The 57671-nt window shown below is 64.0% G+C and carries 53 protein-coding genes; 21 read left to right on the forward strand and 32 right to left on the reverse strand.

Annotation, left to right across the window (positions count from 1 at the left end; translation table 11 throughout):
- The coding region (gene tssH, locus NCS58_RS28390; RefSeq protein WP_250478063.1) for a type VI secretion system ATPase TssH at positions 1-2595 on the forward strand (2595 nt) is incomplete at its 5' end.
- Between the two features lie 11 nt (positions 2596-2606).
- A complete protein-coding gene (gene tssE, locus NCS58_RS28395) occupies positions 2607-3035 on the forward strand; it encodes a type VI secretion system baseplate subunit TssE (protein ID WP_061119485.1) in 429 nt (142 codons plus the stop codon).
- 17 nt (positions 3036-3052) lie between these two features.
- Here the strand turns inward: tssE and NCS58_RS28400 are convergent, their stop codons facing one another.
- The 4 genes from NCS58_RS28400 to sauS form a co-directional block, all read right to left on the reverse strand.
- Positions 3053-4654, reverse strand: coding sequence for a tetratricopeptide repeat protein (locus NCS58_RS28400; protein ID WP_061119486.1), 1602 nt, complete (start codon positions 4652-4654; stop codon positions 3053-3055).
- Between the two features lie 90 nt (positions 4655-4744).
- A complete protein-coding gene (locus NCS58_RS28405) occupies positions 4745-6085 on the reverse strand; it encodes an MFS transporter (protein ID WP_409219313.1) in 1341 nt (446 codons plus the stop codon).
- 56 nt (positions 6086-6141) lie between these two features.
- Positions 6142-7776 carry an AMP-binding protein gene (locus NCS58_RS28410; protein ID WP_250478064.1) on the reverse strand — a complete coding sequence of 545 codons (1635 nt, stop codon included), beginning with the start codon at positions 7774-7776 and terminating at the stop codon, positions 6142-6144.
- Positions 7773-9236, reverse strand: coding sequence for an acylating sulfoacetaldehyde dehydrogenase (gene sauS, locus NCS58_RS28415; RefSeq protein ID WP_061119488.1), 1464 nt, complete (start codon positions 9234-9236; stop codon positions 7773-7775). Before sauS ends, NCS58_RS28410 begins: the two co-directional genes overlap by 4 nt.
- Before the next feature lie 211 nt (positions 9237-9447).
- Between sauS and NCS58_RS28420 the strand changes: the two genes are divergently transcribed.
- Positions 9448-10209: an IclR family transcriptional regulator gene (locus NCS58_RS28420; protein WP_061119489.1), complete on the forward strand. Its 762-nt coding sequence runs from the start codon at positions 9448-9450 to the stop codon at positions 10207-10209.
- Between the two features lie 44 nt (positions 10210-10253).
- Here NCS58_RS28420 and NCS58_RS28425 read toward each other — a convergent pair whose 3' ends face one another.
- The 3 genes from NCS58_RS28425 to NCS58_RS28435 form a co-directional block, all read right to left on the reverse strand.
- Positions 10254-11693 carry an amino acid permease gene (locus NCS58_RS28425; protein WP_061119490.1) on the reverse strand — a complete coding sequence of 480 codons (1440 nt, stop codon included), beginning with the start codon at positions 11691-11693 and terminating at the stop codon, positions 10254-10256.
- Between the two features lie 94 nt (positions 11694-11787).
- A complete protein-coding gene (locus tag NCS58_RS28430; protein WP_061119491.1) occupies positions 11788-12177 on the reverse strand; it encodes a nuclear transport factor 2 family protein in 390 nt (129 codons plus the stop codon).
- A 41-nt stretch (positions 12178-12218) separates the two neighbouring features.
- Positions 12219-13652 carry an FAD-binding oxidoreductase gene (locus NCS58_RS28435; protein WP_086961274.1) on the reverse strand — a complete coding sequence of 478 codons (1434 nt, stop codon included), beginning with the start codon at positions 13650-13652 and terminating at the stop codon, positions 12219-12221.
- 184 nt (positions 13653-13836) lie between these two features.
- Between NCS58_RS28435 and NCS58_RS34525 the strand changes: the two genes are divergently transcribed.
- Complete coding sequence (locus NCS58_RS34525) at positions 13837-14094, forward strand: GTP-binding protein (RefSeq protein WP_086961276.1); 258 nt, start codon at positions 13837-13839, stop codon at positions 14092-14094.
- Here the strand turns inward: NCS58_RS34525 and NCS58_RS28440 are convergent.
- Positions 14041-15774 carry a cobaltochelatase CobT-related protein gene (locus tag NCS58_RS28440; RefSeq protein WP_250538922.1) on the reverse strand — a complete coding sequence of 578 codons (1734 nt, stop codon included), beginning with the start codon at positions 15772-15774 and terminating at the stop codon, positions 14041-14043. The two genes, NCS58_RS34525 and NCS58_RS28440, sit on opposite strands and share 54 nt — an antisense overlap.
- A complete protein-coding gene (locus NCS58_RS28445; RefSeq protein ID WP_086961280.1) occupies positions 15771-16757 on the reverse strand; it encodes an AAA family ATPase in 987 nt (328 codons plus the stop codon). Before NCS58_RS28445 ends, NCS58_RS28440 begins: the two co-directional genes overlap by 4 nt.
- Before the next feature lie 152 nt (positions 16758-16909).
- Here NCS58_RS28445 and NCS58_RS28450 point away from each other — a divergent pair, with 152 nt between their 5' ends.
- The 8 genes from NCS58_RS28450 to NCS58_RS28485 all read left to right on the forward strand — a co-directional run bounded on the left by NCS58_RS28450 (position 16910) and on the right by NCS58_RS28485 (position 27455).
- Complete coding sequence (locus tag NCS58_RS28450) at positions 16910-17662, forward strand: IclR family transcriptional regulator (protein WP_061119494.1); 753 nt, start codon at positions 16910-16912, stop codon at positions 17660-17662.
- A 114-nt stretch (positions 17663-17776) separates the two neighbouring features.
- Positions 17777-18625, forward strand: coding sequence for an IclR family transcriptional regulator (locus NCS58_RS28455; RefSeq protein WP_061119495.1), 849 nt, complete (start codon positions 17777-17779; stop codon positions 18623-18625).
- 203 nt (positions 18626-18828) lie between these two features.
- Entirely contained in the window at positions 18829-20670 is a 1842-nt protein-coding gene (gene xsc, locus NCS58_RS28460) for a sulfoacetaldehyde acetyltransferase (protein WP_061119496.1), read from the forward strand.
- Between the two features lie 63 nt (positions 20671-20733).
- A complete protein-coding gene (gene pta / locus NCS58_RS28465; RefSeq protein ID WP_250478065.1) occupies positions 20734-21747 on the forward strand; it encodes a phosphate acetyltransferase in 1014 nt (337 codons plus the stop codon).
- Positions 21748-21756: 9 nt separating this feature from the next.
- Positions 21757-22578: an IclR family transcriptional regulator gene (locus NCS58_RS28470; RefSeq protein WP_250478066.1), complete on the forward strand. Its 822-nt coding sequence runs from the start codon at positions 21757-21759 to the stop codon at positions 22576-22578.
- 209 nt (positions 22579-22787) lie between these two features.
- Positions 22788-24461, forward strand: a complete 1674-nt coding sequence (locus NCS58_RS28475; protein WP_061119498.1) for a GMC family oxidoreductase — start codon at positions 22788-22790, stop codon at positions 24459-24461.
- 34 nt (positions 24462-24495) lie between these two features.
- A complete protein-coding gene (locus NCS58_RS28480) occupies positions 24496-25809 on the forward strand; it encodes an MFS transporter (protein ID WP_250478067.1) in 1314 nt (437 codons plus the stop codon).
- A 128-nt stretch (positions 25810-25937) separates the two neighbouring features.
- Complete coding sequence (locus NCS58_RS28485) at positions 25938-27455, forward strand: PLP-dependent aminotransferase family protein (RefSeq protein ID WP_061119500.1); 1518 nt, start codon at positions 25938-25940, stop codon at positions 27453-27455.
- 10 nt (positions 27456-27465) lie between these two features.
- Here NCS58_RS28485 and NCS58_RS28490 read toward each other — a convergent pair whose 3' ends face one another.
- Positions 27466-27999, reverse strand: coding sequence for a cytochrome b (locus tag NCS58_RS28490; protein ID WP_061119501.1), 534 nt, complete (start codon positions 27997-27999; stop codon positions 27466-27468).
- Positions 27996-29057 (reverse strand): catalase family peroxidase, encoded by a 1062-nt coding sequence (locus NCS58_RS28495; RefSeq protein WP_061119502.1) that lies wholly within the window; start codon positions 29055-29057, stop codon positions 27996-27998. The genes NCS58_RS28490 and NCS58_RS28495 overlap by 4 nt, the downstream gene beginning before the upstream one ends.
- 110 nt (positions 29058-29167) lie before the next feature.
- On the opposite strand from NCS58_RS28495, the gene NCS58_RS28500 reads away from it, so the two are divergent.
- On the forward strand, positions 29168-29308 hold the full coding sequence (locus NCS58_RS28500; protein ID WP_409219314.1) for a hypothetical protein: 141 nt from the start codon (positions 29168-29170) through the stop codon (positions 29306-29308).
- A 227-nt stretch (positions 29309-29535) separates the two neighbouring features.
- Here the strand turns inward: NCS58_RS28500 and NCS58_RS28505 are convergent, their stop codons facing one another.
- The 6 genes from NCS58_RS28505 to NCS58_RS28530 all read right to left on the reverse strand — a co-directional run bounded on the left by NCS58_RS28505 (position 29536) and on the right by NCS58_RS28530 (position 35355).
- Positions 29536-29865: a ribbon-helix-helix domain-containing protein gene (locus tag NCS58_RS28505; protein WP_061119504.1), complete on the reverse strand. Its 330-nt coding sequence runs from the start codon at positions 29863-29865 to the stop codon at positions 29536-29538.
- A gap of 89 nt (positions 29866-29954) precedes the next feature.
- A complete protein-coding gene (locus NCS58_RS28510; protein WP_061119505.1) occupies positions 29955-31538 on the reverse strand; it encodes a GMC family oxidoreductase in 1584 nt (527 codons plus the stop codon).
- A gap of 35 nt (positions 31539-31573) precedes the next feature.
- On the reverse strand, positions 31574-32218 hold the full coding sequence (locus tag NCS58_RS28515) for a twin-arginine translocation signal domain-containing protein (protein ID WP_250478068.1): 645 nt from the start codon (positions 32216-32218) through the stop codon (positions 31574-31576).
- A 61-nt stretch (positions 32219-32279) separates the two neighbouring features.
- Entirely contained in the window at positions 32280-32678 is a 399-nt protein-coding gene (locus tag NCS58_RS28520; RefSeq protein ID WP_061119507.1) for a VOC family protein, read from the reverse strand.
- A gap of 123 nt (positions 32679-32801) precedes the next feature.
- On the reverse strand, positions 32802-34364 hold the full coding sequence (locus NCS58_RS28525) for a glycerol-3-phosphate dehydrogenase/oxidase (RefSeq protein WP_086961282.1): 1563 nt from the start codon (positions 34362-34364) through the stop codon (positions 32802-32804).
- 130 nt (positions 34365-34494) lie between these two features.
- Complete coding sequence (locus tag NCS58_RS28530) at positions 34495-35355, reverse strand: class I SAM-dependent methyltransferase (protein ID WP_061119509.1); 861 nt, start codon at positions 35353-35355, stop codon at positions 34495-34497.
- On the opposite strand from NCS58_RS28530, the gene NCS58_RS28535 reads away from it, so the two are divergent.
- On the forward strand, positions 35354-36394 hold the full coding sequence (locus NCS58_RS28535; RefSeq protein WP_250478069.1) for a DMT family transporter: 1041 nt from the start codon (positions 35354-35356) through the stop codon (positions 36392-36394). The two genes, NCS58_RS28530 and NCS58_RS28535, sit on opposite strands and share 2 nt — an antisense overlap.
- 5 nt (positions 36395-36399) lie before the next feature.
- Here NCS58_RS28535 and NCS58_RS28540 read toward each other — a convergent pair whose 3' ends face one another.
- The gene (locus NCS58_RS28540; RefSeq protein WP_061119510.1) at positions 36400-38145 is read right to left on the reverse strand and encodes an IlvD/Edd family dehydratase; all 1746 of its coding nucleotides are present in this window, start codon (positions 38143-38145) and stop codon (positions 36400-36402) included.
- A 329-nt stretch (positions 38146-38474) separates the two neighbouring features.
- Between NCS58_RS28540 and NCS58_RS28545 the strand changes: the two genes are divergently transcribed.
- The 5 genes from NCS58_RS28545 to NCS58_RS28565 all read left to right on the forward strand — a co-directional run bounded on the left by NCS58_RS28545 (position 38475) and on the right by NCS58_RS28565 (position 43769).
- Positions 38475-39581: a sugar ABC transporter substrate-binding protein gene (locus tag NCS58_RS28545; RefSeq protein WP_061119511.1), complete on the forward strand. Its 1107-nt coding sequence runs from the start codon at positions 38475-38477 to the stop codon at positions 39579-39581.
- On the forward strand, positions 39581-40591 hold the full coding sequence (locus NCS58_RS28550) for an ABC transporter permease (RefSeq protein WP_061119512.1): 1011 nt from the start codon (positions 39581-39583) through the stop codon (positions 40589-40591). The genes NCS58_RS28545 and NCS58_RS28550 overlap by 1 nt, the downstream gene beginning before the upstream one ends.
- Entirely contained in the window at positions 40591-41397 is an 807-nt protein-coding gene (locus tag NCS58_RS28555) for an ATP-binding cassette domain-containing protein (RefSeq protein WP_061119513.1), read from the forward strand. The genes NCS58_RS28550 and NCS58_RS28555 overlap by 1 nt, the downstream gene beginning before the upstream one ends.
- A gap of 19 nt (positions 41398-41416) precedes the next feature.
- Positions 41417-42160, forward strand: coding sequence for a FadR/GntR family transcriptional regulator (locus NCS58_RS28560; RefSeq protein ID WP_061119514.1), 744 nt, complete (start codon positions 41417-41419; stop codon positions 42158-42160).
- A gap of 301 nt (positions 42161-42461) precedes the next feature.
- The gene (locus tag NCS58_RS28565; RefSeq protein WP_250478070.1) at positions 42462-43769 is read left to right on the forward strand and encodes a hypothetical protein; all 1308 of its coding nucleotides are present in this window, start codon (positions 42462-42464) and stop codon (positions 43767-43769) included.
- Here NCS58_RS28565 and NCS58_RS28570 read toward each other — a convergent pair.
- The 10 genes from NCS58_RS28570 to NCS58_RS28615 all read right to left on the reverse strand — a co-directional run bounded on the left by NCS58_RS28570 (position 43762) and on the right by NCS58_RS28615 (position 52734).
- Complete coding sequence (locus NCS58_RS28570; protein WP_061119515.1) at positions 43762-44097, reverse strand: Rieske 2Fe-2S domain-containing protein; 336 nt, start codon at positions 44095-44097, stop codon at positions 43762-43764. The genes NCS58_RS28565 and NCS58_RS28570 overlap by 8 nt on opposite strands.
- On the reverse strand, positions 44094-44912 hold the full coding sequence (locus tag NCS58_RS28575) for an intradiol ring-cleavage dioxygenase (RefSeq protein WP_250478071.1): 819 nt from the start codon (positions 44910-44912) through the stop codon (positions 44094-44096). The genes NCS58_RS28570 and NCS58_RS28575 overlap by 4 nt, the downstream gene beginning before the upstream one ends.
- On the reverse strand, positions 44909-45964 hold the full coding sequence (locus tag NCS58_RS28580) for a maleylacetate reductase (protein ID WP_061119517.1): 1056 nt from the start codon (positions 45962-45964) through the stop codon (positions 44909-44911). Before NCS58_RS28580 ends, NCS58_RS28575 begins: the two co-directional genes overlap by 4 nt.
- Positions 45965-45978: 14 nt before the next feature.
- Positions 45979-47442, reverse strand: coding sequence for an aldehyde dehydrogenase family protein (locus tag NCS58_RS28585; RefSeq protein WP_061119518.1), 1464 nt, complete (start codon positions 47440-47442; stop codon positions 45979-45981).
- Between the two features lie 96 nt (positions 47443-47538).
- Entirely contained in the window at positions 47539-48534 is a 996-nt protein-coding gene (locus tag NCS58_RS28590; RefSeq protein WP_061119519.1) for a hypothetical protein, read from the reverse strand.
- A 44-nt stretch (positions 48535-48578) separates the two neighbouring features.
- Positions 48579-49070, reverse strand: coding sequence for a hypothetical protein (locus tag NCS58_RS28595; protein WP_061119579.1), 492 nt, complete (start codon positions 49068-49070; stop codon positions 48579-48581).
- 137 nt (positions 49071-49207) lie between these two features.
- Positions 49208-49654: a nuclear transport factor 2 family protein gene (locus tag NCS58_RS28600; protein ID WP_250538923.1), complete on the reverse strand. Its 447-nt coding sequence runs from the start codon at positions 49652-49654 to the stop codon at positions 49208-49210.
- Between the two features lie 23 nt (positions 49655-49677).
- A complete protein-coding gene (locus NCS58_RS28605; protein ID WP_061119521.1) occupies positions 49678-50055 on the reverse strand; it encodes a cytochrome c family protein in 378 nt (125 codons plus the stop codon).
- Positions 50052-51776 carry an FAD-dependent oxidoreductase gene (locus tag NCS58_RS28610; protein ID WP_250538924.1) on the reverse strand — a complete coding sequence of 575 codons (1725 nt, stop codon included), beginning with the start codon at positions 51774-51776 and terminating at the stop codon, positions 50052-50054. Before NCS58_RS28610 ends, NCS58_RS28605 begins: the two co-directional genes overlap by 4 nt.
- Positions 51777-51801: 25 nt before the next feature.
- Positions 51802-52734 (reverse strand): transporter, encoded by a 933-nt coding sequence (locus NCS58_RS28615; RefSeq protein ID WP_250478072.1) that lies wholly within the window; start codon positions 52732-52734, stop codon positions 51802-51804.
- A gap of 258 nt (positions 52735-52992) precedes the next feature.
- Between NCS58_RS28615 and NCS58_RS28620 the strand changes: the two genes are divergently transcribed.
- Positions 52993-53838, forward strand: coding sequence for an AraC family transcriptional regulator (locus NCS58_RS28620; protein WP_061119582.1), 846 nt, complete (start codon positions 52993-52995; stop codon positions 53836-53838).
- Between the two features lie 21 nt (positions 53839-53859).
- Positions 53860-54825, forward strand: a complete 966-nt coding sequence (locus tag NCS58_RS28625) for a LysR family transcriptional regulator (RefSeq protein WP_061119522.1) — start codon at positions 53860-53862, stop codon at positions 54823-54825.
- Positions 54826-54831: 6 nt separating this feature from the next.
- On the opposite strand, the gene NCS58_RS28630 is transcribed toward NCS58_RS28625, so the two are convergent.
- From NCS58_RS28630 to NCS58_RS28645, 4 genes are all read right to left on the reverse strand, one after another.
- Complete coding sequence (locus tag NCS58_RS28630) at positions 54832-55752, reverse strand: AEC family transporter (protein ID WP_061119523.1); 921 nt, start codon at positions 55750-55752, stop codon at positions 54832-54834.
- Positions 55753-55940: 188 nt separating this feature from the next.
- Positions 55941-56315 carry a c-type cytochrome gene (locus NCS58_RS28635; RefSeq protein ID WP_250478073.1) on the reverse strand — a complete coding sequence of 125 codons (375 nt, stop codon included), beginning with the start codon at positions 56313-56315 and terminating at the stop codon, positions 55941-55943.
- A 20-nt stretch (positions 56316-56335) separates the two neighbouring features.
- On the reverse strand, positions 56336-56740 hold the full coding sequence (locus NCS58_RS28640) for a hypothetical protein (protein WP_061119525.1): 405 nt from the start codon (positions 56738-56740) through the stop codon (positions 56336-56338).
- 366 nt (positions 56741-57106) lie between these two features.
- Positions 57107-57406, reverse strand: a complete 300-nt coding sequence (locus NCS58_RS28645; protein WP_250478074.1) for a hypothetical protein — start codon at positions 57404-57406, stop codon at positions 57107-57109.
- Between the last annotated feature and the right edge of the window lie 265 nt (positions 57407-57671).

Here is a 57671-nt window from a genome sequence, read left to right on the forward strand (position 1 = left end):
GCCGCGAGCCTGTGCCAGACGCGCCTTTCCGATGAAATCACCGTCGAGCATTGGCTCTTGAAGCTGATCGAAGCGGACGAAGGGGATATTCCGGCGATCCTGCGTCACTATGAAATCGACGTGGATGCGATCTGGAACGCGCTGCTCGCCGCGATCGATCGTCTGCCGCGCAATCTGCGCGGCATGCCGTCGCTGTCCATCCAGCTCGCGAGCGTGCTGCAGGATGCGTGGAATCTCGCCTCGCGTGAGGATATGGAAGGCACGATCCGCTCGGCGCATCTGCTGCGCGCGATCATCGCCGCGCCGCACGTGATGCGCACGCAAGACGCATGGCCGCTTTTCTCGCTGTCCGGCGCGCAGATCGAACGTCTTGTGCCGCGGCTCGCGCGCGCGTCGTGCGAGAACGCGCCCGCGCAGGAAGACGATGAAGCCGATGAAGCAAGCACGCCGGCATCCGATACGAAAGCGGCCGCTCAACCCACGCCACGCTCGACCGAAGGCGAAGCACTCGAACGCTTCGCCATCGATCTGACCGAGAAAGCGCGTCGCGGCGAAATCGATCCCGTGTTCGGCCGCGATCGCGAAATCCAGCAGATGATCGACGTGCTCGTGCGCCGCCGCAAGAACAACCCGATCCTCGTCGGTGAGCCGGGCGTCGGCAAGACGGCGCTCGTCGAAGGGCTCGCGCTGCGCATCGCGCAAGGCAGCGTGCCGTCGCTGTTGCGAGAGGTGCGCATCCTCACGCTCGATCTTGGTCTCCTGCAAGCCGGCGCGGGCGTAAAGGGCGAGTTCGAGCAGCGCCTGAAAAACGTGATCGACGAAGTAAAGGCTTCGGCGACACCGATCGTGCTCTTCATCGACGAAGCGCACACGCTGATCGGCGCGGGCAATTCGGCCGGCGGTTCCGATGCGGCTAATCTCTTGAAGCCGGCGCTTGCGCGCGGCGAACTGCGCACGATCGCCGCGACGACGTGGACGGAATACAAGGAATACTTCGAGCGCGATGCGGCGCTGGAGCGACGCTTCCAGATGGTGAAGGTCGAGGAGCCGGACGACGATGCCGCCTGCCTGATGCTGCGCGGCCTCGCGACCCGATACGCGAAGCATCACAACGTGCATATCCGCGACGAAGCGCTCGTCGCGGCGGTCAGGCTCTCGCGCCGTTACATCCCCGCGCGCCAGTTGCCGGACAAGGCCGTCGATCTGATCGACACGGCCGCCGCGCGCGTGCGCATGGGTCTCGATACGCCGCCCGCCGAATTGCAGCGCGCCCGCGCGGCCGTGGCGGCGCTTGCGCTCGAACGCGCGACCATCGACGCGGACGAGCGCGCGGGCATCGACGATACGGCCACGCGTCGCGACGCGCTCGAAGCCGCGATCGCACAGGCCAACGAGGATCTCGCGGAGATCGAGGCGCGCTATGAGCGTGAGCTGTCGCTGGTTCGCGCGCTCCTGGAACAACGCGGCGACGGTGCGACAAAGCCCGACGCCCACGCCTTTGCCGCCGCCAAGAGCGCGCTCGCCGAAGCACAGGGCAAGACGCCGCTGATCTTCGCCGATGTCGATGCGCAAGCCATCGCGCGCGTGGTCGCCGAATGGACCGGTGTGCCGGTCGGCAATCTCGTTGAAGACGAACTGCTGAACTTGCTCACGCTCGAGGACCAGTTGCAAAAGCGCGTGGTCGCGCAAGACGACGCGCTCGGCATGCTTGCGCAAAGCCTGCGCACCGCGAAGGCGGGACTCAAGAGCGAGCATGCGCCGCTCGGCGTGTTCCTGCTGACAGGAACATCGGGCGTTGGCAAGACCGAGACGGCACTCGCGCTCGCCGATGTGCTCTTCGGCGGCCAGGCCGCGCTCACGACGATCAACATGTCGGAGTATCAGGAAGCGCACACGGTATCGCAGTTGAAGGGCTCGCCGCCGGGTTACGTCGGCTACGGGCGCGGCGGCGTTCTCACCGAAGCCGTGCGCCAGCGCCCTTATAGCGTCGTGCTGCTCGATGAAGTCGAGAAAGCGCATCGCGATGTGCTCGACATGTTCTATCAGGTCTTCGACCGCGGCTCGATGCGCGATGGCGAAGGCCGCGAGATCGACTTCCGCAACTGCGTGATCCTGATGACGTCGAACCTCGGCAGCGAACAGATTCACGACGCGACGACCGATACGCCCGACATCGCGCATGCCGCGCTGCTCGACGCCATTCATGATCCGCTCGTGAAGCACTTTCAGCCTGCGCTGCTCGCGCGCTTCCAGACGCTCGTCTACCGGCCGCTCGACGTGAGCGCGCTCGGCCGCATCGTGCGGCTGAAGATCGCGAAGATCGCGGCTCGCCTGAAGCGTCAGCATGACGTGACGCTCGTGTGCGACGAGACGCTGATCGCATCGCTCGCCGAGATGTGCCTGTCGCGCGATTCGGGTGCCCGCAATATCGACGCGTTCCTCGATCAGCGCATCCTGCCAACGGTCTCGCGCGAATTGCTCACACGCATGGCGAGCGCCGCCGCGCCTGCCGAGATCCGTCTCGCGCAATCCGAGCAAGGCAATCTGACGATCGAGTTCATCGATCGCGGCGAGTCGGTGCAAGCAGCCGTCTGAAGCGAGCGACAATGCCAGCCGGTCCATCCCTCTATGAAATGCTGCTCGGTCAGATCGACGGCGAGCCGCTCAGCGACTTCGACGACCGCACGCTCGAAGTCCTGAGCGTGCAGCAGAACGTGCGGCGCATCCTGAACACGCGGGCCGGGGCGCTCAAGCATCTGCCCGACTACGGGCTGCCCGATCTGACCAACATCTACAAGGCGCTGCCCGCGTCGTCGCAGGCGCTCAAGGAGCAGATGGAAGCGACGCTCGTGAAGTACGAGCCGCGCATCCGGGCGATCGACGTGGAGATGGTCGACACGCCCGAGCCGGGCTTGCAGGTGAGCTTCGAGATGACCTGTCACCTGAAGCGCACGGGTCTCGTGCGCTTCGGGACGTACTTCGTTCCGCCAGGCGTGTTCAGGCTGGAGCGGCGCGTGCGCGAGGGGAAGATCTGAGCGCGCCTCTTGCGTGTTCAATCGCAGGAGTCCCGCCGGCGACCGATCAACTCACGCAGATCATCCCCGATCCGCGTGATGACCGGCGCCCACTCATGCAAGCGCGCCTGCCGATACAAGCGCATGTCCGGATACCACGCCGTTTGTTCGCCTTGCCGCCCCCAGCGCCATTCCGGCGCGGCAGGAAGTATCGCCCAGGCGCGCTTGCCGAGGGCGCCTGCCAGATGCAATGGCGACGAGTCCACGGAAATCACGAGATCGAGATGATCGACGAGGCCGGCCGTGTCGGCGAAGTCGTCCCATTGGGATGACAGATCGTGCGCGCGGATGCCGGATTGTCTCGCCAGATGCGCGTTCGCCTGATTCTTCTGCAGGATGAACCACTCGACGCCTTCGATTGAGGACAGCGGCCCGAGCGCGCGCGCCGGCACGAAGCGGTCGATGCCGCTGAAGTTATGCGGCCCGCTGAACCAGCACAGTCCCACCTTCAGCTTGTGCTCGTAGGGCTGCATGTACGCATCCCAGCGCGAGCGCGCCTCGGGCCGCGTGCGGATGTATCCGTGCCCGGCGCCGCACATGCCCGCCCTGCCCAGGTAAGCGGGCAACAGATAGTCGAACACCCAGTAATCGACATGAGCCAGTTCGTCCGTTCGCCAGCCGGACGCGACGCTTTGCGCGCCGTCGAGATCCCGAAACAGCCGATGCAATTCGGGCCGACACACGAAATGCACCGACGCGCCCGCATCCGCAAGTTGCCTGGCGTAGCGCGCCAGCATCAGATTGTCGCCTATGCCCGCATGGTACGCGACGAGGATACGCTTACCTTGCAGCGGCTCGCCGCGCCATTTTTTCGCGAGATGCGGCGCGATGTCCGGATAGTGCGCCAGCACATGCTCATCGCTCGCGAGTCCTTCGAGCACGCGCCAGCCTTCCTGCTCGCGTCCGAGCAAAATGAGCGTATCGCCTAAAGCGCCGATGGCCTCCACTCTGGACGGCTCGCTCTCCACGACACGTCTGAACGCATCGAGCGCCTCATCGAAACGGCACTGCATGTAGAGCGCCTTGCCGAGCATCATCCGGATGTCGGCATCGCCGGGTGCGGCTGCGAGCATCGAGCTGGCCTGTTCGATGACCCCGCCGTGATCCGAGAGAAACCGACCGCGAAGACGCAGCGCGCTCTTGCCGTCGGCCCTGATGAGCGCCTGCTTCGCATGAAAGCGCATCAACTCCGGTTGACTCGCGAACAGATAGATCTGGGCAAGCGCCGCGTGCGCATCATGATTGTCCGGGTCGATGAAAAGTGCTTCGGCCAGGCACTCGATCGCGCTGTCGCGATCCGAACAGTTGTTCAGATAGACGATCCCGCGCTGCACGCGAATGAGCGCGTTGTCCGGGTTCCGTGCAATCCATTGCGCGCAGACATCGAGCGCGAGCGACGGCTCACCCATCCCGGCCAGATCATTCGTCGATGCAATGGCGTAATGCACTTCGTGCGGTTCGAGCTCGATCGTCTCGCGCCACAGGGCGAGCGCCCGATCACGGTCGCCGCGCTGCGCCGCCGCCTGGGCAGCGGCGGCAAGCGACACCGCCCGCTCCCTGATGTCATGCTCCGTACTCATCTTCTCGTCGCCAGTCAAAGGACGATGGAGCGTAACAGAGGGACCTTGCCGAATCGACACAATTCGTCGGGCGATCACCCGGCGCGCGCGCTACTCATGCCACTGTCCGGCCCCGCCCGCGAACGCGGGCACGCCCATATCGCCACGATTCTGCGCCTCGCGCGCTTCATCGGCTTCGACCGTCTTGCTCGTATCGATGAAGAGCGCGGCGAACGCCCCAACCGCAAGCAATGCCGCCGAGATCGTGAACGGCACGTTGTAGCTGCCCGTCTCCTGGATCAGGTAGCCGAACACCACCGGCGACGCCATGCCGGCGAGACCGAAGCCCGTGTTCATCATGCCGCCCGCCGTGCCCGCATATTTGCCCGCGATATCGAGCGGCAGGGTCCACAGCACGGGATTCGTGATCTCGAGGAAGAAGAACGATCCGGTCAGGAACCATACCGCCGCGATGGGACTCGGCGCATTGACCATCGGTATGAGGAACGCGAGCGAGCCGCCCATGCCGACGACCAGAATGCTGCAACGCGCGAGCCGCAGCCGCCCCGTCATCTTGTAGATGCGGTCCGATATCACGCCGCCGAGCGTATCGCCGATCACGCCCGCGAGCAGCGGCAGCGCGGTGAAGAGGGCGAGATGCTTCAGATCGAAGCCGCGCGATTCCTTCAGGTACGAAGGCAGCCACGTCAGATACACCCACAGCAGCCAGCCGTAGCAGAAGTCGACGAACGTCACGAGCCACATGCGATGAATCAGCTTGCGCCACGGCGTCGGGTTCTTTCTCGCACGCGCGCATTCGCCCGCGCGATAGCCGATTTCAGCGGTCTCCTCGGGCGTTACGCGGCGGTTCTCATCGGGTGAATTGGTGAAGACGAAGAGATACAGCGCCGTCCATGCGAGGCTCGCGATACCGAGCAGAATGAACGCCTCGCGCCAGCCGCTCGTCGCGACCACCGCGAGCACGAGCGGCGGCGTCACCGCGCCGCCCAGCCGCGCGAAGCTATGCGTGATGCCTTGCGCGAAGCCGCGCTCGTGCACCGGCATCCAGAACGTGAAGGCGCGCGTCGCGGTCGGGAACGCGCCGCCCTCGCCGATGCCGAGCGCGAGACGCAACAGCACCAGCATGCCGATGCTGCCCGCGAAGCCCGTCGCGAGCGTCGCCGCGCCCCAGATGAGCGAGAGCACGGTGAGCACGAGCTTCGGCCCGAAACGATCGGCGAGCCATCCGCCGATGATCTGCATCACCGCGTACGGATAAGCAAACGCGGAGAACACGAGGCCGAGCTGCACGGACGTCAGACCCATCTCCTGCCGGATCAACGGTCCCGCCACGGCGATGTTCACCCGGTCGATGTACGAAATGAAGTACATCAGGCACATGACGCCGAGAATGATATGGCGCGTCTTCACGCGCTGACGATGCTTGTTCACAGTGTCTCCTTCAGTCCATCTGATGTGGAATGTCGTGTGAGTGAATCCGCTTCTGCCTATCCCGCGGGCTGCGGATCCTGAACGAGCTTCAGGCGTTGCACCTTGCCTGACGGGCCGCGCGGCAATGCATCGGTGAAGCGGAATTCACGCGGCGTTTTATAGCGGCCGAGCTCGCGCAGGCAGTGCGCGCGCAGTTCCGCCACGTCGAGCGACGTGGCGCCGCCGCTCGGCACGATGTACGCGACGATGTCCTGCCCATACGCCGCATCGGGCACTCCGACCGCGGCCGCCTCGAGCACGCCCGGATGACGCAGGAGCGCTTCGTCTATCTCGCGCGGCGCGATATTCTCGCCGCCCTTGATGATGAGTTCCTTCGCGCGCCCGTTGATGTAGAAGAAGCCCGCTTCGTCGCGATAGCCGAGGTCGCCGGTGCGCAGCCACCCGTCTGCGGTGAACGCATTGCGTGTCTCTTCTGGGCGCTTGTAGTAGCCGCTCATCAGCTGCTCGCCGCGCAGCACGAGTTCGCCGGTTTCATGCGGCAGGCATTCACGGCCGTCGGTATCGACGATCTTCGCTTCGCCGCCCGATGGCAAACCGATGCTGCCGAGTCTTCGCATCGTTGGGTCATACGGGTTGCTGAACACCGGCGCGGCGGTCTCCGTCATCCCCATCGTTTCGATGACACCGATGCCGAAGCGCGCCTCGAATGCGCGATGATGATCGGCCGGCAGCGCCGCCGATGCGCTGCGGCAGAACTTCAGCGCCGACAGATCGCAGTCATGCTCGCCCTCGGCATTCAACAGATAGGCGACGATGGTCGGCACCACATTGATCCACGTGCAGCCGGAATGCGAAGCCTCGCGCCAGAACGTGCGCGCGGAAAAGCGCGGCGTCATCACCGCCGAGCCGCCGTGCCAGAGCGGTGTCAGCAGCGCGACCACGAGACCGTTGATGTGATAGAGCGGCAGCGACACGAGCACGCGATCGTCGTCGCAGAGGTGATGCTCCGCGCTGATATGGCGCATGTTCGCAAGCAGGCTGCGATGACTCAGCAGCACGCCCTTGGGCGCGCCCGTCGTGCCCGACGTGTACATGAGCAGCGCGGTATCGCCGGAATTCATGGCGCCCGCGTCGCTCGCGACGATCCGCGTGCCGGGCGTTTCATCGCGCACGAGCGGCGTCGCGCGCGATGAAAGCGCCGGGATATCCGGCATTGCGCCCGACGCCGGCGTGGTGCGCACCACCGCGATCTCGCGATCCATGCCTTCGCGCCGCAACGCATCGATCGCTTCGACGATCGTGTCGTGCGTATCGTCCGCGACGAAGATCATGCGCGTATCCGAATGCTCGACGATATAGCTCAACTGCGAAGGCTGGCACAGCAGGTTCAACGGATTGGCGACGAGACCGCTGTACATCGTCGCGAGCAGCAGGCGCGCGGTCTGGATGCCGTTGCCCATGAATACCGACACCACGTCGCCCCGTTGCAGGCCGGCCGCCTTGAAGCGTGCTTCGAGCGCGATGCAATCGTCGCGCAATGCGCCGAACGTCAGCACGTCGTCGCGAGCGGTGGAGAGCAGAAACGGCTTGTCGGGTGCGCTTTGCGCGCGCGCGTCGATCAACGCACGCAACGTCGATGCATCGCGCGGCAACCGGGCAGGCGCAACGATTCGATCCGGCACGGCGCTCATCGCCCGACCCTCCGGAAGTAGTCGCCGAGAAGCGCGTCGACTTCGGGCACGCGTTCCGCTATCGGGTACGCGACGCGCGTGACGTTCAGGTACTGCCGATAGCCGAGATTCGACGAGAAATTGTTTCCGCCCCATGTGCCGCAGCCCATCGAGAGCGAGAACGGCAGGCCGTTGTCGAAGTTGCCGCCGGTCGCGAGGCAATGCGCCTGATCGACGATCACGCGCGCCACCGGCAAATGCATGCCGAGCGTAACGGCGAGCGCGTCGTCCGCGCCATGCACGCCGACCGAATGGCCCGCGCCCATGTAGCCGTAGATGCCGCGCACGATATCGATGGCCGCGCCGATGTCGCGCGCGCGATAGACCGCGAGCACGGGCGAGAGCTTTTCGCCGGAGAACGGATGCTGAGAACCGTAGCCGGTCTCTTCGACCATCAGGAACTTCGGCGCGCGCGCGGCGATATCGTCGAGGCCCGCTTCGCGCGCGATCACCGTCGCCGAGCGTGCGGTGCAGCGCGCGGAGAGCTTGCCGTCGTGCCACATTGCCGCCTGCAATTGCGCCTTCTGCGCTGCGTCGAGCAGTACGCCGCCTTGCTTCGTCAACCCATCGAGCATGCACGCGTAAATGGCGTCTTCGATCACGACGCTGTTCTCCGACGAACAACTCGTCGCGTTGTCGAACGTCTTGGAGACGGCGATCTTGCGCGCCGCGTCATCGGGATTCGCGTTCGCCGTGACGATCGATGCAACGTTGCCGGCGCCTACGCCGAATGCCGGCGTCCCGCTCGTATAGGCCATGCGCACGTTGGCCTGCGAGCCGGTCGCGACGACGAGATCGGCGAGCCGCATCAACGCAGCGGTCGCCGCCTTGCCGATCGGATGCGGCAACATCTGCACGAGATCGGGATCGAGACCGGCCTTCGCGAACTCGGCGTGAATGAAGCCGATCAGCAACGCGCACGACGAATAGCCCTTCGGCGAAGGCGCGACGATGACCGCGTTGCCGCACTTGAGCGCGTTGATGATCTTGTTCGCGGGCGTCGCGGCCGGATTCGTCGATGGCGTGATCGCCGCGACCACGCCCACCGCACGCGCAATCTCGACGATGCCGCGTTCCTCGTCGCGCGCAACGACGCCTGTCGTCGCGACGCCGTGAAGATCGCGCAGCAGCCCGAGCGTCTTGCGATGGTTCTTGCGGAACTTGTCGTCGGCGTTGCCGAGGCCCGTGTCGCGTACGGCCAGTTCCGCCAGCAGCCGGTTGCGCTGCGGCTCCATGATCGCCCACGCGGCAGCCGCGGCGGCGATGTCGAGGGTCTCCTGTCCCGCTTGCTCGAAGCGCTGTTGCGCGGCGCGCGCTCGCGTCACGAGCGCAGCGACCTCGCGTTCCACATCGGGTTCCTGTGTGTTCGGCGCGTTCTCGCCGGGACGCGCGAGCGTCGCGCCGCTTGCCATGTGATTCATGCGATAAACCTCGGCTGTTGGAAGATTGGCGATGCTTCCCAATCTAGTCAGCCGTGTTCATCGCGCGGTCCCGTTTTCTGGACTAACGCATGCAGCGATATCGCGAGCATCGGAAATTCAGCTTTTCGGGACTTTCACGAGTCCCGAAAACCGGTGTTTTCGACGCACAATAAAAGGAAAACGCAAACCAGTAAGACGGAGACAAGGCAACGTGACGTCGAACCAATCGAATGCCGCCGCTGTGCGCGCGTTCCGCGTGCTCGAAACGCTCGCCGAAGCGAATCGCCCGCTTTCGATGACCGAGCTCGTCGATGCATTGGGCCTGCCCAAGCAGACCGTGCATCGCATTCTCGTGCAGCTGATGGACGCATGGCTCGTGACACGCGGCGCGAGCGACAAGCTCTACGAATGCTCGGCGCGCGTGCGCACGCTCGCCATCAACGTGTTGATGCACGCGGGCCCCGCAGCGGCGCGTCATGCGCTGCTTGAACAGCTCGTCGCGCGCGTCGGTGAGACCTGCAATCTGACGATGCTCGCGGGTAACGACGTCGTCTATGTCGATCGCGTGGAAACAGGCTGGCCGTTGCGCATGCATTTGCAGCCGGGCTCGCATGTGCCGCTGCATTGCTCGGCAAGCGGCAAGCTGCTGCTGAGTTTCCTGCCGAAGGAGCGGCGCGAGCGCATGATCGAGCGCCTGCCGCTACGCTCGTATTCGGAGCGCACGATCACCGATCGCGACGCGCTGCGCCGCGAACTCGCGTTGACGCGCCGCCGCATGCTCGCCATCAATAACCAGGAGCATTTGCAGGGCCTCGTTGCGATTGCGGTGCCGGTAATGCTCGATCGCAATCGCGCGTGCGCGGCGATCGCCATTCAGGCGCCGGTCGGACGCGTCGCGCTCGATCAACTGCTCGCGTTCGAACCCGATCTGCGTCGCACCGCCGAAGAAACCGCCAGGACGTTCAGAGAGTAAATCAGCCGGTTTGCAATGCAGCAAACCGGCGCTCATCTCAGTGCTTATCGTTCGACCGTTTGCAGATGCCGGGTCGAATGCGCGTCGTCTTCGATCTCGGCTTCCTTGCGGCCGCGCTTGAACACGACATACGCGACGATCAGAATGCCGAGGCTCGCGACGCCCAGCCACAGCGGCTTGCGCTGGTCGGGAATGAAAGCCATCGCGACGAGGATCGCGGTCATCCCGAAGATCGCGAGCCATGTGAGATAGGGAAATCCCCACATGCGCACGCGCAGGTCGTTCGCTTCGAAGCTCGTCATGCGGGCGCGCAGACGCAATTGCGAGAACGCGATCAGCAGGTACACGAAGATCGCCACCGTGCCGTACGAATTGACGAGAAACGCGAACACCGTATCCGGCGAGACATACGACATCACCACGGACACGTAACCGAACACCGTGCCGAGCAGAATGGCCCGCACCGGCACACCGCGCTTGTTGACCTTCGCGAGGCCGAGCGGGGCATCGCCGTGACGCGTCAACGCGAACAGCATGCGCGATGCAGCGTAGAGACCCGAATTGAGCGCGGACAACACGGCGGTGAGCACGATCGCGTTCATCACGTTGGCTGCGGCGGGCATGCCCATCACTTCGAGCGCGCTCACGTAAGGCGTTGCCATCTGATGCGAATTCCAGGGCACCAGCGCGACGACGAGCGCCACCGATCCGACGTAGAACACGAGCACGCGCGTGATGACCGAGTTGGTCGCCTTCGCGACGGCCTTCGCGGGCTCCTTCGCTTCAGCCGCTGCAATCGTGACGATCTCGGCGCCGAAGTAGAAGCCTGTCGCCGCGACCGCGCCCGTCATCACCGGCCCGATGCCCTTGGGCATGAATCCGCCGTGGCCGAGAAAGGTCGTGGCGACATCGGTCGTGTGCATCGACGCCGGCCAGAAACCGCATACGTAGAGGCCGCCGAGGAACAGGAACACGATGATCGCGCCGACCTTGATCGACGAGAACCAGAACTCGAACTCGCCATAGCTGCCGACTGAAATGAGGTTGGTCAGCGTGAGCACGACGAGCAGCACGAGACTGATGATCCATGCAGGCACGTCGGGTACCCAGAACTGCACCAGCTTCGCGCCCGCGACCGCTTCCAGCGCGATCACGATGACCCAGAAGTACCAGTACATCCAGCCCGTCAGGAAGCCGGCGAGCCGGCCGGGCCCGCGCTGCGTCTTGAAGGCGAGGCGCGCATATTCATAGAACGAGCCGACAGCGGGCATCGCGCAGGCCATTTCGCCCAGCATGCGCATGACGAGGACCACGAGGCCGCCTGTGATGAGAAACGAGAGAATCGCGGCGGGCCCGGCCTGCTGAATCACCACACCGCTGCCGACGAAAAGTCCGGCGCCTATGACGCCGCCCAGCGCGATCATCGTCATGTGGCGCTGTTTGAGGCCACACTTGAGATCGCCTTGCTCCGTGTTCGCTTGCATGTCGTCTCCTGCTTTGCTTGTGTCGATTCGAGGCTCGCTCGCCGGTTCGTTGCCGGCGAGTCGAGTCATTTCACTGGATCGTCTCTACATCGCTTCAAAGCGCCGGTCGGTCCTTGCGATACGCGTTCTTCACGGCGATCTTGCCGTCGCTGAACGTGAAGACGTCCACCATGCGGGCCTCGATACGCGAGCCGTCCGCTTTCGTGCCGCGAAACGTCGATTCCGATACGCCGCGCTCGCCGCTCACGAAATGCTCGCCCTCTTTCCACGATGCATCGGGGAAGGTTTCCCACGCAAGCGCGAAGCCCTTGCGGACCTCGTCGCGGCCCTTGAACGTGCGGCCCAGCGCATCGGGTCCGGCCACGCCGTGAAAGACGCATTCTTCGGCCATGCAGTTCATCAATGCATCGAGGTCGTGGCGATTCCACGCATCGTTGAAAGTTTCCAGCAGCCGGACATAATCCTGATTCGTTTGAGTGCTCATGTGTCGATGTTTTCAGTGCGTTGCGAAAGAGTCAGCAAGGTTCAGCGCTTCTCGTCCTGCGCCAGATACTTGTGATAGAGGAACCGTTGGCCGACGCGGCGGAAGGGCGCGAAGCCTTTCCATCGCACCATGCCCATCACGTTCGGATATTCGAGCGCGGAGTCGTAGATCGGCAGATCGTCGCGGCTGCGTTGCCACTTGCCCGCGACGCGCTCGGCCATGCGCCGCCCCGCGTGCGCGGAAAACGACACGCCGTTGCCGCCGTATCCGACCGCGTAGAAGACGCTTTCATGCGGATCGGGCTGCGCGACGCGCGGCATCATGTCGTGACTCACATCGACCCAGCCCCACCACGAATAGTCGATGCGAATGCCCTTCAGCGATGGGAACTTGCGATGCAAGCCTTCGATGAGCACATCCATGTGCCGCGGGTTCGCCGCATCCGCGCCCGTGATCGCGCTGCGGCTGCCGATCTGCACGCGATTGTCCGGCAGCAGCCGATAGTAAAAGCGCAGCGTGCGCGTATCGGTGATGACCTGATGCGTGCGGAAGTTGGTCGATTCGAGTTCTTCCTGCGTGAGCGGCCGCGTGACGAGCGAGTTCGAGAGAATCGGCATGATCTTCGCGGACAGCGCGCGATGCATGTCGTTGCGCGTATAGCCGCCGGTCGCAAAGGCAACCGCCTTCGCGCGAATCACGCCGCGCGGCGTGCGCACGTGATGCACGCCGCGAACCGTCTCGACGCCGAGCACGGGCGTGCTCGTATGCACCTTCACGCCGAGCGAGCGCGCCATGCGCATATAACCGAATGCGAGCTTGAGCGGATGCACGCCGATGCCATCGGGTTCGAGCAGCGCGCCGCAGTTTTCGCGATCGTCGACATACGATTGCGCGACTTCCTTCGCGCTCAGCATGCGCGCGTCGTAGCCGAAGACATCGCGCATCACCTTGCATTCGTTCGCGAGAAAGTCCATCTTGCGCGCCCGATGGGCGATGTACAGATGCCCGCCCGGCTGCGGATCGCATGCGAATTCGCCGATCAGTGTCTTGAAGGTGTCGAAGCCTTCGCGGATTTCCGCGTCGAGCCTGAGCGCCGTCTGCTTGCCCCATCGCTCGATCCATTGAGAGCGATAGAGACGGCCGCTCGCGTTCTGCCCTTGCCCGCCGTTGCGGCTCGTGCAGCCCCACGCGGTGCGGTTCGCATCGACGACGGTCGCGCGGATGCCGTGCTCCCGCGCGAGAAAGAGCGCAGTCGAGAGGCCTGTGAATCCCGCGCCGACGATCAGCACATCGACGTCGGCGTCGCCGGACAAAGGTCCGTCGTCATCGGGCGGCTCGCCGGCGGTCGCGACCCAGTAGGTCGGCGCATAGTCCATCGCCTGACGGCCGATGGGCGAGACGAGCGGGTCGTAAAGCGGATCGTATGGGGCGCACGCGCCACGAAGGGCCGGCGCAACGTAATCGAGAGTAGCCACCGATAACTCCTTGGAAAGTACCCTCATACTGCACCTAACTTCGCGCACCGTTTAGAGCCACGCCGGAATCATCGTTAGTGCCAGGCCGCTCTTCATGGGAGGCGCCACGGCGCGCCGCTGGCCCTGGCGATGAGCCCTTTCTGGCACTACGGCCGACCCTTTTGTCGGGTCATACGGGGCCGAAATCCTCTTTTGCTCGCGCAATGCCGCATGCGCGTCGTTCAGCGACCGGCTCTTGCGCGCCAAAGGTTTCGTGCGGCTTGTCGATGGCACCTGTGCGCAGATTCATGTCGTCGCCAAGCGCTGGCATGTCACGCGATGCCGGCACGTCGAAGCGTCGCGAATCGTTTTTATCGGCCTCTTCGAATCAGACGACACAGACCGCGCGCTAAGTGCTGTGTCTGCGCCGCGCGCCGAGCCATGCAGCGAGCTTCGCGAATAAGGTCATATCCGGCGCGCTGGACAGATCCACCGCAAAGTGATGCCGGTAATACGGACTCAGATCGAGCCCCACGCCGAGCCCGAGCACCTCGACCATGCGCGCCGCCTCGAGCTTCGCGACGACTTCGCGCAAATGCTGATCGAGATAGTTCGGATCGTTGGCCTGTGCGGTTGCGCTGTCCATCGGGCTGCCATCGGAGATCACGACGACGATGCGCCGCGCTTGCGCACGCGCAGCGAGTCGCGAACACGCCCAGTCCACCGCTTCGCCATCGACGCCTTCGCGAAACAGATCGGCCTTGAACAGCGCCGCAATGTCGCCGCGCGCTGCACGCCAGCTCGCATCGCCTTCCTTGAAGATCATGTTGCACGCTTCATTGAGCCGGCCCGGATACTTCGGCCGGCCCTTCGCGAGCCAGTCGAGCTTCGCGCGGCCGCCGTTCCATGCGCCGGTCGTGAAGCCGAGCACTTCGGTCGCGACGCCCGCCATGCCGAGTGCGCGCACGAGCACATCGATCATCACCGCGACAGGCTCGATGCTCGCCTTCATCGAACCCGAGCAATCGATGAGAAAACTCACCGCGCAATCCGCATGCGGACGTTCCCGCTCGCGCCTGAAGACGCGTCGCTCATCCGGCGACGCCACCACTTGCGCGAGGCGACGTCCGTCGATGCGCCCTTCTTCCTCGCCGAACGACCAGCCGTCGCGATGCGGCACGGTAATGGCCGCTTGCAGCATGCGCGCGAGACGCGGCACGTTGATATGCCGCGCCGCGATCAGATCGTCGAGACGCTCGCGATATTCACGCAACAGCGCGGGGCGTATCAGCGCAGCCGGGCGAATCGTCTTGTCGTGGCGCGTGGTGAACACGCGATAGTTCTCACCCGACGCCTCACGCGCGGTGCTCTCGCCGCTCGCGGCGAGCGCGAGCCGTTCGACGTTGCCTTCTTCATCGTCGATATCGAACCACGCGCCGAGCATCGTGCGCGCGGCCTCTTCCTTCTCGTCATCGGATGAAGCGTTATTTTCGACGAACGCGTGCCGCACGTCGCGCACCATTTCGCCGATCTTTAGCGCGACGTCGAGCGCATGAACCGCATACGCACGTTGATCCGCGCAATGCCGCCGCATGCCCGCAAGCGCATGCCCGAGCGATGGCGCGAGCGCCGCGCGCGTGGCCTCGATGAGTCCTTCGGTCGCTTCGAGCACGGCGCGCCCGGACAGGCGCGATTCGGCCATTTGAGCGACGGTGTACATCAAGAGGCCGATATCGCTGTCGAGCACGCCCGCCTCGTAGCACGCGAGCGACCACGCGTCGAAACGATGCCGCACGTTGCGCCTCACGCCTTCCATGCCGACAGGCACGCGCGTTTCACAACGCAACTGCTCCAGCATGTCGAACACCATGCGCTCGACGGGTTCATCGGGCGTCATGTGCCGATGCAGCGCGGCGTCCGAATATGCGATGCGCAACGCGGACGCGTCGGCGGCGCCGCGTGTCGAATCGACGTCTTCTTCGTCCCTGCGCTCGCCGCGCAAATGCGGCGCATAGAAGGGCACCGGCCGCAAGTGGCGATACAGCCTGCCGCCGCGATAGTGCAACGCTTCATCGCCCGTCAAGGCCCGCACGGTCGCCGCGCATAACGCATCGCGTCGCGCGAGTTCACGCGGCCCGTTCACGTTGCCGACTCGTCGTGCCACTGAGATGGCGTGTCCAGTTCCTCGCCGAACGCGCGCTGAAAATATTCCGCAACGATCGGCCGTTCCGCTTCGTCGCATTTGTTCAGGAAAGTGAGACGCAGCGCGAGCTTCGCGTCGTGGAAAACTTCGCAGTTTTCGGCCCAGTTGATGACGGTACGCGGCGACATCAGCGTCGACAGATCGCCCGCAGCGAAGCCGCGCCGCGTGAGCCCGGCCATGCTCACCATCGAATCGACGAGCGCCCGGCCCGCGTCGTCATCGAGACGCGGCACGCGCGCGAGCACGATGCGCGCCTCTTCTTCACGCGACAGATAGTTCAGGGTCGCGACCACGTTCCAGCGGTCGATCTGCGCATGATTCAGCATTTGCGTGCCGTGATACATGCCGTTCAGATTGCCGAGGCCGATCGTATTCGTCGTCGCGAACAGGCGAAAGAAACGATGCGGCTGAATCACCCGGTTCTGGTCGAGCAGCGTGAAGCTGCCGTCGCGCTCCAGAATGCGCTGGATCACGAACATCACATCGGGGCGGCCGGCGTCGTATTCGTCGAACACGAGCGCGACCGGCCGTTGCAGCGCCCATGGCACGATACCTTCCTGAAACTCGGTGACCTGCACATCGTCCCGTACGACGATTGCGTCCTTTCCGACGAGATCCAGCCGGCTCACGTGGCCATCCAGATTCACGCGCATGCACGGCCAGTTAAGCCGCGCCGCCACCTGCTCGATATGAGTCGATTTTCCGGTGCCGTGCAAACCCTGCACCATCACGCGGCGGTTACATGCGAAGCCCGCGAGAATGGCCAGCGTGACCTCGGGATTGAAGCGATACGCCTCGTCGATTTCCGGAACATGCGGGTCGCGCGTGCTGAACGCCGGCACGTGCAGGTCCGTATCGATGCCGAAAAGCGTGCGCACGGACACGCTCCGGTCCGGCTCGTCCAACCATGTGTCGCGCATCATGAGGCTTCGTCTCCCGTGGCAGAGGCTCCAGCATAGCAACTATGTTTTTCCGGAACAATTCATTTCGTTTATTTTTATCCAAACGGCCAGAGCGGCGTGGATCCGCACCTCATTTAAAATAATGTCGAACGAATTCACTGGAAATCATGCCGATGGACAAGCCCGATACACCCACGCTGCGAGCCTTCGCGTTGCTAGAATACCTGGTGCAGGCAGGCAGCCCGGTGTCGCTGACGGACATGGCCGACGACATGGGCATGCCGAAGCCCTCGCTGCACCGCATGCTCGCGTCGCTCGAAGCGGGCGGACTGGTGATCCGCGAACCCGGCGACAAGAACGCGTATGTCGTCGGCCCGCGCCTCGCGCAACTGGGCCTCAATGTGATGACGCACGCGGGCGCGCGGCGGTTACGGCACGCGATCCTCACGCGGCTCGTATCCGATCTCGGCGAAACGTGCAATCTCACGATGCTGCATGAAAACGAGGTCTTGTATCTCGACCGCGTGGAAGCGCCGTGGCCGCTGCGGCTCGATCTGAAGCCCGGTTCGCACGTGCCCGTCTGGTGCAGCGCGAGCGGCAAGTTGCTGCTCGCGTTGCAGCCGCGCGAGGAACGCAATGCGCTCGTGCGCGCGATGAAACTCGAGCGCTACACCGCTAACACCATCACCGACACGGAAATGCTCGAAGCGGAACTCGACCGCATCGCGAAGAAGGGAATTGCGATCGACAACGAGGAGTTCGTTCAGGGCATCGTGTGCGCGGCGGCGCCGATCGCCGATGCCAACGGCTCATGCATCGCGGCGATCGCCGTTCACGCGCCGGTATCGCGCACGCCGCTCTCGCGCGCGCTGGAAATGGTCCCGCGCCTCAAGGAAGCCGCAGCGGAGCTAGGCAAGACGTTTTGAGGCGCATTCGCGAACAATAAAAACGCAACCGCCCATTCCGAAAATTGTGGCGCATCCGGGGAAAGGGCGCGTAAAGTAGCCGTAATTCGAAACCAAACGTTCCGTTTCCGGCTCATGCGCGACGTCACACATCTCGATCCCGCCGGGCATGCCGGCGATGAAGCGCGGACGCTCCGTCCGCTCGCGGTACTCGAACAACTGGCCGCGGCCGGCCATGCCTACACGCTGTCGCAACTCGCGGCGCGCGTGCGCATTCCCAAAGCAACACTGCTGCGGCTGATCGACTCGCTCGAGGCGCAAGGCTATGTGACGCACATGCCCGATTCGCGCGGCACCGACCGCGGGATCGCACTCGGACCGCGCGCCGCCCAGCTCGCACTGGCCACGCTTGCCAATAACTCGTTCACGCGCGGCTGCCGCTCGATCCTGCGCGCGCTCGTCGACGTCATCGGCGAAAGCTGCAATCTCACTGCGCTCGATGGCGATACGGTCCTTTATATAGAACGCGTCGAGACGGCCGAGCCGCTGCGCCTTCATATGCAGGCCGGCATGCGAGTGCCGCTGCATTGCACCGCAAGCGGCAAGTTGTTCCTTTCGCAGATGCCGCTCGCCGAGCGTCGTCAAATCCTCGGCCGGCTCACGCTCACGAAGAGGACGCATCGCACGCTCACCGATCGCACCTTGCTCGAAACAGAACTCGACCGGCTCGCCGCGCGTGGCATCGGCATCGATAACGAGGAGTTCGTGCTGGGGATGGTCGCCGTCGCGGTTCCCATCACCGAAACCGCGACCGGGCGGGTGCTGGCGTGTCTCGCCGCGCATGCACCGACCGCCCGCGCCAATCTCAACGACTTGCTCCAGGCGGTGCCGCAATTGCGCGAAACCGCCGTGAAGCTCGCCACGCTCATGGATGCCTCCGATGGCCTGTCGCTCATGGCGCGCCATCATCCAGTGGCGCGCTAATTCCCTCTTCCCGCCGAGACGCCCGTCACGCGAGCCCCGGCGGCGGTCGCACCGTCAGCCCACTCTAAAATTCCGAATTTTTTAGAGACAAAACATTCCATTTATTTGAGAAAAGGATTGACGGCGAAATCAGCCCGTCCTACGATGTCTCCAAGATACATATTCCGGAACAATACGTTCCGTTTATCTCAACGGAGACACTCATGAGCGAGCACGACCAAGCCCGTCCTTCCCAGACCACTCTCGCCGCCAGCGCGGCGCCCACCGGTCCGCAGGCGATGACCCCATCCGAAGCCTTCGTCGAGACGCTCGCCGCCAATGGCGTGACCGAGATGTTCGGCATCATGGGTTCGGCCTTCATGGACGCGATGGACATTTTTGCGCCCGCCGGCATCCGCCTGATTCCGGTCGTGCATGAACAAGGTGCGGGCCACATGGCGGACGGCTATTCGCGCGTGTCGGGCCGTCACGGTGTCGTGATCGGCCAGAACGGCCCGGGCATCAGCAATTGCGTGACGGCGATCGCGGCGGCGTACTGGGCCCACAGCCCGGTCGTGATCGTCACGCCGGAAGCGGGCACGATGGGCATCGGCCTCGGCGGTTTCCAGGAGGCAAAGCAGTTGCCGATGTTCCAGGAATTCACGAAATACCAGGGCCACGTCACCCACCCGGCGCGCATGGCCGAATTCACCGCGCGCTGCTTCGACCGCGCGATGTCGGAAATGGGCCCGACGCAACTCAACATTCCGCGCGACTACTTCTACGGCCAGGTCAAGGTCGAGATCCCGAAGCCTCAGCGTCTCGATCGCGGCCCCGGCGGCGACCAGAGCCTGAATGAAGCCGCCGATCTGCTCGCCGAAGCGAAATTCCCCGTGATCATCTCGGGCGGCGGCGTGGTCATGTCCGATGCCATCGAGGAATGCAAGGCGCTCGCCGAGCGTCTCGGCGCGCCTGTGGTCAACAGCTATCTGCATAACGACTCGTTTCCGGCGAATCATCCGCTGTGGTGCGGCCCGCTCGGTTATCAGGGCTCGAAGGCCGCGATGAAGCTCCTGAGCCAGGCCGACGTCGTGATCGCGCTCGGCTCGCGTCTCGGGCCTTTCGGCACGCTGCCGCAGCACGGCCTCGACTACTGGCCGAAGGACGCGAAGGTCATCCAGATCGACGCCGACCACAAGATGCTCGGCCTCGTGAAGAAGATTTCCGTCGGCATTTGCGGCGATGCGAAGGCGACGGCCATCGCGCTCACGCAACGTCTCGCGGATCGCAAGCTCGACTGCGACGCCACCAAGGACGCCCGCGCGAAGACCATCGCTTCCGAAAAGGCCGCATGGGAAAAAGAACTCGACGAATGGACGCACGAGCGCGATCCGTACAGCCTCGACATGATCGAGGAGCAGAAGAACGAGAAGCCGTTCAGCGGCGGCCAGTATCTGCATCCGCGGCAGGTGTTGCGCGAACTCGAGAAGGCGATGCCCGAAGACGTGATGGTGTCCACCGACATCGGCAACATCAACTCGGTCGCCAACAGCTATCTGCGCTTCAACAAGCCGCGCAGCTTCTTTGCGGCGATGAGCTGGGGCAATTGCGGCTATGCGTTCCCGACGATCATCGGCGCGAAGGTCGCGGCGCCGCATCGTCCGGCCGTCTCGTATGCGGGCGATGGCGCCTGGGGCATGAGCCTGATGGAAACCATGACCTGCGTGCGGCACAACATTCCCGTGACGGCGGTCGTGTTCCATAACCGTCAGTGGGGCGCCGAGAAGAAGAATCAGGTGGACTTCTACAATCGCCGCTTCGTTGCGGGCGAGCTCGACAACCAGAGCTTCGCCGAGATCGCGAAGGCGATGGGCGCGCAAGGCATCGTCGTCGACAAGCTGGAGGACGTCGGCCCGGCGCTGAAGAAGGCCATCGATCTGCAGATGAATCACGGCAAGACGACGATCATCGAGATCATGTGCACGCGTGAACTCGGCGATCCGTTCCGCCGCGACGCGCTCTCGAAGCCGGTGCGTATGCTCGACAAATACAAGGACTACGTCTGAGTCCAGCGCCGCGCCGCTCCGCGCCCGGAGCGGCGTCTTCCAACCCATGACAGTGAGCCCGCCATGAAAGCCATGCATCGCATCATCGATCAGGCTCGCGACCTGCCGATGCGCATCGTCCTCTCCGAAGCCGAAGACACGCGCGTGCTTCAGGCGGCGCAACGCGCGCACAAGGAAGGCATTGCGCGCATCGCGCTCGTGGGCGCGCGAGCGCGTGCGTATCAGGTCGCGGACAGCGCGGGGATCGATCTCGAAGGCATCGACGTGATCGATCCGTCTCACTCATCACATACCGAACGCTTTGCGGAAGAGCTTTTCGCGCTGCGCGAGAAAAAAGGCATGACGCCCGATCAGGCGCGCGACGCCGTGCTCGATCCGCTGTGCTTCGCGAACCTGATGGTGCGAACGGGCGAGGCGGACGGATCAGTCGCCGGCGCGGTCAACACGACCGCGGATGTCGTGCGCAACGCAATACAGATCATCGGCGTGCGACCGTCGTTCAAGCTTGTTTCAAGTTTCTTTCTCATGATGCTGTGCGAGCCTTTTCATACGATGAAAGGCGGCCTCATCTTTTCGGATTGCGCGCTCGTCGTCGAGCCCGATGCGGAGCAACTCGCCGAAATCGCAATGGCCGCCGCCGACAGCGCGCGCAGCCTGCTCATGGAAGATGCGCGCGTCGCGATGCTGTCCTTCTCGACGAGCGGCAGCGCGCACCATGCAGCCGTCGATAAAGTGATCGATGCGACGCGGCGTGTAAAAGAAGCCCGCCCCGGCCTCGCCATCGACGGCGACGTGCAGCTCGATGCCGCGATCGTTGCGGAGATCGCAATGCGCAAGGTGCATCACTCACAGATCGAGGGGCACGCCAATACGCTGATCTTCCCGAGTCTTGAAGCGGGCAACATCGGCTACAAGCTCGCGGAGCGCATCGGCGGCGCCAAGGCTATCGGGCCGCTGCTGCAAGGGCTCGCAAAGCCGACCAACGATCTGTCGCGCGGCTGCAGCACCGACGATATCTATCACGTGATCGCCGTGACCTGCGTGCAGGCGCAGGCAGCGCGGCATCAGACGACGTGAGTGCGCAACATGGATACGCGAGCCGATACCGATGCGTTCATTCAGCCCGAATCGACGGACAGCGCGCCGCCCGACGACCACGCGCGCTCCGAGACGCCTACGCTGCGCGCCTTCAGCGTGCTCGAGCATCTCGTCGCGGCGAAGGGCGCGTGCTCGCTCTCGGAACTCGCGAACATCATCGGGCAGCCGAAGGCCTCGCTGCATCGCATGTTGCAGTCGCTCGAAGCGGGCGGCTTCGTCGCGCGTGAGCCGGGCCAGAAGAATGGGTATGTAATCGGCCCGCGCCTCGAACGGCTCGGCGTCGACGTGATGATGCACAGTGGCGCAAGGCGTCAGCGCCACGCGATTCTGGAGCGTCTCGTCGCCGATCTCGGCGAGACCTGCAACCTGAGCACGCTGCACGACACGCAGGTCCTCTATCTCGACCGCTGCGAATCGCCGTGGGCGCTGCGGCTCGAACTCAAGCCCGGATCGCACGTGCCGGCGCATTGCAGCGCGAGCGGCAAGCTGCTGCTGTCGACGATGCCGCGCGCCGAACGCGCCGCCCTCATCCGCGCGATGCGGCTCGAACGCTTCACGCCCAATACGCTCGACGATCCGAACCTGCTCGAAGCGGAACTGGATCGCATCGCGCACAAGGGCATAGCGGTCGACAACGAGGAGTTCGTGCTCGGGATCGCGTGTGTCGCGGTGCCGGTATTCGATTCGCGCGGCAAATGCATCGCGGCCATCGCCGTGCATGGGCCGGTGTCGCGCATGGCGTTGTCGCGCGCGCTGACCTTCGTGCCGCGTTTGCAGGAAGCCGCCGCCGAACTCACGGCGACCTTCTGACGCGTCGCAACATGGATCATTCGGATGACGAAATAATCTATAGGGACAACCCGAATCCCGCCTTGTTTCTGAATCGGATTTCGTATTTTCCGTTTCACTTTCGCGAGCTTCCGCGCTTTTCTCTTGGCTTCCTTGCCCGCTTCTTCCACATTGAACGAAACGCAAACGAAACGATTCGTTCCAAAAGAAGACTTCAGGAGACAGGTGTCATGCAGCAGGAAGTCGATTACGTCATCGTCGGTGCGGGTTCAGCGGGATGCGTGCTGGCCAACCGTCTGAGCGCCGATCCGTCCAACGTCGTGCTGCTGCTCGAAGCGGGCGGCCCCGACACGAGCCCGTGGATTCATATCCCCGTCGGCTACTTCAAGACGATGCACGATCCAGAGCTCGACTGGTGCTATCGCACGGAAGCGGACGATGCCGTCGCCGGACGCAGCATCGACTGGCCGCGCGGCAAGGTCCTCGGCGGCTGCAGCTCGCTCAACGGGCTGCTTTATGTGCGCGGGCAGCGCGAAGACTACGACCGCTGGGCCGAACTGGGCAACACGGGATGGAGCTTCAGGGACGTGCTGCCCTACTTCAGGAAGTCGGAAGATCAGGAGCATGGCGCGAGCGAGTATCACGGCGCAGGCGGTCCGTTGAAGGTATCGGACCTGCGTTTGCGCCGCCCGATTGCGGATCACTTCATCGCGGCGGCACAGGAGATCGGCATCCCGTTCAACGCGGACTACAACGGCGCGACACAGGAAGGCGTCGGCTATTTTCAGCAGACGGCCTATAAGGGTCTTCGCTGGAGCACGGCGAAAGGCTTTCTCAAGCCGGTGCGCGATCGCCGCAATCTCATCGTGCAGACGCATGCGCAGACCCGCAAGGTGCTGTTCAACGGCAAGGAAGCGACGGGCATCGAGTACATGCATGAAGGCGTCATGAAGACGGTTCGTGCGCGCGTCGAAGTGATTCTCGCGGCCGGTGCGATCGGCTCGCCGCAGATCCTGCAGAACTCGGGTGTCGGTCCCGTGAGCGTGCTCGACAATGCGGGCGTGCAGGTGAGGCACGCGTTGCCCGGCGTCGGCCGGAATCTGCAGGATCATTTGCAGGTGCGTCTCGTGTTCAAGACGCGTGAGCGCACGCTCAACGACGAGGTCAACAATCCGCTGAAAAAGGCGCTCATCGGCCTGCAATACGCGCTATCGCGCACCGGGCCGCTCACGCTTGCGGCGAGCCAGGTCGCTATCTTCACGCGCTCCTCGCCTGAGCTCGCGCGTCCCGACATCCAGTTTCACATGCAACCGCTTTCCGCCGACAAGCCCGGTCAGGGCGCGCATCCGTTCTCGGCGTTCACGTCGTCGGTGTGTCAGTTGCGGCCGTACAGCCGCGGCAGTGTCGAAATCCGCTCGAACGATCCGCTGCGCTACCCGGCGATTCACGCCAACTATCTCTCCGACGAACGCGATCATCCCGTCGTGATCGGCGGTATCAAGGTGGCGCGCCGCATCGCCGCCGCGCCGTCGCTCGCAAAGCATATCGTGTCGGAGTTCATTCCCGGTCCGCAGTATCGGTCCGATGCCGAACTGCTCGAAGTCGCGCGCAAGTTCAGTCAGTCGATCTATCACCCGGCAGGCACTTGCAAGATGGGCAGCGACGCGCTCGCGGTCGTCGACGAACGCCTCAAGCTGCGCGGCATCGGACGCCTGCGCGTGGTCGATGCGTCGATCATGCCGGAACTCGTATCGGGCAACACGAACGCGCCCGTCATCATGATCGCGGAGAAAGCCGCCGACATGATTCTCGAGGACCGGCGCTATCAACAGGTCACGCACGTGGAAGACGCACCTGAAGTCGTTGTGAAGAAGCCCACGGCCCACGCAGGCCAGAGAGACTGAGCACAAGTCTCGCACACACATCACGGAGACAACCATGAACGCAACGCCCCGAACCGATGGCAAGCAGATGCGCAAAGTCGTCGTCGCCAGTCTGATTGGCGCGACGATCGAGTGGTACGACTTTTTTCTATACGGCGTGGTCGCCGGCATCGTCTTCAACAAGCTGTATTTCCCGAGCGGCGACCCGCTCATCTCGACGATGCTCGCCTACGGCACCTTCGCCGTCGGCTTTCTGAGCCGGCCATTGGGCGGCGTGATCTTCGGCCATTTCGGCGATCGCGTCGGCAGAAAGAGCATGCTCGTGATGACCCTGACGATCATGGGCGTCGCGACAGTGTTGATCGGCATGGTGCCGACGTATGCGCAGATCGGCATCTGGGCGCCCTCGCTGTTGCTGCTGCTGCGCGTGCTGCAAGGCATCGGTCTGGGCGGCGAATGGGGCGGCGCAGTGCTGATGGCGTTCGAATACGCGCCCGCGAACAAGCGCGGCTTTTACGCGAGCATTCCGCAGATCGGTCTTGCGCTCGGACTGTGTCTTTCGTCGGGTGTCGTCGCGGGCCTCTCGCTCACGCTGACCGATGCGCAGTTCCTCGCTTGGGGCTGGCGCGTGGCGTTCTTCCTGTCGTTCGCGCTCGTGCTCATCGGCATGTACATCCGCCTTAACGTGATGGAAACGCCGGAATTCGCACGCATCCAGAAGACGGGCAGCGAAGCGCGCATGCCGATCGTCGACGTGATCTCGAAGTATCCCGGCAACACGATCGCCGGCATGGGCGCGCGCTTCATCGACGGCGTGTTCTTCAACGTGTTCGGCGTGTTCTCGATTTCATATCTCACGGGGACGCTGCATCTGCAACGCACCGATGCGCTGCTCGGCGTGATGGTCGCCGCGTTCGTGATGATCTTCACGATTCCGTTCTTCGGGCGGCTGTCGGATCGCATCGGACGCGCGCGCATCTACTTCTGGGGATCGCTCGCGACGGGACTGTCCGCGTTCTTCGGCTTCTGGCTGATGAAGAACAGCGGCGGCAATACGATGCTCGCGTGGCTCGCTGTCGTGATTCCGCTGGGCGTGGTGTATGCGTCTATTTATGGCCCGGAAGCCGCGCTCTTTTCCGAGCTCTTCGATGCGAAGGTGCGCTATTCGGGCATATCGTTCGTGTATCAGTTCTCGGGCATCTTCGCGAGCGGCATCAGCCCGATCGTCGCGACATGGCTCTTGCAGCGCAACGGCGGCGATCCCTGGATGATCGCGGGATATTGCCTCGCCGCGGGGGTCATCAGCGCGCTGTCGGCGGCGTGGGTCGGGCGGCGGCAGCGGCGGCAGACGGCGTTTTCCATGGGTTGATCGTCGTCGCGTGGACATCGACAGCCGCTGTGCCGAAGGTCGGCGCGGCGGCTTTTTGTTGCACTGGCACGCGGTGCAAGGCGCACGTAATATCTATCAATCACCCGAACATTTCGCAGGAGACATGCATGCCGACCCGCCCAACCGCCACGCTCTGGGCGCAGCTCTTCCAGCGCTCGCGGGTCTCGGGGATGAGCTTGCAGAACCAGATCCGCCAGATGATCGTCAACGCGATCCTGAGCGGTCATATCGCGCCCGATTCCGCCTTGCCTTCGAGCCGCGAGCTCGCCGATCAGCTCAACGTATCGCGCAATACTGTGGTGCTCGCATATCAGCAACTGGTCGAAGAAGGCTATCTCGTGTCGCGCGAACGCAGCGGCCATTTCGTGAATCCCGCAACAGAGGAACTGCAACGCGGCTTCACCGCGACGGGCGTCGCCGACACGACGAGCATCGAGACGCAGCAAGGTCATCCCGACTGGAGCGCGCGCATCAGACATGCGCCTTCGCATCAGCGCAATATCGTCAAGCCGTCGAACTGGCAGAGTTACGAATATCCCTTCATTTACGGGCAATTCGATACCGAGCTGTTCCCGACGAGCGACTGGCGCGAGAGCTGCATGCACGGACTTTCGGTGATGGAAATCCGCAACTGGGCGCCCGATCTGATCGAACGCGACGACGAGACGCTCGTCGAACAGATACGAACGCGCGTGCTGCCGCGTCGCGGTGTGTTCGCGATGCCCGACGAGATCGTCGTCACGAACGGCTGCCAGCAGGCGCTCTATCTGATGGGCGATCTCCTGTGCGGCACGCAGGTGAAGGTCGGCATGGAGAACCCCGGCTATCCCGATGCGCGCAATATCTTTCAGCATCACAACGCAGAGATCGTTCCGCTAGAGGTCGATGAAAGCGGCGCGGTCATCGACGATGAAAGCGTGATCGCCCAATGCGATTACGTGTACGTCACGCCGAGTCATCAATGCCCGACGACCGTGACGATGCCGATCGAGCGGCGGCGCAGATTGCTCGATCTGTCGGTGAAGCATGACTTCATCGTCATCGAGGACGACTACGAGAGCGAGAACACGTTTTCCGGCACGCCCCATCCGGCGTTGAAGAGCCTCGATACGGCGGAGCGTGTCGTGTATATCGGCTCGCTTTCGAAGACGCTCGCGCCGGGCTTGCGGCTCGGGTATATCGTCGCGCCGCGCACATTGATACGCGAATTGCGCGCGCTGCGTCGATTGATGATCCGGCATCCGGCCGCGTACATTCAGCGCGCCTTTGCGACCTTTCTCGCACTCGGTCATCACGACACGCTCTTGCGCAAGCTCGGGCGCGTCTACAAGGAGCGCGCCGAAGTGCTGATGGACGCGCTCGCCACGCATCTGCCGGAGTTGCGTGCGTCGAAGGTGACGGGCGGCGCATCGTGCTGGGTCGAAGGTCCGCCGTGGCTCGACGCGACACGCCTCGCAAGAGATGCGCAAGCGCTCGGCGTGCTGATCGAACCGGGCAGCGTGTTCTTCGCCGATCCCGCCGATGGTCAGCGATGCTTCCGCATGGGCTTTTCAGCGATCCGCGCCGAGCTGATCGAACCGGGTGTGCGCGTGCTGGCTCAGGTCGTGCAGCAGCGGCGTCCTTGAGCGTGCACGCCTATTTCCACGGCGCCATTGCATGGAACACGCCGTCGCGCCGCACGAGCGCATGAAACAGCGCAGCCGCGAGATGCACGACGATCAACGCGAAGAAACACAACGCGAGAAAGCGATGCGCGTTCCAGAGCAGCGTATGCAACGAATTGCTATGAGGCAGGAGCGACGGTAAGTGAAGGCCGCCTATCACGACGGGATAATCCGCCGCGGACAGCATCCCATAGCCGAGCAGCGGCAACGCGATCATCAACGCATAGAACGCATAGTGCGATAGATGCGCTGCGAGCTTCATCGGCTCGGGCATGTTCGCGGGCAGCGGCGGCGCACCGCGCGCGAGCCTTACCGCGAGACGAATCAACGCGAGCACGAGAATCGCGATGCCGAGCGGCTTGTGGATGGACACGAGCGTCAGATAGTCCGGCCTCACCGTCGACACCATGCCGACGCCGATGAACAGCATCGCGAGAATGCATATCGCCATGATCCAGTGCAGGGCGCGTTGCAGCGGCGAGAACCGCTCGTTGATCGCGTTCATGGCTTGGCTCCTTGCGCGGGCGTGTGCGGGTAGTACTTGTCCTCGGCGGTGCGTCGATTGAACGAGACGGAGTAGGCGGCCGACCGCGCGGCGGGGAATGGATCGTCGGACACGCGCATGCCGGATGGCAGCACGGTCGGGTCGAAGTTGAGATCGCGGCACGGACCGTCGGGCTCGGGTTCGATCGCCTTGACGACGAGCGTGCCCACTTCCACCGTGTGCCGGTCTTCCGGCCAGGCCTTGCTCGGGTCGGCGGTCGGATCGCCGGGATTCGCGACGGTGACGACCATCGCCCAGCGTTGCGGTGCGCTCTGCACGCGCTGCTTGATTTCGGCATCGAGGAAATTCGCGCCCTTCTGCTTCAGCTCGTCCGGCGTGAGGTTCTCGGGCTTCGCCGCGGGAATGAAGGACCAGCGCACCGCCTGATTCTGCCCGTCCGCGTTCGTGAAGATGAAGCTGTTCAGGCTGTTGTAGCGCTCGTCCGCATACGAGGCCGTCCACGGCGCGCTGCCCGCCCATGCGCCGAACGCGCCGATTTCCGGATGCGCGGCGGCGAACTTCTGCATCGACTCGGGATCGTTCTTGTTCGCGAGCGCGCGTTGCAGGTCGTAGAAGGCCTGCGGGGTCGCGACGGGGAAGATCGGGGCATCGATCATCGCGGAGCGCCACTCGCTTGCATCGGGCATCACGATGCGCAGGCTCAGGCCGCGCACGCGGGCCATCGCGTCGGATGCCTGCGGGTCTGGCGTCGCGAGATTGAACCGGCCCGTGACGGGATACGTGCCCGGCATGAACATTTTGGCTTTGGAGAGCGCGGCGCCCGAACCGTTGGATTCGAAGTCACCGGTGAAGCAGATCCCCTTCGCATGATTGCGCCGGAACCCGGGCACCGCGCCGCCAGGCGGCGCCAGGCTGCCGACGATCTTCGCCGGCGTGAGGCGATGCGGCGTGAGCCAACCGCCCGTGTAGGCGAAGGCCGCGACCAGCACGACGGCGATGGCCGCGATGAGCAGCAGCGCGGGAAGGGGCGAACGCGGGGCAGCGGGTCTATCAGTCATCGTAGTCTCTCGATCAACGATTCTGTTGCACGGTAATCTAGCAGCGTGAGGGGAATCGTGCCAGCAACGCGCAAAAATCGCAGATACCCCGTTTATCCGACGTTGTTCGCATGACGCAGAACATCTACCGCGATGCCGAGTTCTTCTCGGGCTACGGGCGCTCGAATCGTTCAAATCATGGGCTCGATACGGGATGCGGATACGGCTGGCTCTGCCGATGGGCCGGCGACCGCGGCGCATGTGTCGGGTGAGGACGGGTCGGAGAAGATGCTTGGGCTCAGGCGTCGAATGCGCACTGGCGGCATGCGCAATGCCCACGCGCCGCGAAAGCGCGTCTACGCAAGCGACTGCATGAGGAAGCGGGGCAAGCGCATTGAAAATGCGATGATGCGGCACACACTACGGCCGATAAAGAACGCTCTCGCAGAGAATCCGCAAGCAACCCTGCGTCGCGCCGCCATCGAACATTGCGCCGAGACTACCCGGCCTTGAGAACCCGCAACGCGACCGCCCCCGCCGCCTCGCTTTCCGCATTCTGTTTCGCCTCGCGCATCGACAGATAGCGCAGACAACACACGCGCAGGAACGACGCGAAGTTGGTCGGTACCTCGCCGCGCAACGCGATCAGTTCGTCGTAGAGTTTGACGGCGAACTGGCTCGTCGTCAGATTCTCGCGCCCGGCGATTTCCTGCAGCACGTCCCAGAAGAGATTTTCGAGCCGGACCGTGGTGATCACGCCATGAATGCGCAGCGAACGCGTGCGCGATTCATAGAGGATCGGATCGGCGTTGATGTACACCCCACACATGACGAAAGCCTCCGTAAAACAGGCCGCCGCGCTCGCGCACGACGGCCAACTGAAAAAGCTACTCCGCTACGTGTCGAGCGGCAATCGCGTCAAACCCTGCGCTGCTTCATCTGCCCGGCGATGTAATCCGCCTGGCGAATCGCCAGCGTGACGATCGTGAGCGTCGGGTTTTCCGCCGCGCCCGTCGTGAACTGGCTGCCATCGGAGATGAACAGGTTCGCCACTTCGTGCGTCTGGCCGTGCGGATTGCAGACACCGTCGTCGGCTTTCGCGCTCATGCGCGCGGTGCCGAGATTGTGCGTCGACGGATACGGCGGCACGAGATACGTCGCCTTCGCGCCCGCCGCTTCGTACACCGCGCTGCCCTGCTTGTACGCGTGCTCGCGCATCGCTTCGTCGTTCGGATGATCGTCGAAGTGGACGTTCGGCACCGGCAGACCGTACTGATCCTTCACGTCGCTGTTGAGCGTGATGCGGTTCGATTCGCGCGGCATGTCCTCGCCGACGATCCACATGCCCGCCGTGTACTGGTACTGGTCCAGCGCCGCCGTGAAGTTCGGGCCCCACGCGCCCGGATCGAGAAACGCCGCGTAGAACGGCAGCCCGAGCGAAACCGTCTCCATGTGATAGCCGCCCGCGAAGCCGCGCTTCGGATCGAACACCGCTTCGTCCTCGATGATCCCCGCCATCGTCGTGCCCTTGTACATCTCGACCTTGTCCTCGAACACGCCGTAGACCGAGCCGGTGGTGTGCCGCATGTAGTTGCGGCCCACCTGCCCGGAGCCGTTCGCGAGGCCATCGGGGAATTTGCTCGACTGCGAATTGAGCAGCAGGCGCGGCGTCTCGATCGCATTGCCCGCCACCGCGACGACGCGCGCCCGCTGCCGCTGCAGCTTGCCGTTCGCATCGTAGTAGACGACGCCCGTCACCTTGCCGCGCGCATCGTGCTCGATCTTCACGACGTGCGCCTGCGTGCGCAACTCCATGTGACCCGTGGCCTGAGCGCGCGGCAGTTCGGTATAGAGCGTCGACCACTTCGCGCCCATGCGGCAGCCCTGAAAGCAGAAGCCGCGCTGGAAACAATGCGTGCGATTGTCGCGCACCGTGCTGTTGATCGCCATATGGCCGGTGTTGCACTCCTTGTAGCCGACCTTCGTCGCACCCGCCGACATCACCTTGAAGTTGTTGTTTCCCGGCAGACCCGGCAGGCCGTTCGTGCGTGTCACGCCCATTTTCTTTTCGGCGCGGTCGTAGTAAGGGTCGAGCTCCTCACGCGTGATCGGCCAGTCGAGCAGCGTGGCGCCCTGCACGTCGCCGTAAGTGGTCTTAGCCTTGAATTCATGCGGCTGGATACGCAGACTCGCGCCCGCCCAGTGCGTGGTCGTGCCGCCGACCGTCTTGCAGACCCACGCCGGCAGATTCGGAAAGTCCTGCGCAAGGCGCCACGATCCGGACGTCGTGCGCATGTCGAGCCACGAGAGCATCTTGAAGGCGTCCCACTCGGACGTTGAGAAATCGCCTTGCGTATGCGACTTGCCCGCTTCGAGCACCACCACGTCGATGCCCTTCTGCGCGAGTTCGTTGGCGAGCGTGCCGCCGCCCGCACCCGATCCGATGACGACGACCACATTGCCGTCGCTGTGCTTGAACTGCACCTTGTTACCCTGATCCATGTCGGTCTCCGCTCGTTGCTTGATGGGCGCGCTCTTCAACTGTCCGTCGGGATGGGCCCGCTCGCGCCGGCAGGTGGATCGGGCAGCCACGACAGGCTGTTGAAGCCCTGATGCAGATAGCCGCCATCGCCTTTCGACGCGCCGTAGCCGAAGTGCTCGTACGCCATCGGATTGCTGTACAGGGAAACCACGGCGGTGCTGCGCACCGTGTTGAAGAACGGCGTGCCCGCGAGCGCGGCGACGTCCTGCGCCTTGTCGTTCGCGCCGCGCTTCGTCCAGTCGGAGCGGGCTTTCGCATCCAGTTGAGCGACGCCGTCGGCGAGTTGTTGACGCACTGCGGGATCGGCTTTCGCCTTGGCATCGAGATCCTTGACGACGAGCGCATAGACGGCGTCATCGAGCGTTGCGTGCGGATAGATCTGCCGCGTCACCTGCAAGAGCACCTCGCCTTGATGCGTGTCGAGCCCCTGCATTTCGAGCGCCCAGACGCGGCTCGGCGCAAGACTCGCGAAAATCGACGTCGCGGCGATCGTGCCGACCAGCACGCCGGTGCCGCGCAGGAATTCGCGCCGTGTCAGCGCGATCGTCGGGGGGGCGGCGGCGATTCCATCATGTTCGTGATGATGTCCACCGTCGTGCGCGCGCCGCTGCGCGACGATCGGGATGATCGTGTCTCGCATGTCTCTCTCCTTGTGGGGTGCTGCAACAACTTATGTATGTGCTCCCGCGGTGCCGCCGTGACTACTCGTAATGTCCGTGACGTTCGAGCACTTCGATCTTGTAGCCGTCCGGATCCTGAATGAAGAAATAACGCGCGATCAGCGAGCCGTCGTCGTTCCTGAACTCGCGCACGTCGTTGGGCGCGAGGCCCAGGGCGATGAGACGCTCGCGCTCGGCCTTCACGTCCGGCACGCTCACCGCGACATGGCCGTAGCCGTCGCCATGCGTATAAGGCTCGGCGCGCCCCTTGTTCCAGGTGAGTTCGAGTTCGGCGTGCGTTTCATCGTTGCGCAGATAGGCGAGCGTGAAGTCCGGAAAATCCAGCCGATGCGCGACGTCGAGATTGAAAGCCTTCTGATAGAAATCGAGCGAGCGTTCCAGATCCCGCACGCGAATCATCGTGTGAATGAGTTTCGACATGGGCGCCTCCTCCTTGTGAGACAAGTTTAGGAAGCGGCGCGCGCAGAGGGTAATGGCGGGTTAAATCGGGCATTAGGCGTTTCCCCGAGGCGGACGGGCGCGCCTCGTTCAGGAAACGAGCCGCTACGACAGCATCCAGGTTCGCGCGAAGGCGTCGAAACGCGTGACCTCTTCGGATCGCCACTGCGCGCTTCGCCCAAGCTCTTCCGCGATGATGCGGGCGACGTCCGGCGCGGCGTCGCGGGCAGCGGCGGCATCGAGAAACAGCGCGCGATTGCGGCGCGCCAGCACATCCTCGACACATCGGGCGAGTTCCGCCCGAACCGCGAAACGCGTCTGCGCCTCGGTCAGCCCGCTCGCCTTCACCAGCACGTTCTGCGCGCCGGGCAGACGGTCGATCACGGCGGCATCGGAGCCGTACTGGCCGCGCTGCTCCGCTGTCGCGCCATGCAGCGGCAGCGACGCCGTCCGGCAGGGCGCAGCCGGCAACAGGCCCTTCGCGGCCGCGAGATCGATGACCTGCTGCGCCATCAGCCGATACGTCGTCCACTTGCCGCCCGTCACGGTGATCATGCCCGTCGCGTTCATCTCGATCGTATGTTCGCGCGAGAGCGCCGCCGTCGACGCCTGGGCGCCGGCCTTCACGAGCGGACGAAGCCCCGCCCAGACGCTTAGAACGTCGTCGCGCGTGGGCTTGACGGACAGGTAATCCGACGCCGTCGCGAGAATGAAGTCGATGTCCTCGTCGCTTGCGCGGGGGTCGAGCGGCAAGTCCTGACGCGGCGTATCGGTCGTGCCGACGATCGTGTGGCCGTGCCACGGCACCAGAAAAAGCACGCGGCCGTCTTTCGTCTTCGGCACGAGGATCGCGTCGTTGCTGTGCAGGAAGCGGCCCGGCAACGTCAGATGAACGCCCTGGCTCGGCGCCACGATCGGGCGCGCGCCCGGTTCGGCCATCGCGCGGATCGAATCGACCCAGACGCCCGTCGCGTTGACGAGGCAGCGCGCGCCGACGGTGAGGCTATCTCCCGTTTCGACGTCCGTCACCGATAGCCGATGATGCCCCGCCGCGCGATCGAAGCCGACGCCGCGCACGGCGGCATTGTTCAGCGCGAGCCCGCCGAGATCGAACAGCGTGCGCATCAGCGCGATGGCGAGCCGCGCGTCGTCGAACTGGCCGTCATGGTATAGCGTGCCGCCGCGCAGCGCGTGACCGTCGAGGCTGTCGGCGAGCATCGGCGATCTCGCGCGCGTTTGCGCGAGGCTGAGGCTGCGGCTCGCGCCGAGGTTGGACGCGCCCGCGAGCCAGTCGTACATTTTCAGTCCCGCGCCGTAGATCAGCTTGTCTCCGAAGCGATACGCCGGAACGACGAAGCCGAGGGCATGCACGAGATGCGGCGCGTTGCGCGCGAGCAGGCCGCGCTCGCGCAACGCCTCGCGAACGAGCGGAATGTTGCCTTGCGCGAGATAACGCACGCCGCCGTGAACGAGCTTCGTGGCCTTGCTCGACGTGCCTTTGGCAAAATCGCGCGCTTCGAGCAGCAAGGTCCGATAACCGCGCGACGCCGCGTCGACGGCCGTGCCGAGGCCGCTCGCGCCGCCGCCGATCACGACGACATCGAAGAGCGGTGTGTTGTCCAGTTCGCGCAAGAGGGATGCGCGGTCGGAAGGCGTGGTGATTGTCACTTGTCGTTGTGTTTGCAAACCTGGAGGTTCGTCGAATCGCGATTGACCATGTGATGACCGTTCCCTGTTCCCTTCGGAAACGCCGCACAATCGCCCGCGCGCTGCAAGGTCGATCCTGGGCATGGCAAATCTATGTATTGGCGATCAGCAGTTCTTCGGCATTGTTCGGCGGACGCAGGCCATCGGTCCGGTTCGAGAAGTATCGCCGGGTCAGATCCGCGGCGGATACGTGCCGCGCGTCCCTGAAGCCCGCATCGCGCGCCATCGCATGAATGTCCGCCGGCATGAAGAAGCTGATGAACGGCGTGCCGCTCGCACGCGCGCCCTTCTCAGCCATTTCCAGGCCCGGACGCACGTCGGGGTCCGCGAGTTCGAGCGGCAGCAGGAAGGTCATCGCGAAGGTCGAGCCCGATGCAAAGCCCGCGACTTCGCGCAATGTGGCCGCGTTCGCTTCCTTCGTGAGATACATGCTGACGCCCGTCGACACGACGATAGCGGGCCTGCTTTGGTCGAAACCATTCTTCACGAGCTTCTCGCGCCACGATTCTCCCTCTTCGAAATCCACCGGCACGAAATGCAGCCGCTCGGACACGCCATAACCGAGTTCGATCAGACGCCGGCGCTTCCACGCCTGCGGCCCCGGCGGATCGACTTCGAAAATGTGCAGCCGCGCCGCGATCTCCGGCCTGCGCTGCGCGAAGCTGTCGAGACCCGCACCGAGGATGACATACTGCGTCACGCCGCGATCGACCTCTTGCACGACGAGATCTTCGATGAAGCGCGCACGCGCAACGATCGACGCACGGAAAGGCCGCGTGAACTGCGGGTTCATGTCGCCGCGTTCGCGCCAGTTCGCAGCGGGCGCGAGCAATGCAAGGCCGATCTTGTCTTCCAGCACATGCGGCGGAGCATCGGCTTCGGCGTGCAACGCGCGCCACATCGCGACGCGTGCGGCGGTGCTGTCGGGCGCCGCGTTGGTGTTGTCGTTCATGCTTCAGCGTTCGATGAAGATGGAAGCAGAGAATGTCTCACACTTCGCCGCCGTCGTCTCCACACTACAATCGGTACTTCCGCTGCACACGAGAAACGAGCACAAGGACGTGAACATGGCGCAAGCGCCGCGCATCGACCGCAACGAAGACAGCCGCACGCAAACCGAGCGCCGCTGGCTCACGATCGGCGGACCCATTCTCTTTCTGCTGCTCTGGTCCGCCGGATTTCCGATCGCGAAGACCGGCCTGCACTATGCGTCGCCGCTGACGTTTTTATCGATACGCTTTGCGTTGAGCGTCGGCGTGCTGCTCGCCGTGTGCGCGGTGCGGCGTCCGCAATGGCCGCGCAATGCCCGCGCGTGGCTGCATCTCGGCGTCGTCGGCTTTCTCGTGCAGGTCATGTACTTCGGGCTCAGTTATCTGTCGATGACGGCGGGCATCGCGACCTCGGTGCTCGCGTTGATCGTGTCCTTGCAGCCGATTCTCGTCGGCGTGCTCGCGCCGAAGTTCGTCGGCGAGCGGATCGGCGTTCGGCGCTGGATCGGCTTGCTGCTCGGGCTCGCGGGCGCGGCGGGCGTGATCGCCGCGCGCGGGCCGCTGCATGCCGGTTCGCTCGGACCGGTGCTGCTCGCGATCGGCGCGCTCATCGGCATCACGGGCGCGATGCTCTACGAGAAGCGGCTCGGCACGGCGCAGGATCCGATCACGTCGAACCTCATTCAATACAGCGTCGGCTTCGTCTTTTGCGCGCCGATGGCGCTCGCCTTCGAGCACACGCAAGTGCAATGGACACCCACGTTAATCGCCACGCTCGCCTATCTCGTGATCGGCAATTCGCTGATCGCGATCACGCTGCTGCTCGCGATGACACGCGCGGGCAAGGTCTCGCAAGTCGCGTCGCTGTTCTTCTTCATTCCGCCCGCGGCCGCGGTGCTGTCCTACTTCTTCCTCGGCGAAGTGTTGCCGGGGGCCGCATGGTGGGCGATGGGCGTCGCGGTGCTCGGCGTTGCGATCGCAACGTGGAGCCCGCGCAGGTGACGCCTTCAGTGCGAATGCTTCGGCACCTCCGCGCCGCGGCAGCCGACGAGGAAATCGAAGTCGCAACCTTCATCGGCTTGCAGCACATGCTCCACATATAGCTTGCGATAGCCCGTGCGATCCTCGGGAATCTCGCTCTTCGCCGCTTGCCATGCTTCGAGGCGCGAGCGGATTTCGTCGTCGTCGATATCGATGCGCAGTACGCCCTTCTCGCAATCGAGCTCGATCCAGTCGCCGTCGCGCACGATCGCAAGCGGCCCGCCCGCGCGCGCCTCGGGCGCGACGTGGAGCACCACCGTGCCGTACGCCGTGCCGCTCATGCGCGCATCCGATACGCGCACCATGTCCGTCACGCCTTGCGCGAGCAGCTTCGGCGGCAAGCCCATGTTGCCGACCTCGGCCATGCCCGGATAGCCCTTCGGCCCGCAGTTCTTCATCACGAGCACGGAGTCCGCCGTGACGTCGAGATCGGGATCGGCAATGCGCTGCTTGTAGTCGTCGAAGTTCTCGAAGACGACCGCGCGGCCGCGATGCGTGAGAAGCGCGGGCGTCGCCGCCGATGGCTTCAGCACCGCGCCGTTCGGCGCGAGATTGCCGCGCAGTATGCACAATCCGCCATCGGCGACGAGCGGCTTCGCAATCGGACGGATCACTTCGTCGTTATAGATCGGCGCTTCTTGCACGTTCTCCCACAGCGTGTGGCCGTTGGCCGTGAGCGCATCCGGATGCGGGATCAGGTTCGCTTCGCCGAGACGCCTCAACACCGCGGGCAAACCGCCCGCATAGTAAAACTCTTCCATCAGGAAGCGCCCCGAGGGCTGCAAGTCGACGAGCGTCGGCGTGCCGCGTCCGATGCGGGTCCAGTCGTCGAGTTCGAGCTTCACGCCGATGCGTCCCGCGATCGCCTTCAGATGGATCGCCGCATTGGTCGAGCCGCCGATCGCCGCGTTCGCGCGGATCGCATTCTCGAACGCCTCGCGCGTGAGCAGCTTCGAGAGGCGCAAGTCTTCCAGCGCCATCTCGACAATACGCATGCCCGACAGATGCGCGAGCACATAGCGCCGCGAATCGACGGCCGGAATCGCCGCATTGTGCGGCAGCGTGACGCCGAGCGCTTCGGCCATGCAGGCCATCGTCGATGCGGTGCCCATCGTGTTGCAGGTGCCCGTCGAGCGCGACATGCCCGCTTCCGCCGACATGAACTCGTGTATCGAGATCTTTCCCGCCTTCACCTGCTCGCTCAGTTGCCAGACGACGGTTCCCGAGCCGATGTCGCGGCCGTGGTGCTTGCCGTTCAACATCGGGCCGCCGGAGACGACGATCGCGGGCACGTCGCAGCTCGCCGCGCCCATCAGCAGGGCGGGCGTCGTCTTGTCGCAACCGACGAGCAGCACGACCGCATCGACGGGATTGCCGCGTATGGCTTCCTCGACGTCCATGCTCGCGAGATTGCGCGTGAACATCGCGGTGGGCCGCAGGTTCGATTCGCCGTTCGAGAACACCGGAAACTCAACGGGAAATCCTCCCGCTTCATACACCCCGCGTTTCACGTGTTCGGCGAGCTTGCGAAAGTGCGAATTGCACGGCGTTAGTTCGGACCACGTATTACATATGCCGATGATCGGCTTGCCCGCGAACTCGTGATCCGGAATGCCCTGGTTTTTCATCCAGCTCCGGTACATGAAACCGTTCTTGTCGGCGGTGCCGAACCATGCGGCCGAACGGAGCTTGGTTTTTGGGGGGGCGCTCATGGTTTTGCTCACTCTGCGAGAAAGTCCTATAAATAGCATGACTATATGCAGGACACGCACCGGGAAAACGCTAATCGAAACGTCAAAACACTCTGCATATAGTTTGTCTATTGAAGTCGGCGCGCGGGCTTCGCAGATCCCAATTACTAGTTCAAACACGCCGCGCTTTCGAATCGCCCTCTCGCACACTGCTCGCATCGTCATCCGCAACGCTGCCGTCTTTCATTGATGAAAGCGGCGTGCGGACGGCATGCCGTGAAACCCAGTATCTGAACGTGATCGACGATGAGTCGACCCATCGACCAACGAAGAAGAGACCGGAGGAAAACATGGCGCAAGATCGGGATGACGACGCAAAAGACAGCCGCCTCATCAGTGCGGGCAGGCGCGGCATCATGCAGGGCGCGGGACTCGGCGCGGCGCTGTCGCTCCTGGGCGGCGTGACCGGCGGCGGCGGGCTGATCTCGACCGCGCAGGCGGCCGAAGCGGCGTTCCCGCAGCACAAGAAATGGAAGATCGTGTTCGTCAATCACGTGACGACGAATCCCTTCTTCGTGCCCACGCAGTACGGCATTCAGGATGCGTGCGCCATGTTCGGCATGGACTATCAGTGGACCGGCTCGGCCACGTCCGATGCGGGCGAAATGGTGCGCGCGGTGAACTCCGCGATCGCCGCGAAAGCCGATGCGATCGCCGTGCCTATCGTCGATCCGAACGCATTCGACAAGCCCATCCAGGCCGCGCTCGATGCGGGCATTCCCGTGTTCGCTTACAACGCCGACGCGCCGCGCGGCAAGACCAATCCGCGGCTCGCGTATATCGGCCAGGATCTGTATCTGTCGGGCTATCAGATGGGCGAGCGCATCGCGAGCCTGATCGACAGCGGCCTGGTCGCGCTCTTCATTGCGACGCCGGGACAGTTGAACATCCAGCCTCGTCTCGACGGCGCAAGCGATGCGATCAAGAAGTCCGGCAAGAAGATCGACATTCAGACCGTCGCGACTGGAGCAACCGTCAACGAAGAACTTTCGAAGATCAAGTCGTTCTATCTCGGCCACCAGGATTTGAAAGGCATGTTCGCCGTCGATGCAGGCAGCACGCAAGGCGTCGCGCAGGTGATGAAGGAGTCGAATCTGCCGTCGAAGGGCGTGCACGGCGGCGGCTTCGATCTGCTGCCGCAGACCATTCAGCTCATTCACGAAGGCTTCCTCGATTTCACCATCGACCAGCAGCCTTACGTGCAGGGCTTCTACACGGTGATGGAAGCGTTCGTGTTCCTCGCATCGGGCGGGCTCGTCGGGCCGGCGAACATCAACACGGGTCTCAAGTTCGTGACGAAGGATACGGTCGAGCCTTATCTCAACACCTCGACGCGTTACGAAGGCAAGACCACCAAGCCGCAAATCGTGCCCATGAAAGGCGCGATCAAGTCCTGATGAACACGGTCAACGAACCTCGTAAAGCAACCACGCCCGCGCAGACCGGCAGTCCGCGCGGCGCGTGGGCGTCTCATTGGGCGCCCGAATTGCGCATCCTGTTGGTCGCCTTGCTGCTCGCGGCGTATTTCCAGTTCGTCAATCACGACTTCCTGCTGAGCAACGCGAGCCTCGTCAATCTTTCGCAGTACGTTGCGCCGGTCGCGATCATCGCGTTCGGCGAAATCATGCTGATGATCGGCGGCGACATCGACTTGTCAGCGGGCATGGTGTTCGCGTTCGCGCCGTTCATGATGGTGTTCGCCAACGATGCGGGCGCGCCGATGTGGCTCGCGGTCATTGCCGGGCTTATCGCGGCGGCGATCATCGGCTTTATCAACGGCGCGGTGACGGTCTATCTACGCCTGCCTTCCTTCGTGACGACGCTCGGCACGCTCTTTCTCATCAACGGCATCACGCTGACCGTGTCGCGCGGCACGCCCGCCGCGACGCCCGGCTCGCCCGAGTTCGCCGCCGTGATGGGCGCGTGGGGCTACAGCGAGATCATCTGGACCGTGGCGATCGCGTTCGTCATGCATGTGCTGTTGCGGCATACGCGCTGGGGTCTGCACACGCAGGCGGCGGGTGCGAACGCGCTCGGCGCGAGCGAGGCGGGCATCCGCGTGAACCGGCTGCGGCTCGGCAATTTCGTGATCGCCGCAGTGCTCGCGGGCTTCACGGGCATCCTCGAGAGCTTCCGCATCACGTCGATCGATCCGCAAGCGGGCGGCAACCAGATCATGTTCCTCGCGGTCGCCGCCGCCGTGATCGGCGGCACGCCGTTGACGGGCGGCTCGGGCACGATCGTAGGCGGCCTGCTCGGCGCGGCGGTGCTCGGCATTCTGAGCGACGGCTTCACGCTCATCGGCATCAACGCGTTCACGTTCAACATCATTCTCGGGGCCGCGATTCTCGCCGCGATGATCTTCAACATCCACGTCGGGCGCATCCGCCGCAGGGGAGCACGGTGATGGCAGAACCGCTAACGGCTCCCGCCGCATCCGCCGATCTCGCGCTGCGTGGCGACAACCTAGTCAAGCGCTTCGGGGCGGTCACCGCGCTCGACGGCGTCTCGCTCACGCTCGGCCAAGGCGAAATTCTCGGCATTCTCGGCGACAACGGCGCGGGCAAGTCCACGCTCGTCAAGATTCTCACGGGCTTTCATCAGCAGACGAGCGGCACGTTGCATGTGCACGGCGAAGAGACGCTGCTCAAGTCCGTCGATCATGCGCGCGCGCTCGGCATCGAATGCGTGTATCAGGATCTCGCGCTTGCGAATTCGCTGTCGATCTACCACAACATGTTCCTCAATCGGGAGATCGTGCGGCGCGGGCCCGCCCGCCTGTTGCGTCTCGTCGATCACAAGCAGATGCGCGAGCGTGCGGCGCAGTGTCTCGAGGATATCGGCGTGCATGTGCCTTCCGTCGATCTGCCCGTCGAGCGGCTGTCGGGCGGTCAGCGTCAGGCCATCGCCGTTGCGCGGGCGGTGCATTCGAACGCGAGAATCCTGCTCCTCGACGAACCCCTCGCGGCGATGGGCGCGCGCGAGGCCGCGCTTATCATCGATCTCGTGATGCGCCTGAAGGAGAAAGGCGGGCTCTCGATCATCATGATCATGCACAACTATGCGCAGACGCTCGACATCGCGGATCGCATCATGTTGATGCAGCGCGGACGCGTGACCTATGAGCAGCGCAGCGCGAATACGTCGGTCGCGGAGCTGATGGATATCGTGAGGCGGGAATATCGGGCGATGCGCGCGACGACTGCAACCTAGAGGGCGCGCACGCCGCATCATGGATTACCGCAACCCGAAGCAACGCAAGAGCATGCACGGGCGCATCGTGCAGGAGCTCGGTATGCAGATCGTGAGCGGCCGCATCAGGCCCGGCGAGCGTCTGCCGGCCGAGCCCACGCTGTGCGAGAACTACGGCGTGAGCCGCCCGGTGCTGCGCGAGGCGACGCGCGTGCTCGTTGCGAAGGGGCTCGTCGTGTCGAAGCCGCGCGTGGGCAGCGTCGTGCGCGCGCGCGACGAGTGGCACATGCTCGACCCCGATGTGCTCGTGTGGACCATCAGTCATCTTCCCGAAGGCGAGTTCTTCCGCTCGCTGATGACGGTGCGCCAGATCATCGAACCCGCCGCCGCCGCGCTCGCGGCCATCTCCGCCACCGATGAGGACATCGCGCGCATCGCCGCCGCGTATGAGCGCATGGAAGGCGCGCAAAGCGCCGCCGACCTGCTCGATCCGGATCTGGCGTTTCATCACGCGATCATGACGGCGACGCATAACGACATGCTCGCGTATATCGGCAACATGCTGTCGCTCGCGCTCAGCGAATCGATCAAGCTGACGAGCCGTCATCCGAACACGCATGCGCTGTCGCTGCCGCGGCACAAGGCGATCTTCACCGCGATCGCGAACCGCGATGCGCTCGCTGCACGTCAGGCGAGCGTCGTGCAGCTCGACAATGCGCGCGCCGACGCCACCTCGATTCTGGGCGGCGCTGCGCTCGAACCGGATCGGCCGCTGTCGGGGTAACAATTCCCGATCTTGCGCGGTCGTAACGTTTGCTCGACGCGAAAAATGTTCAAGTACCGTCCATCCCCGCCGTAAACCCTATTGAGACCGGCATCGACGCGGTCTCCTCTTCGCCCCCTGCCTCCGGCAGCGCCCATCTCCGGGCGGTTCATCGGGGCCAATAGACGAGCATTCCACCATCCTTGCGCGCGACGCGGGATGAAGGTCCGTCACCGGTCCGTCCGCGTTCGTCCGGACGACTCGCGGAACGTGCGCCTACTTCGTGGACATGGATATTGACCATTTAGTAGTGCGTATCGACATGACGATTTCAATTCAATCCAATATTCCGGCTTTCCGTTTCATTCGATGCAAAGCCGTTGCGCTCGCCGCCGCGGCAAGCGTGCTGCTTGCCGCATGCGGCGGCGGCGGCGGTGGCGGCGGCGACACCGCTGCGTCCTCAAACGCCTCGCGTAGTGGCGGCGCGTCATCCGTGTCGGTTCCGGCGACGGATATTCCGGCCTCGGACACGGGGACATCGAAGATCACGACAAGTCCTTCTTCAGCGAGCAGCGCCGTGGGTGCGCCCGCGACGAATCCCGCCGTCGCCGAAAACACGGTGCCGGCGAGCGGCGCGTCGTCGCCCGTCGTCAGCGCGCCCGATCCGGCCTCGGGCGCCGGCAACGCGACGACGCCGCCGCCTTTGTCCGCGCGGCCCTTCTACGGCGTGAACGGCCACAACAACGAGGGCGGCGCCTACGATCTCTCCAGCCCCGCGCTGCAGCTTTCGCAATTGCAGGATCTCGGCGCGAAGCTGTATCGCAACGAGGTGTATAGCCAGGGCACCGCGAACAAGCTCGCGGGCATCGCCCAATTGATGGCGGCCGGCGGCGTCACCGTGTATCCGGTGATGCTCATGGGCATCGATACGTTCAATAGCGAAACCGAAGGCTACAACGCGGGCTTCGCGCTCGGTCAGCAAACGGCGACCTCGCGCCGTTACCCGTACTACGAGGTCACGAACGAGATGGAAGCCGAGATTCTCGTCGGCAATGTCGATGGCGTTTATCCGCAGCAATTCGATCTCGTGAAGTTCAGAATCCTGCGTGGCGTGATCCGCGGCATGATCGCGGGCATCAAGTCGGTGGATACGTCGGGCAAGATCATCATGGGCGGCGGCACCTGGCTGCACTACGGCTTCCAGCAGATGCTCGCGGCCGGCATGGAGCCGGACGGCAGCGTCGGGCATCCGGTCGTCGACTGGGACATCACCGCGTGGCACTGGTACTCCGAACAGGGCGATATCACCAACGCGTGCGGCGGCACCGGCTGTCATAACGTGCTCGCCGCGCTCAACGCGCTCGGCAAGCCGATCTGGATCAACGAGTTCGGCGTGCGCCCGAACTACGGCACCGATCAGCAGATCGCGGCGTATCTCGTCGGCAATCGCATGATGGCGCAGTTCGTCGCGCTCGCATCGACGTACGATATCGAATCGATCCAGAGCTACGAGCTCTACGACGATCCAGTGGGCGGAGAAGGTGCGTTCGGTTTGCTGAAGAACGACGGCGTGACGCAAAAGCCCGCCTACGCCGCATACAAGAGCTTCGTCGCGACGAATCCTATGTGATGTCCGCGCCTTCGATCATCACCCGGCCATTTTCGATGCGGATCGGAATCCGCCTGAGGCTCGCGCCGAGGCACGGCCCATCGACGCACATGCCGTCCTCGAAGCGAAACATCGCGCTGTGATGGGCGCACATCAGCAGTCCGCCTTCGTAAGTCCAGAACGCATCCGGCTCGTAGTTGAGCGGTATAGAGAAATGCGGGCAGACGTTGCGATACGCCCACGCTTCGCCGCCGCGGCGCAGCACGAGAATCGAAGGCGCGGCTTCGAGGCCGCCGCCATCGGGCACGTCGTGGAGCGCGCAGATGCCGTTCGATGTGGAATGGCTCACGCGCGCTCCCGCGGGATCAGCACGAAATCGCGCGCCGCGTCGTAGCCGCCGTCCTTGCTCACATACTCGATGACGAGCGAAGGCTTCACGCCGAACACCGCATCGGAGTTCACGTAAGGATCATCGGACGAATATAGTGCGGTCGTCAGGGGCTCGTAGCCGGGCGCGTCGATGCGAAAGTGGATATGCGCGGGACGCATCGGATGACGGCCCGTCGCGAGCAGCATCTGGCCGACCGGGCCATCGGTGGGAATCGGATAGCTCGTCGGCTTGATCGAATGAAATGCGTATGCGCCGTCCGCATCCGTGCGAAAACGCCCGCGCAGGTTGCCTTCGGGCTGATCCGGATCCTGTCCTTCATACATGCCGTTCGGCGCGGTTTGCCAGACTTCGATCAGCGCATCGGCGACGGGCTTTCCGCTCACATCGCTCACCACGCCGTGAAAGTACACCGGCTCGCCATCGCTTTGCGCGATGTTCGCGCCGAGGGCCGCCTCGTTCACGCCGTCGCGATAGAACGGGCCGAGCAGACTGCTTTCGGTCGCGCCGTCATCATGATGCTGGTTGATGTCGTCGAGCACGATAGAAAGCCCCAGCGTGTCCGACAGCAGAATGAACTCCTGCCGGATGCCGTCGCACTTCTTGCCCGTGGCCGTGAGGAACTCGATGCCGCGGCGCCATTCGTCGTGCGTGAGGTTCACGTCGCGCGCGAACGCGTGCAGATGGCGCACGAGCGCCGTGACGATTTCCTTCGTGCGGGCATCGGCGCAATGGCCGAAGGCTTCGGTGACGTTTTGCGTGAGTGACTCGTTCATGGTCGTCGTCCTTCGTAGGCCGCTTCCAGCAACGCACGCAGCGGCGCGCGTTCGACCGGCCGCGGGTTCCAGTACGGGCTCTTCAATGCGACATCGACCGCGATATCGATATCGCTTTCCTTCATGCCGATGTCCTTCAGCGCCGTCGGCGCGCCATTCGCACGCGCAAGCTCGAATGCGCCCCTTGCGGCATCGTCCGTGCCGAGCGCGCGCGCGATGCGCTTCATCGCGTCGGGCGCGGCATCGCGGTTATAGGCGAGCGCATGCGGCAATACGATGGTATGCGTCTGCGCGTGCGGCAGATCGAATGTGCCGCCGAGCGTATGGCATAGCTTGTGATGCAGCGACATGCCGACGCTTCCCAGCACCGTGCCGCACAGCCACGCACCATAGAGGCAATCGCCGCGCGCATCGAGATCGTCCGGTTTCGCGACGACCTTGCCGATGCCCTGTGCGAGCGCGCGGATGCCTTCTTCCGCCATCAGGCTCACGACGGGATTCGCGTCCTGCGCGTACAGCCCTTCGGCCGCGTGCGCGATGGCGTTGATGCCGCTCGTCACCGAAAGCGACGCGGGCAGCGACACGGTGAGTTGCGGATCGTAGATCACGGTCTTCGGCAGCACGCGCATGTCGCGGCCGGTCTTCTTGAGGCCCGCTTCCGTGAGCCCGTAGATGGGCGTCATCTCGGAGCCCGCGTACGTGGTCGGCACGGCGAGTATCGGCAGCGACGATGTCAGCGCGATCGCCTTGCCGAGGCCCGTCGTCGAGCCGCCGCCGATGGCGATCGCGCAATCCGCGCCGATGCGCTGTGCATACTCGCGCGCCTCGCGCGCCGTTTCGACGGGCACATGCATCACCGCTTTCGCGAACACGCCGGCCGCGCGAGGCCCGATGCGTTCGGCGAGCGCTTCGGCCTGGTCGCGCTGCGGCGGTGTCGCGAGAATGAGCGCGCGCTGCGCACCCAGCAGCTCGATCTCGCGTTCGATATGCTCGATGCTCCCCGCGCCGAACACCACGCGCGACGGCATGCCCTGATAAATGAACGATTGCATGATTCCCTATGCGCTCAGCGCGGATAGTAAGGCGGAATATTGGCGTCGACATTCACCCACACCGACTTCGCCTGAGTATATTCGCGCATCACTTCGAAGCCCATCTCGCGGCCATAACCGCTTGCGCCTACGCCGCCGAAGGGCGATCCGGGACTCACGCGTTTGTAGCAGTTGATCCACACCATGCCGCTCTTCAATTGGCGCGCGAAGAGATGCGCGCGTTGCAGCTCGCGCGTCCAGAGGCCCGCGCCGAGGCCGTATTCGGTGCCGTTCGCGATTGCGAGCGCTTCTTCATCGCTCTTGAACGTGCTCACGGCGACGAACGGGCCGAAAACTTCTTCCTGCGCGACGCGATCGGTCGGCTTCGCCTCCACGATGGTCGGCTCGACATAGCAGCCGTTCGCGAGCGCCGCGGCCTCCGGCGCCTTGCCGCCCGCGAGCACGCGCCCGCCCTGCTCGCGCGCGACATCGACATACGACAGCACGCGGTCGCGATGCATCTGCGATGTGAGCGGCCCCATTTCCGTCGACGGATCCAGCGGATCGCCGATGCGGATCGAGCGCGCCAGCGACGTGAAGCGCTCCAGCAAGTCATCGGCGATCGACTCGTGCACGATCAATCGCGACGCCGCGATGCACGCCTGTCCCTGGTTATGGAAGATGCCGAACGCGGAGCCTTGCACGACGGCATCGATATTCGCGTCGCCGAACACGACGTTCGCGCCCTTGCCGCCCAGTTCCAGTTGCACTTTCTTCAGATTGCCGCTCGATGCCTGCACGATCTTGCGGCCCACCGCCGTCGATCCGGTGAACGCGACCTTGCCGATCTCCTGATGCTCGGCGATATATTGCCCCGCGACGTGCCCGAGCCCCGGCAGCACGTTGACGACGCCCGCCGGAAAACCGACTTCGGCCATCAACTCGGCGATGGCGAGACTCGATAACGGCGTCAGTTCGGCCGGCTTCATCACGACGCAATTGCCCGCCGCGAGCGCCGGCGCCATCTTCCAGCTCGTGAACATCAGCGGAAAATTCCACGGCACCACCTGCCCGACGATGCCGACCGGCTCGCGCGTCAGATAGTTGAGAAAGCCCGCTTCGACCGGAATCACCGAGCCTTCGAACTTGTCCGCCATGCCGCCGAAGTAGCGGAACGTCGCGGCCGTGCGCGGCACGTCGAGGTTTCGCGTGTCGCGGATCGGGTGGCCCGTGTCCATCGACTCGAGACGCGCGAGTGCATCGGCGTTGGCTTCAATGGCATCGGCGAGTTTCAGGAGCAGGCGCCCGCGATCGGCAGCCGCCATGCTGCTCCACGTCGGGAACGCTTTTTTCGCGGCTTGCACCGCGCGATCGACGTCCTCGCGGCCTGCCATGGAGACTTGCGCGATCTCGCTGTTGTCGTGCGGATTCAGGGTCGCGAGCGTTTCGCCGGAAAGGGCGGGCACGAAGCGGCCATCGATGAAGAGTTGCGTTTGCATGTCTTGCTCGTGTCGAAGATTGAGGGCGAAGCCTTCCCCGCGACGCCCGATGAAGGCGTCGTCGTGTCGAAGAGAAGCGAAGAAGCCGGGAAGCGTTTAGAGCGCGACCGGATACGGCGGCAGTTCGCCGCTTTCGTAGCGCCTGGGCAGATCGGGCGTCGCGTTCTCCCAGACGAGCAGCATCGAGCGCTTCTGCGAGTAGCCCTTGTGGCGGATGTCGGCGGGCATCGCGGCGATATCGCCGGCGTTCATCGTGATGCGCGCGCGCGGCTCGCCGGTGTCCTTGTCGGCCACGTCCCAGATGATCTGATCCGACAGTTGCAGGAACCATTCGACGCGGTCGTTGCCGTGAAAAACCGGCAGCACGAACTCCTCGGTCGTCGGGCAAAAGAGGCTTTGCTTGCACACGGACGTGACCGACGGATTCCATGTCACGTCCGAACGCGACAGATACTTGAACAGGCTGAACGCGTGCAACTGCCCTTCGAATCCGGGCTCGGCGTGAATCTCCGGCTCGTCCTGCGAGACATCCGCGAACTGGCGATTCACCGGGAAGTCGTCGCGCAGCGGTGAGTCGCCTTCGAGACCGGGCATGCGCTTGGTCGCAATGCGCGTGCGGTCGATCGCCGCGATGTTGTCGCCGTGCTTGGCGCCGAACGCGGAGCCGGTTTCCTCGGGTGCCGCGAACGGATCGAAGCCTTCGTTGACCCAGTCCTTCAGGATCGCCTTGAAGGTCGCCATGATGATCGGCGTTTCGAACTGCTGCGTGTAATCGACGCCCGCCTCGCGGAAGCTCGCGTTATACGCGCCGGCATACATGTCGACCTTGCCGTAGTGATTGCGCGTGCCGAGCACTTCGTCGAAATTGACCCAGCCGTAGAAGAAGCCCCATGCGACGTCGCGCATCATCGCGCGCAGGAAGTCGTCGGCGTGCATCTGATGCGAGCGCGTCTGTCCTTGCGCCGGCCATTTCACGGTGACGAAGTACGCGTCGCGGCTGAATTCGAAATCGCCCAGCTTGAACGTGCGGTAGCCGGTGTTCGCATCGGGGTCGGTCGCGACTACGCTCTGAAGGAATGCTGCGTGATCCATGATGGTGTGCTCCGAATGTTTGAAAGTGGTTGGCGTATGCGTGTTCACTGAATGCAGATGTCGGCCCACTTCTCGACCGAAGCCGAACCGAGGATCGTCTGCACGAGCAGCACGCCGGTCTTTCGCGCTTCGAAGCGATACGCCACGCCAGCGGGCAGGAGCGCCTGATGACCGCGACGCAGACGCACGAAACCCATCTTCTGGCCCGAAGGCTCGCCTTCGAGCTTCACCGTGCCTTCGACGTTTTCGGCGACCAGTGCGCCATCGGAAGGCTTGATGAAGTGCACGTCGATTTCGCCATCGAGCGCGACCGCGAATTCATCGTGCGATGCGCAGAACCACGGCGACACGCCTTGTGCGCGCAACGTTTCGATCACGTACTTCAGGTTCTTGCCGACGACCACTTTTTCGTAAGGCGCGGCGTGGCTCGCGACTTCGAACACATTGGACATCGCGTAATGCGAGGCCTTGCCCTTGATGACTTCGATGTTGCCCTTGCGATAGTTATCGAGGCTGCCGAGTTGGGTCTGTTGCATGTCTGTCTCCTTGTCTGCGGTCACGTTCGCGGTGTCGCGCTGGAATCAAGATTAGGGCTGCGAGCGGCGAGAGGCAATGAATCGAGGTTCGCGTTTGCCGAACGATGCGTGCTCGATCGCGGCCCTAGGGAAAGTACTTACTGCTGCGCTTGCCTGTCCGCGAGCCACGGATAACGCAGCGTGTCCGCGCCTTCGTAGTCGGGATCGAGATAGATGAAGCAGCGCTGGATCTTGAAGTCGCGGATCTCGAATACGTCCGTCCAGCGGCCCGCATGCGTGACGCCCGCGCGCCAGTCGACGCAGCCTTTCGTGGTGCCGTAGCTCGTGCCTTCGACGACCACCGTGTCGCCCTGCTGAATCACATTCAGATACGCGAGGTCATGCTTGAACTTCGCGACGATGGAACCGAGATCCGCGAAGAGTCGTTCGAAGGCCGCGCGTCCCGTCGCGATGCCCCACTTCGGGAAATAGACTTCGGCGTTATCGTCGAACAAATCGAAAAACGGTGCGCCGCGATCGAGCCTGCGCAGATATTCGAGCGCGATGGTCTTGCGCTGTTCGTCGGTCATGGTGATGGGGTTCATAGTCTCGTCTCCTGTTGTCCAGTTCAATGCAGCGTGCGCAGATAAGCGATGATCTTCTGGCGTCGCGCTTCATCGCCTTCGAAATAGGTCATCGCGTTGCCGGGTGCGACGGATTGCGTATCGGTGAGCCACGCGTCGAGCAGTTGCTCGTCCCAGACCTTGCCCGCCGCGGCCGCCTTCATGCCCGCCGAATACTTGAAGCTCGGGTCGGACGCCATCGGCTTGCCGGCGATGCCGAAGAGATTCGGCCCTTGCCCGTTCGGCTCGCCCTTGCCGAAGGTGTGGCACACGGCGCAGTTGTTCGTCGTGAGCTTTTTGCCGACCGCAACGGGATCTTGTTGCGCGCGCACGGTGGTGCTGACGAGCGCGAGCATCGTCAATAGATAAGCGATCCGAATCATGATTGATCTCCGTTGGCGGACTGCGCCGCACGATAAGCAAACGCGATGATTGGCCCGAGCGTGCCGCCGCCCGCCCAGTAAGCGCGCGCGGACGCCGACGCGACGCAATTGCCGACGCCGTAAAGACCCTTGATCGGTTCGCCGCGCGTATCGAGCACCTGTCCGTGCGAATTGGTTTTCGGGCCGCCCTTGGTGTCGAGATTCCCCGCGACGATGAGCGCCGCGTAGTACGGTCCCTTTGCGCTCAGCGGATACATCGTCTCGTTCTTCTGATCCGCTTTCTTCGATACCGGCCCGTTGAACAGCTTCTCGACGATGCGCTCGCCGCGATGGAAATCCTGATCCACGCCCGTCTTCGCGAAGCCGTTGAAGCGTTTGATTGTCGCCTCGACATTGCGCACGAAGTCGTCGGAAAGATCGGCGCTGCCGAGCGCGCTTTTGTGCTTCGCCATGCGTTCGCGAATCGCGGCTGCCAGTTCCGTGAGCGTATTGCCGCGCAGTACGTGACGGTCGTTCGATCCCTTCGGCACGATGAGACTGCCGTAGTCATCGCTCGCGCAATGGTCCTGCGCCTGCTGGTCCCAGATGGAAACAAGCGTGAGATTCGGATACTCGCCCTTCGCGCCGTCCCATTCGGAGAAGGTCGCGCAGACTTCGTTGTACGCGAGCTTCTCGTTGACGACGCGCTTGCCGTACTTGTTCACGTAGAGCATCGAATCGCCGGTCGGCGTGAAGATGCCGGACAGCGAGCCGTCTTTTGCGACGGCCTTGTCGAGCGAGATCGGCGCCATCCACGAGTAGTTCATGTTGCGCAACTGCACGTCGAGCGCGCTCGAAATGCGCACGAAATCGCCTTCATTGGTGGGCGCGGCGCAACCGCCATACACCGCGCCATGCAGGAAGTTCTTGCGCAGTTCGGGATCGTGCGTGAAGCCGCCCGTTGCGAAGATGACCGCCTTTTTCGCGCGCACGCGAAAGAGCGTGCCCTCTTCCGTCAGCGATTCGACGCCCATCACCGCGCCCGATTCATCGACGAGCACCTTCTGCACGCGATAACCCGTCCTGATGTCGATGCCGTCGCGCCGTGCCGCGGCGCTCATCGTGCGGATCGCGACGCGTCCGCCATCGGACATGCTCGGCAGTCCGTCCTTCGGAAACAGCACGCGGCCGCGCGGCGCCTTGTCTTCCGGCAGCTCGGCCCAGTAATCCGGCACCGCCGCTTCATGTCGATACGGCAGCGCGCCCTTGCTCGCAAGCAGTTCCGCCGCGGGCGACGCGCTGTCGTAGATCGCCTCGCACATCTCGTACTCCCAGTCCGAGAGGCCGAGCTTCGGCAACGACGGATCGTATTGCTCGGGCCGCGACAGACGCGCGACATAGCGCATGTAATCGGGCTTCGGATCGGCGATCCCCGCGCGGCGCATCGGCTCGTTGTTCGGCACCCAGTACCAGAACGCGGCTTTCGCGGCCGTGCCGCCGACGCTGCCGGCCTTCTCCAGAATCACGACGCGGTTGCCGAGCCAGCGCGAGAACAGCGCGCACGGCAGGCCGCCGCCTCCGCCGCCGCACACGACGACGTCGTACTCCGCATCGAATTTGATGTCGCTCGCGGCACGCGCGGTGAGCGACACCGCGCCGAATGCGGCCGCCGCGGTGCCGGCGCCCGCAGCCTTGATGAAATTGCGCCTCGACGCGGCGGGAAGCTTGTTGGTCTCACTCATGTTCGTCTCCATCGTTGGAATGTGCTCACCAGTAGTGCCACGCCTGCACGAGTATTCCGTTGGTGAGCGTGGTGTTGCGCCCCGAAACCGAGTGCTGGTACTGGATGGAAAGCTGGTCGTACATCTTCTGGTGCAGAAACGGCAGGCTGTTCGGCTTGAACTGGAACAGCACGCCGAGCCCCACGGTCGTTTCGCGGCTCGCGCTGTTCGCAAGCGGCATCGACGCGGTCTGGTTGAACGTTCCGCCGCTCGTCTGGTAATCGAGACCGACGAAGGGAATCGCGAAGGGGTTGTCGGGCGGCGAGATGCTGTAGCCGACGCGCAGGTTCAGGTGAAACGTGTTGCCCGGGCTCAGGTCGTCGTGACCGGAGCGCAGCGTGCGTCCGCGCAGAATGCCGCCGAGCAGCAGATCGACGTTCACATGCCCGTACCAGTCGTCGTAGAAGACGGATGGCCAGAACGACCACGTGTTCGTCGATACATCGTTCTGGCCGATCGGCACCTGTACGTAGGCCTGGAAACCGAGCGTCGTCGCGGGCGCGGGGTTGTACCAGACGAGCCCGCCGACGAGCGGATCGCCGATACCGCTCGCGGAAAACTGTGAGCCCTGCGTGCGAATCTCGGGCAGCGTGATGCTCGCGTTGAAGCCGACATGCGGCAGCGACGGCACTTTCCAGTAGTGGATGAACGTCGAGAGCCCGACGAACGTGTTCGTGCCCGGACCCGCGACCTGATTGCCGTGCGAATCGAAGGCGCGGTTGTCGTGATTCCATTCGAGGTTCTGGCCGAAGGAATCGTATGTGCCTTCGAAGTCGCTGCTGAACTGCCAGGTCTGCGGGCGGTCCGTCGCGAAGGGAATGCCCGACGCGTGCGCCGTCATCGAACAAAGCGCGCCAAGCAGGGCGAGCGCGCATGTTCCCCGCCTTCGAATCGTCTGTCGTGTGTGCCGCGTTTGCATCGTCGTCTCCGTCGTTCGTGTCGTATGGGCGAACGTTACGAAGACGCGGCGCGCGGGTCTTTCAGGTTTTGCGAGTTTCAGATTCCGGGCGGCTCGCGGACGGATCCGGGTATACACCGGGACGCAAAGCGCGCACGCGGCGTTCGCGAATGGCGACCCATCGCGCGTGCAAGGGCTTCCCGCGCGCATCTATACTCGCGTGAACAGCGCCGTCCGATGGTCCAGTGGCAAGCCGCGCAAAGACATGGAGACACGATCATGAGCGCCACCGCCGCGCCCGCCCGCATCGACCGCTTCAGCGCGGTCACGGGCGTCCCGGGACTCGAATACTGCATTGCCGGACCGCGTCCTTATTCGCTTGAGCTGAACAATTCGTCGGACATGATCTGCCTGTTGCTCGGCACGATCGTCTCCGACACGCGCTACGACGACGGCCCGGCCGCGCCCTTCACGTTTCGCGCTGAAACGGCCGCTTATCATCCGCGCGGCGGCAGCATGTGCATCGACGCGCACGACGTGCGTCATGGCTTCATCGCGTTTCGTTATTCGGAAGCGTTCGTGAATCGCATCGCGGACAGAAGCACCGAGCGGCTGCGTCGCGCGGGCAGCCGCAGCAATCTCGGCGCCGATTCCATCCGGCATCTCGTGCGTTATGCGCGTCAGAAAGCGCCGAGGGAGTCGGGCAAGGTCGATCCGTGGGAGCTGCAATGCGTCGCGACGCTCGCGTGGATCGAAACGACGCGGCATCTCGAACGCGCCGCGCGCGAGCGCAAGTCCGCGCTGACGGACGCGGGATTCGCCACCCTCGAAGCGTTCGTCGCGGACAACATCGACCAGAGCCTCTCCTGCGCCGATATCGCCGCCGAACTCGATCTGCCCGTGCGCGCCGTCTTCGATGGCGTGAAGGCGCGCACCGGTTATTCGCTCTATCGCTACGTGCTGGAAAAGCGCATCGGCGTTGCGGCGCACATGCTGCGTTCGGGCGATGCGCCGCTCGTCGATGTCGCCGCCGCGTGCGGATTCTCGTCGCAGCAACACATGACGGCGCTCTTCTCCGAGCGGCTCGGCACGACGCCGCTGCGTTACCGCAACGGCGCAGCCTAGCGGACGGAAACAGGAGGAAGCATGGACCTCTTCATGTCGATGGAGGCCTTCGTCCGCGCAGCGGAAGCGCAGAGCTTCGCGAGCGCGGCGCGTCAGCTCGGCGTGGCGAAATCGGTCGTCACGTCACGCGTGAAGCAGCTCGAAGAGCATTTCGGCGTCGCGCTGTTTCATCGCTCGACGCGTGCGGTGCGTTTGTCGGAAGTCGGCGAAACGTACTATCGCGATTGCCTGTTGCTCGTCTCCAAGGTGCGCGAATTGTCGGGGCGCGCGAGCGCGGAAACGCAGTCGTTGTCGGGCACGCTCAATGTTCACGTGCTGCCGGGCTTCGCGCTCGGGCATTTCTCGCAGGCGCTGATCGCGTTTCGCGAGGCGCATCCGCGCATCGAGTTCGTCGTGACGGTGAACGATCGCGTAATCGATCCCGTCCAGGAAGGCTTCGATCTCGCGTTGCAGATCTATCCGCCCGCGTCGAATCTGCTCGTCGAACGCAAGCTCTTTCCGGTGCGCGGCGTCTTGTGCGCGACGCCCGCCTATCTCAAGGAGGAGCCCGTCATCGAGACGCCGCTGGATTTGCTGCGCCACGATTTCGCGCGTTACGCGCACTATCCGTGGGGCGACAACTGGCCGCTCATGAAGGGCAACGAGTGTTATGAAATCGCGCTCAACGCCGTGTTGAAGACCAACAGCGTGCATCTGCTGCTCGAGTTCGCGCGCGCCGGCGCGGGTGTCGTCTATCTGCCGACGATGGTCGCCGCGAGCGATCTGCTCGAACGCCGGCTCGTGCGCGTGCTGCCCGACTACGCGGCGCCGCCGCTGTGGCTCTCCGCGGTGTATCCGACCTCGCATCGCTCGACGACGAAGGTGAAAGCGTTCGTCGATTTCCTGCGCGAACGCTATCTGAGCGAGCCGCAATGGGACAAAGCGCTCGGCATTTCGCCGCCCGACGACGAAGAGCGCGACGTCGACGAAGAACTCGGCGACGTATGACACGCGCTAGAGAACATAGAGCCACGCGAGCAACGTGCCGATCGAGAATAGCGTGGTCATCGAGATGACCGCGCCGACCACGCTTTTCTCCACGTCGTACTCCGACGCGAGCACGTAAGCGCTTTTCGCGGTCGGCACGGCGGCGCAGACGACCGCGGCGATGGTCGCGGTGCGATCGAGTCCTGCCGCGATGCAAAGCGCGTACACGACGAGCGGCACGATGACGAGCTTGAGCGCCGTCAGCAGCGCGTAGAGATTCACGCGGCCGCGCAACTCGTTCAAGGTCAGATCGAGACCGATTGCGAAAAGCGCGCACGGCGTCAGCGCTTCGCCGAGTATCGTGAGGAACGACACGGCGGGCGCGGGCAGCGTCAATCCGCCGATCGACCACAGCAGCGCGCAGATCGTTGCGAGAATCACGGGATTGGTCGCGATCTGGCGCGCGAGCGCCGTCACATTGATCTTGCGCGACGCGTCCAGCCGGCCGATCTCGACCAGTACGACGAGCACGGGAAACATGATCGCGCCGACGAAGACGGTCGCGACCGCCGCCGCGAGCACGCCGGGCTTGCCGTACAGCGTCTTCAGGATCGGCAGCGCGACGAAGCCGGTATTGGTCATCGACACCGCGGCGGCGAGCATCGCGCTCGCGGCAAGGCTGGCACCGCGCGCGATTCGCGCGACGAGCAGCACGGCCGCGAAGCAGATCATCGAGCCGCCGCCGAACGCGGCGAGAAAGCGCCATTCGAGCAGCGAATGAAGCGGCTCATCGGCGATGGTGACGAATACGAGCGCGGGCATCGCGACGTAGTAGGCAAAGCGCATCAGCGACGGCGCGAGCGTATGCGGCATGTAGCCCGAGACGCGCGCCACCCATCCCGTCAGGATGACGGCGAAGATCGGAAGAATCATGCCGGCGAGATGCATGGCGGGCTCCGATGTGGATGAAGCGCCCGGGCGCGACCGCCCGTTTCTGAATGGGCATCATTATCGGAGAAAAGCAGCGCGCGACGTGCGAATCTGCGCAGTCGCGCGACGGCGGGGTTCAGCGCTCGAGATGTGGCCTCGTTGTCGTCTGCAATGCGAAGCGTCCCGAGCGCGCCAAACAATTGCTTTCATTCGCGCCCCGGCATCGCGCCGGCGGCGAGGCTGCCGTCGGCGCGTGCGGCGAAGTAGCGCTGGATCGCGTCGATATGATTCTCGATCAGCGGATTGCCGCGGTAAGCGGGCATGCCCATCTGCGGATTGCCGTCGAGAATCGCGGCGATGAAGCGCTCGCGGCTCTGCGTGCGCGCAAAGCCGACGATCGACGGCGCGGCGAGTCCCTCATGGTCCTTGCCATGACAACGCGCGCAGTCGGCGACACGCACCGCGCGCCATGCATCGACGAGCGCGGCGTCGGCTGCGCCGGGCGTCTGCGTTTGCGCACGCGCGAATAGCGACACGCCGGCCATGCACGCGAAAACGCACGAAAGCGATCGTCGCGTCATGTGGGCCGTCCGCGCCCCGCTCACTGCTTGCGATCGGACAGCCGGCCGACGTACTTCCATCCCTGGTCGCGCGTCCATACGTAGGTGAAGCCCGTCGGGCCGTCGATGAAGACGGTCATCGGCCGCTCGCTATCGGACGCTTCCTTTTGCGGTTCCGCCGACGCGGGCGTGATGCGCGCTTCCATCGGCTTGAGACCGGCGTCGCGATCGTCGAGGCGCCAGCCGTCTGTATCGGCATAGGTCAGGCGCGATGTTCCGCCCGACGGGGTTTGAACCGTGAGCGTGAGCGGACCGCCGTCGACGGCGATGGGGCGTGCGTCGGCATCGTTCGTTCCGTTCGCGGCGAGGCTCACGTCGCATGCCGCGCCGAACGCCGCTGCGATGATCGTGAGGAACATTGCGTACTTCGTCAGATGGGATCTCATTTCGGTAGCTCCTTGCTGGCCGCGTGACGGCGGCTGTGTGGATGTGCTCATACATCAGAGAACGAACGAGGCCTCGATGAATGTGAAGCCGGGAGATCCGCGAGCGATGGCGATAGGGTTTTCGCTACTGAATCAGGAGCGTCGCGCATGCCGGGCGTTGTGTGGCGAACCCACGTGCGGCCGATGAGAGGCCGTCTTGTGATGGGCTCTACTATCGACCGAACGATCGTCGGGAAAAACCACGCATCCGGAGGGACGTCACCCCGCCATCGGGGGACTGCGCATTGGAAGGTGATCGGCGGGAGGAAGGAATGGGATCGAAGGCGTCCCCGCCGCCTTCGTTACGTCACTGCCGGCACTTTGCTTTTATTGACCATCATAGATATTGCAGCTTAGTCCCGGCGTGCAGAGCTGACTGGTGCTGACCGGCCACGCGTCGCGCGATGCGCTGCCGGACTTGTGCATCGCCGTCGCCCCGCCATAGCTGGAATCGTTCGTTGCCGTGCTGCTGTCTTGCGCACTTTGCTGCGCGGCACTGCCTTGTGCCGGCGACATCTGCATGTCTTGCGCCTGCGCGAAAGGGCTCATCGCGAAGACGCTAGCGGCCGTTGCTGCCAATAGAAAAGTTGCTCTCATCGCCACCACCTCTTGGATCAGGGAATTCATTGAGGACTGCAAGCTTGCGACGAGCTTGCGGGCACGCATGCGGGGACCGGGTTGCGGGCGCGGGGCGGTGCGCCTTCCAGGCTTCTGATCGAACGCGAGGATTTAGGGGCCTGTAGGCACCGAAAGCGCGTAGCTTGTAGCACGCACTCCTACGTTATACCGTGGATCGAAAAAGTAAATTCCGATCGGCGCTCTCCTTTGCACGCGCGCGTCACGCAGGTTTTGCGAACGCGCTTGCTTAAGCGGGCTGCGATATCGCGCGATG

Source organism: Caballeronia sp. INML3B, assembly GCF_023631305.1.
GTDB lineage: Bacteria > Pseudomonadota > Gammaproteobacteria > Burkholderiales > Burkholderiaceae > Caballeronia > Caballeronia turbans.

Excerpts from the sequence above, each read along its gene's own strand:
- NCS58_RS28565 (WP_250478070.1), top strand. The coding sequence starts at position 42,462 with ATGACGATTTCAATTCAATCCAATATTCCGGCTTTCCGTTTCATTCGA.
- NCS58_RS28470 (WP_250478066.1), top strand. The coding sequence starts at position 21,757 with ATGGATACGCGAGCCGATACCGATGCGTTCATTCAGCCCGAATCGACG.
- tssE (WP_061119485.1), top strand. The coding sequence starts at position 2,607 with ATGCCAGCCGGTCCATCCCTCTATGAAATGCTGCTCGGTCAGATCGAC.
- NCS58_RS28515 (WP_250478068.1), bottom strand. The coding sequence starts at position 32,218 with ATGCGAGACACGATCATCCCGATCGTCGCGCAGCGGCGCGCGCACGAC.
- xsc (WP_061119496.1), top strand. The coding sequence starts at position 18,829 with ATGAGCGAGCACGACCAAGCCCGTCCTTCCCAGACCACTCTCGCCGCC.
- NCS58_RS28430 (WP_061119491.1), bottom strand. The coding sequence starts at position 12,177 with ATGAGCACTCAAACGAATCAGGATTATGTCCGGCTGCTGGAAACTTTC.
- NCS58_RS28645 (WP_250478074.1), bottom strand. The coding sequence starts at position 57,406 with ATGAATTCCCTGATCCAAGAGGTGGTGGCGATGAGAGCAACTTTTCTA.
- NCS58_RS28610 (WP_250538924.1), bottom strand. The coding sequence starts at position 51,776 with ATGAGTGAGACCAACAAGCTTCCCGCCGCGTCGAGGCGCAATTTCATC.
- sauS (WP_061119488.1), bottom strand. The coding sequence starts at position 9,236 with ATGAATCACATGGCAAGCGGCGCGACGCTCGCGCGTCCCGGCGAGAAC.
- NCS58_RS28510 (WP_061119505.1), bottom strand. The coding sequence starts at position 31,538 with ATGGATCAGGGTAACAAGGTGCAGTTCAAGCACAGCGACGGCAATGTG.
- NCS58_RS28615 (WP_250478072.1), bottom strand. The coding sequence starts at position 52,734 with ATGCAAACGCGGCACACACGACAGACGATTCGAAGGCGGGGAACATGC.
- NCS58_RS28575 (WP_250478071.1), bottom strand. The coding sequence starts at position 44,912 with ATGAACGAGTCACTCACGCAAAACGTCACCGAAGCCTTCGGCCATTGC.
- NCS58_RS28540 (WP_061119510.1), bottom strand. The coding sequence starts at position 38,145 with ATGAGCGCCCCCCCAAAAACCAAGCTCCGTTCGGCCGCATGGTTCGGC.
- NCS58_RS28635 (WP_250478073.1), bottom strand. The coding sequence starts at position 56,315 with ATGACGCGACGATCGCTTTCGTGCGTTTTCGCGTGCATGGCCGGCGTG.
- NCS58_RS28620 (WP_061119582.1), top strand. The coding sequence starts at position 52,993 with ATGAGCGCCACCGCCGCGCCCGCCCGCATCGACCGCTTCAGCGCGGTC.
- NCS58_RS28630 (WP_061119523.1), bottom strand. The coding sequence starts at position 55,752 with ATGCATCTCGCCGGCATGATTCTTCCGATCTTCGCCGTCATCCTGACG.
- NCS58_RS28560 (WP_061119514.1), top strand. The coding sequence starts at position 41,417 with ATGGATTACCGCAACCCGAAGCAACGCAAGAGCATGCACGGGCGCATC.
- NCS58_RS28455 (WP_061119495.1), top strand. The coding sequence starts at position 17,777 with ATGCGCGACGTCACACATCTCGATCCCGCCGGGCATGCCGGCGATGAA.
- NCS58_RS28545 (WP_061119511.1), top strand. The coding sequence starts at position 38,475 with ATGGCGCAAGATCGGGATGACGACGCAAAAGACAGCCGCCTCATCAGT.
- NCS58_RS28520 (WP_061119507.1), bottom strand. The coding sequence starts at position 32,678 with ATGTCGAAACTCATTCACACGATGATTCGCGTGCGGGATCTGGAACGC.
- NCS58_RS28490 (WP_061119501.1), bottom strand. The coding sequence starts at position 27,999 with ATGAACGCGATCAACGAGCGGTTCTCGCCGCTGCAACGCGCCCTGCAC.
- NCS58_RS28555 (WP_061119513.1), top strand. The coding sequence starts at position 40,591 with ATGGCAGAACCGCTAACGGCTCCCGCCGCATCCGCCGATCTCGCGCTG.
- NCS58_RS28485 (WP_061119500.1), top strand. The coding sequence starts at position 25,938 with ATGCCGACCCGCCCAACCGCCACGCTCTGGGCGCAGCTCTTCCAGCGC.
- NCS58_RS28580 (WP_061119517.1), bottom strand. The coding sequence starts at position 45,964 with ATGCAATCGTTCATTTATCAGGGCATGCCGTCGCGCGTGGTGTTCGGC.
- NCS58_RS28535 (WP_250478069.1), top strand. The coding sequence starts at position 35,354 with ATGCTTCAGCGTTCGATGAAGATGGAAGCAGAGAATGTCTCACACTTC.
- NCS58_RS28550 (WP_061119512.1), top strand. The coding sequence starts at position 39,581 with ATGAACACGGTCAACGAACCTCGTAAAGCAACCACGCCCGCGCAGACC.
- pta (WP_250478065.1), top strand. The coding sequence starts at position 20,734 with ATGAAAGCCATGCATCGCATCATCGATCAGGCTCGCGACCTGCCGATG.
- NCS58_RS28600 (WP_250538923.1), bottom strand. The coding sequence starts at position 49,654 with ATGAACCCCATCACCATGACCGACGAACAGCGCAAGACCATCGCGCTC.
- NCS58_RS28475 (WP_061119498.1), top strand. The coding sequence starts at position 22,788 with ATGCAGCAGGAAGTCGATTACGTCATCGTCGGTGCGGGTTCAGCGGGA.
- NCS58_RS28605 (WP_061119521.1), bottom strand. The coding sequence starts at position 50,055 with ATGATTCGGATCGCTTATCTATTGACGATGCTCGCGCTCGTCAGCACC.
- NCS58_RS28530 (WP_061119509.1), bottom strand. The coding sequence starts at position 35,355 with ATGAACGACAACACCAACGCGGCGCCCGACAGCACCGCCGCACGCGTC.
- NCS58_RS28445 (WP_086961280.1), bottom strand. The coding sequence starts at position 16,757 with ATGATGCGCGACACATGGTTGGACGAGCCGGACCGGAGCGTGTCCGTG.
- NCS58_RS28585 (WP_061119518.1), bottom strand. The coding sequence starts at position 47,442 with ATGCAAACGCAACTCTTCATCGATGGCCGCTTCGTGCCCGCCCTTTCC.
- NCS58_RS28500 (WP_409219314.1), top strand. The coding sequence starts at position 29,168 with ATGACGCAGAACATCTACCGCGATGCCGAGTTCTTCTCGGGCTACGGG.
- NCS58_RS28480 (WP_250478067.1), top strand. The coding sequence starts at position 24,496 with ATGAACGCAACGCCCCGAACCGATGGCAAGCAGATGCGCAAAGTCGTC.
- NCS58_RS28640 (WP_061119525.1), bottom strand. The coding sequence starts at position 56,740 with ATGAGATCCCATCTGACGAAGTACGCAATGTTCCTCACGATCATCGCA.
- NCS58_RS28595 (WP_061119579.1), bottom strand. The coding sequence starts at position 49,070 with ATGCAACAGACCCAACTCGGCAGCCTCGATAACTATCGCAAGGGCAAC.
- NCS58_RS28505 (WP_061119504.1), bottom strand. The coding sequence starts at position 29,865 with ATGTGTGGGGTGTACATCAACGCCGATCCGATCCTCTATGAATCGCGC.
- NCS58_RS28400 (WP_061119486.1), bottom strand. The coding sequence starts at position 4,654 with ATGAGTACGGAGCATGACATCAGGGAGCGGGCGGTGTCGCTTGCCGCC.
- NCS58_RS28625 (WP_061119522.1), top strand. The coding sequence starts at position 53,860 with ATGGACCTCTTCATGTCGATGGAGGCCTTCGTCCGCGCAGCGGAAGCG.
- NCS58_RS28410 (WP_250478064.1), bottom strand. The coding sequence starts at position 7,776 with ATGAGCGCCGTGCCGGATCGAATCGTTGCGCCTGCCCGGTTGCCGCGC.
- NCS58_RS28495 (WP_061119502.1), bottom strand. The coding sequence starts at position 29,057 with ATGACTGATAGACCCGCTGCCCCGCGTTCGCCCCTTCCCGCGCTGCTG.
- NCS58_RS28590 (WP_061119519.1), bottom strand. The coding sequence starts at position 48,534 with ATGGATCACGCAGCATTCCTTCAGAGCGTAGTCGCGACCGACCCCGAT.
- NCS58_RS28425 (WP_061119490.1), bottom strand. The coding sequence starts at position 11,693 with ATGCAAGCGAACACGGAGCAAGGCGATCTCAAGTGTGGCCTCAAACAG.
- NCS58_RS28450 (WP_061119494.1), top strand. The coding sequence starts at position 16,910 with ATGGACAAGCCCGATACACCCACGCTGCGAGCCTTCGCGTTGCTAGAA.